Here is a 57,671-nt window from a genome sequence, read left to right on the forward strand (position 1 = left end):
CCGTCGCTAAACACATCAAAGTTTGGATCGGACGGGTCGGCGTTTGCGTCTGATACGCTGGCAACGGCGTAGAGGTTCTCGCTCAGCTTTATCCCACCGGCAATGCCAAGGCCTTGGTTGGGCGTGTTGATTGTCGGGTTTGTATTGAAAGACAGGTTTTGGAAACCACTGTAGGGGCTTACCAACCCATAGATATCCACAAAATCTGTTACATCAATCTGCCCGACTTGCAGCGTCCACGAACCGTTCTCGGCCCTTTGGGTCCAGAAAAGGTTGGTCAGCAGCAGACCATTGTCGATGAAGGCCGTTCCCGTGATTGAAAGGGCTCCGCCATCCAGCCCAAGGAACTGCGGAGCAACGTCCGTGTAACTGTGCCGGTCTTCGATCTTGAATGTCAGGGAACCCCGTTCAGTTGCCTGCCAACTACCATAGAAGCGCGCAATCCCGCTGGCCGCTTCGCCGGTTCCCAGATCAGCATTCGTGGATTGGCCCAACGCCAGGTAATCAATGTTGAATCGAAACCCACCCTCGGCCAACCGGCCTTTCCACTGGAACCAACCCGGTGCGATATTGCGCGGAAAATCGGAACGATATTGAGGGTCGGTTAGCCCATCTCCAGGCTCTAGATCAGCTTCGACCGAAGATGGCCCGGATAGTCCCTGAGCCGACGCTGCGTTAGCGAAGGCAATGCTCAATACGGCAACCAGAAGTCTAATCATTCAGACGCCTTTGCCCCACCGGTCTTGCGATTTCCCGCCGCACGTATGCGATCAGCTGCACTCTGTTCCAATTCGAGTCTGTCCTTTTCACTGCCGAGTGACCTAACGGCTGCGACTTCCAGATCGAATGTAGCGCGAAGCGACATCAGGCCATCGACGACCATAACTTGGCGCTCAGATGGCTCTATGTTCAGTCTTCCGGTTAACTGAACGGGCTCATGTACGTATGAAGGTGACCAAGCGTCGTTCAAACGTACTTTGATCATCTGATTGGGCGGCGGTGCTGGCATATGGCTGCACATCCCGCGCTCGGGAACCAAATACGCGGTTGCTACTCCGTTATCATCAATCGGGCCGGGTATGGCAAATCCGGCAACCGTCACTGTTTTTCCGTCCAATTGCGGATTGCCAGCCCACGCAGCTTTTTTTCTACGTTCTGCGACCAGCCATCTCTGCGAAAGAAGCCACGCGACATCAATATCGGCTTGGGCTAACCGTTCTTCCGTTTCAGAAAGGCGAGCCTTGTTCTTCTCGCGTTCTTCGTTGGGTATGTCTGGCTTCTCAAGGCGTTGGCGCAAACGTACGACCATGACTAAGTCATCCATTTGGTCGTAGCTCAAATCCTCAAAAGGATCGTCAAACGCCTGTGCGGATACGTCTTTGAGATCAGCCCAGTCAAGATTAACATCCGCATCCGCCGTACCTGAAACGTAGATCGCTATCAAAGCTGCAAAAAGTAATCTCATTGAGGCCTCCTGATTGTCAGTGGTCGACGCGCAATTGTCATGATGAATTGCGCGTCGAATGAGGGTCTCAACTACCGCGACAAATACGCGTTGCGATTTGGATTGATTGGCCGGAAAGCGGGTGCGTTTTCGTCTGGCAGCCAGTTCTTATAAACAAGGCCATCCTTCATAACGAAGTTGACGTTATCGCGTAGAACTGCGTCAAGGTTTTCCAGCGGGTTGCCGTCTACCAAGATGATATCGGCGTAAGCCCCTTCCGCGATCACACCCAGCTGCCCATCCTTATACTTGCTCATCTCACCACTCCAACTTAGAACTTCGGCGGCGTTCGATGTGGCCGTTTGCAGTGTCAGCAAGTTGTTGTCGGCGATTTTATTAAACCAGATTAGGTTTTCGGCCTGTCGCCCCACATCAGGGCCGAACATGTCGCCACCAGTCACGATCAACAACCCGTGCTTTACCGCCCACTCAAACATTTGGGTTGCACCAGCATTGACTTGGATCGCCTTTGCCTTTTGGTCGGGAGAAAAGAACGTGATTTGTTCGACAGTTTCTGGATCAAAAACTTCCAGCGACATTACAGCTTGTGCTGAAAGTGCGACGCCTTCTTCTTTCATCCTGATGATCGTATCTTCCGAGACAAGAAAGTTGTGTTCAATAACTCGTACACCAGCATCGATGGCGCGATTGACCGAGCGGTCATGGTACGCGTGAACAGTGACGTAGCTACCGTAGTCACGCGCCACTTCGACGATTGCCTCCATTTCTTCCACAGACATTTGCGTCATATGGATCGGATCGAACTCACTTGCGACGCCGCCGCCGGCCATCACTTTGATCTGCGTAGCGCCACCTCGGAAGTTGTGACGCGCCGCGCGCCGCGCTTCGGTCACGCCGTCCGCGATATAAGACCAACCGTGTTTTTCGAGGTCATCCACAGTGCCCGGCATGTCATTGAAGAAGCCGATGTCACCATGTCCACCCGTTTGACTGATCACGCCGCCACTAGGGTAAATGCGAGGGCCAGGTATAACGCCATTGTTCACACCCTTGGCGACGCCAAGCACATTGCATCCAGTGTCGCGCGTCGTTGTAAAACCCTGATCGAGATAGTCGATTAAGACAAGAGACGTATATGCACCCGCCAGCATCTGGTCGTAGTCGGTGCGTGCCCATGGGATGCCATCGCGCAGGCAAAGGTGCGAATGCATATCGATCAAGCCGGGCATCAACGTGCGGCCTTCTCCATCAACCGCAAAAGCATCAGGAGCTTCGATTGGGTCCGCGGAAACGGCCTTAATCAGATTGCCTTCAACCAGCACCGAACCGTTTTCGACGAGTTCTCCGTCCACGCCGTTGAAAATGTTCACGTTGCTAAACAGAACCTGCCGAGGCGCCTGTTCCTGAGCCTGCGAAGGCGTCGCAAAAGATAAGGACGTCGCTACAAAAGCTGCTGCGACAATCGATACTTGCAAACCGGACATAAGTACTCCCTTCATATTCATGTTTTGCCAACTGTAGCCCGGAAAGTTTTGCCTCGGTTGCCAATTTCGCATCAGGATGTTCGAATGTGACCACAAAAATGGCCACTGATCACAGCATTTGATCTTGAAAGGGTGACTAGATTGCCGTTCAATTCCACCTCTCAAGAGCATAGCGAAGGGTTCGTTCGCCTCGCGCTAGCAGCTCCGTTTCTGCAATATCTCACCGACCGTGGGATCAACCCGCAACCAGCCTTGGATCAGGTCGGCTTAAAGTCCGAGCTGTTGTCCAACCCTTCTGTCTATGTTCACTCAGAGCTGGTCTACGGTTTGCTAAATGCCTTCTCAGACTTGTCAGGGGACCGATACCTTGGCCTGAATGTAGGAGAGACTTTTGACCTGCAAGAATGGCCTCCATTTGCTCGGGCCTTGCAATCAACAAACTCGCTGTTTGAGTTTTTTACCCGCTTTGTTGGGCTTGTTCCGCAGGAGTCCAATTCCGTACGGCACAGCCTAGTCATTGAAGCAGACAACGCGACCTACCGTATCGAGAGACAACAGGAACCCGCTGTCCCACCCATTCAAGTGACCGGTTTTGGTGCCGCAATTTATGTACGCCTCTTGCAAACCGTCATCGGAGATGCCTGGGAGGCTTCCCGTGTGCGTTGGGAAAGCCGATATGTTACTGGTCTGCCTGTCGGCTACAAAGGGATCGAAGTCGGCCTTGGGACCGACCCCGGAATGCAAATTAGTTTTCCGGTGGAATGGTTGTTTCTGCACCATTCCTCTGAGGGTTCTGCCAAACCCGTTGCCTCGGCTCGACAGACTGAAGAAGTCACTGTGGTGGCCGCTTTGCGATCCGTTTTACGCGACAAGCTGGATGAAACCGAACTGGGGCCAGAGGTGGTGGCCGGATTTCTGGGGATACAGCCGGAACGGCTTCAGAAAGCGCTTCAACAACAAGGCACGACGTTGCCACGCGAGATCAAACGGCTACGTATCGATGTCGCCAAAGAGCTACTCAGAGATGAGAAGATGACAATTGCGGAGATTGGTCTGATGCTCGGCTATTCTGACAAGTCCCATTTCACTCGCTTTTTTCGAGGTCAGACCGGAATGACACCGACCAAGTTCCGAAGCAAGTAAATGTGGTCGAGCCAAAAGAAAGCTTGGAAGGTGAGGTCCTCGTTGGAACAGTTTGGAGAAGTTGTAGTGCGACGTTAATAGATTAGCCGACGACTCGAATTGGTGGGTTGCCACCGTCGATACAATCTCTGCAACTGGCCGTTTCGTTGTGTATTTCGGAGTTTGCAAAGCTTGGATGTGAACGTCTGCTTAGGGCTGACTGCGGTCCTTTGGAGGAAAAATGCGGATGGCTGCAAAGTCCGCAATCTGCGAGCTGGTAAATAACCTGAGTTCGCGCTCGCAGCGAAAGCCTGCAATGCGGGTTGCGACCGCAGAATGGCTGCACCGTGTCGAGTGGCCGGTTTGGGCCGTTGGATAGGTCATGGAAAACTGGGCCTGGGCTTATGCTGTGTTTGCACCGAGGTCTGTAATGAGCCCTCTTTTACTGGTGATGCGTTGCGTTCGACAGGCAGAAATACGGAGCAATCCGGGCGCTCTCGGAGCCTGAGCCAAATGTATTCCCGATCCACCTCAGACCTTCGCGCTGGTCAAAGTTTTCACCGGTGCTTCGCTGAGTACGGGTGCTGAAGTCAAATACCGCAACTTGAGCGGCGACCTCCCATGCAAAGGAATCTATGCTACTGTCGGTACCGAAGAGGGAGGTTGCTATGCCAGAAGCTCCCGTCGAACGACGGCTCGCGGCGATATTCGCCGCGGATGTGGTTGGTTACAGCCGTCTCATGGGAGCGGATGTCCAACATTGGGGCGCTTTCTGATGTCGAACTTTCATCACATTTCAGGTCCACCTGTGACGGTTGGGTCAGGTTCGTTTGACGTTCAACATGAAATGTGGAACGTCACCGATATTTGGCTCAATCGAAAGCCAAAACTTCAATAAATGGGTTAATCACGCCATTCAATTCTGACCCAATTCCGGATTGCGATTCAAACGGGCCAAAAGCCTTGCATTGGCCATACACTCTACCGAGTTAGCGGATCGGCGCCTGCCTATACTCTGAAGGCGCTACACCGGTGGCATTCTTAAACGCGCGACTGAAATTGTTCGCTGTCTCGTAACCCAGCGTCGTTGCGATCCCTGAGACAGTCTCGGTTGAAACCGCAAGAAGTTCCTTGGCTCGACCAATCCGAGCATCCTTGACAATCTGGCGAAACTGCAATCCCTCACCTTCAAGTTTTCGTTGAAGTGTACGGACACCAATATCAAGTGACTGAGCCACTGCATCAATTGAAGCATCATCCCTATGCAACTGAAGTCTGACAAGTGCAGCAACCTGCCCACCCATGGTTTTGGGCGGGCCGCCCATACGTTCGTGGACGATATCACCAACCGTTACCTGCCACCTATCGCGACTTTGAAGGTTCGCCGCCTGCAATAGTGACGTATCGAACTGAATCCCAAGCCGCGTTGAACTCCAAATCACAGGACACGCGTAGGTGTCTTCTGCCTCAAACGACCTTGGAACCTTTGGGAAGTCCAAAAGGACCGCAGAAGGTTTCCAGTCGCTTCCCAAGAATTCTGCGAAAATACTGAGAAATACGCCAATCGCAGAGAACCCAATATCGGGATAGGCATGATGCGACCGAAGCCCGAAGTGATAGCAGTAACGGGAGGTTAGCTGACCCGCCTCTAACCAAGCGCGGTCTGCGGAAGAATGCAACGGCATGACTGAAGAAGCGCGCTTAAGCGCGGATTCCAAGGTTGGTGCTGAAAGCACAAACTGGCCCCACGCTCCATAATCCGCGACAGTTAGTTGGGGCGACCAAAGCAACCCTATGTTTTGCTGACCCGCAGTCTGAGCCGCTTTGTGCACGAAGGCAGCCAATGAATTCTCGGATATGTATCCGTCTCTCTCATCAACAACTTCAAACGGGAGTTTCGCCGAATCCAATGCTTCTGCAAGCCGCTTTTCACCAGCCACCTCAAGCATAAATTCAGGCATCCCTCCGAGTGCTTTAGCTGAAATCATAGGTGGTAGCGCCATCCAGCCTCCGCAGAAAAACCCCCTCTGTGTCGTGAAATGATACGCGGTCAGTTGTTTTTTGTGCAAGCGTTTCGGGAAACACTGGGGAGGTTTGGATTTGAAACAAATTCAGGAAATTTACAAAAGATTGCCAACACAATTCTTGGCGTTTGCGTTCGTGGCGGGAGTGGCAGCAGCTCCGGCCTCTGCCCAGTCATTCAACGACACTGACGACATACTCAAGCGTTCGACCGAAATCGAAGATATCGAGTATAAAATCATGGTTCAGCGCGCGACACAGGCGGCTATCTGGGGCATGCCCGCTGCGGGCATGATCGATTTCCTCAAAGGAACGCGCCGCGATCTTGGTGGCGATATCAATGATGTCGTTTATGTCAACAAACCTTTCGACTCCAAACACGGTTTTCTGACAGCCAATGATGTCACGGCATATGCCTGGTCGTCTTTCACCTCGGAGCCGGGCCCGATTGTTGTCGAAGTTCCCGCCGCTGCCGAGAAGGTGAACTATTTCGGAACCATCGTGAACGCATGGGACCAGCCGATTGCTGATGTCGGCCCTTCGGGTGCTGACGAAGGCAATGGTGGGAAGTATCTGATGCTTCCACCCGGTTATGACAGTGCCCCTTCAAAGGAAGAGCTCGAAGCTAAAGGTTACTTCGTATTTGACACCGACACCTACCAATATGGTTTTTCGTTTCGTCCGGTCCTAAGCCCGGATGCCACAAACGAAGATGCGGCAGCTTATGCACAGCAACTCAAGATCTACTATTTGTCTGAGGCAGACCACCCTCCTCCGACGACCTACCTCGAAGCTTCTGAAGTTCCTTATGACTCGCTTCCCTACTACAACCACACGTTCTTTGAGGACATAAACGACTACATCCAGAACAACCCGATCCGTCCGCAAGACAAGATCATGGTCAACTTCCTTAAGGATCTGGGCATCGAAAAGGGTAAATCGTTCGAGCCTACCGAGCGCCAGACACAAGCGATGAATGAAGGCTTGGTCTTGGCCTATGCGGCCATGCAGCGCTATTTCGTCGAGCCGGGTTTGGCGACCGTCCCATTGTGGGTGGAAGAAAATGGTGATCTCAAAACCCAATGGCTTGTCTGGGACTTTGCAGAAGGTCAGGCCGAGGCCGGGTTCCCTTATGAAACCGACACTGAGGTTCTCGTGGATGATCGCGCTGGCGGCAGCTATTTCTGGATTACCTATCTGCCCAAAAACCTGGGCGGAGGAACATTCTATCTAACCGGCCTGCGCGACAGCAATGGCGAGATGTATGACCAAAACAGATCCTACAGGCTGAACGTGCCTGCGGACACGCCTGCAAAGGATTTTTGGTCTGTTATCGTCTATTCAACGGAAACCAAGAGCTTTATCCGCAATGTCGAGCGTGTCGGCCTTTCGTCGCGTGACACAGACACAATGCAGGTCAATGAAGACGGGTCATACGACATCTACTTTGGCCCTGAGGCGCCGGAGGGAATGGAAAGCAATTGGATTCCGACCCCCGAAAGCTATTTCCTGTTGTTCCGGCTTTATGGGCCAGAGGAAGGCTGGATAGAAAGCGGCTGGATTCTGCCGGACATGGAAATAATCGATTGAATGCGAATCTAGTCAGGGAGTGCTGGATATGGGACTGCGTTCCAAATTTGTATTAGCTACCGCAGTGGCCGTTACATGGGCAGGTGCAGCGTCCGCACAGGAGTTTGCGGCGGATGTTCCCGAGAATGTGCTGACCCCGGATTTAGTAGAAACCGAAACGCTAGGACGCTTGGAGTTTTTTGATGGTATGCCGTCACCCGATACCGTCGAGAAGGTTTTTGACAATCTGGACTTGATGAGGGCAACCAGCGCGTTTCTTGACGGGATGAAAATCGCTTCGTTGCGAGCCATGTTCCAAGGCTATGAGGACGTGGGTGCAAAACCAAACGAGATCGTCATTACGGAATCCCTAATGGACGCACGATCCATCTGGCTAACCCCAAACACCACGACGATTTACATTGGGTCTAACGTCAATGTTTCGGAAGGCCCCGTTGTAATTGAAGTTCCTCCTGGGTTGCTTGGCCTTATTGATGATGCGGCTTTTGATTACGTTGCCGATATTGGGGCACTGGGTCCAGACAAGGGCAAAGGCGGTAAGTACCTATTGATGCACAAGGACGACGACACGCCAGTGCCCGAAGGGTATTTTGAACTGCGCACAAAAACACACGAGCATTGGTTGCTGCTGCGTCGATCACCCGGTGAGGACGGAGATATCGCAGGACCCGTTGCGGACATAAGAGCCGGTCTGAACATTTACCCGTTGAGCGATGCGGGTAACCCTCGGCAGGAAATCTTCCACAGTGTTTCCGGTGTGAAATACAACACGGTACATGCGAACAACGCAGACTTCTTTGAAGAGATCCATGTCGCTCTCGAAAATAACCCAGAGGATGCATTTGCTCCTGAAATTCTTGGCACATTTGCATCGATTGGCTTGAAAAAAGGCAAGCCTTTTGCACCTGATGCGCGCATGCAGGGCATCATGAAAGAGGCTGCTGCAATTGCCAACGCGACAGCAAGGGCAATTACTTATGCGGCACGTGATCCCGGAGTGTTCTTCTATGAAGACCGGCAGTGGAATTCGCCGTTTCAGAGACAAAGCTATGAGTTTCTTGAAAACAGCGCGCGTATTCTCGATGACCGCACCTATTTCTTCTACATGGCGACAGGCATCACTCCGGCGATGACATCACCTCCTGTCGGCTCGGGTTCGGTCTATGCGATGACGGCGCGCGACACCGACGGAGAATACCTGGATGGGTCAAAGACATATAAGGTCACCCTGCCAGCTCCGGTTCCTGCCAAAAACTTTTGGTCTTTCATGCTCTACAGTGGGCAGACCCGCTCCATCCTGGAGACAGATCAAAAATCTGGCGGCATCGATTCGAATCGCGAAGGCATAAAACAAAACGAGGATGGGAGTTTCACGATCTATGTCGGTCCTGAAGCTCCAGAAGGGTGGGAAAACAATTGGGCGCAAACCATGCCCGGCAAAAGCTTCAACGTGATGATGCGCCTCTACGGTCCGCTAGAACCATGGTTCGACAAATCGTGGCGTCCTAGTGACTTTGTTTTGGTAGAGTAGAACGCGAAACGACACATAGTTTAAGCGTTAAGAAGGTCAGCGTTGTTCGCAGTGCGGTTGTCGACGCCCAACGTCTGGAGCGGCAGATTTCGCAACCATTGCGTAACTTGCCGAGTCATGCCGAACCGCGCACATCGCTGAAGCGGTTTTATGTAAAGCGATCTCTGGTTGAATGGTCAGATCTTCAGCGGATCCAACGCACCTTCACTCCAGTCCGCCAATAGCAGGCATTGATCTTGTATGCAGAGAACGTCAGTTTTGAGCCCATCTGGTGAGTTTGACTTTCTCGCTGCGCGCGTTCGCAGCACAGATTTTTCTGCACGCACTCAATACTAGGTGCCGCAGAGCGGTGGGAGAACCAGCCGTTCGTACGTTCCGCAGCGAGGTTTTTCATCTGAAACTACAGGATGCGAACAAAGCTGCCATCCGAGGTTGTCAGTCTTGGGTCCGCTTTGAGGTTAACTTGCCTGTTCGCGGTCGAACTGCATGCGAAATTGTCTGACTTCGTCCATCTGTTCATGCGACCAGAAGACAAGCGGTTTTAGCATCTCGAGTAAACTACGGCCCAGCGGCGTCAGTTCATAGGAAACAGCGACTGGTGGCCCGGGATGGACGGTGCGGGTCAAGTAACCGTCGCGCTGCAATCCTCGCAGGTTTTCGGTAAGCACACTTTGTGTGACATCTCCGATACAGCGTTTGAGGTCGCCAAAGCGTTTTGGCTCATCCTCCAGCGCGAGGATGATGATCATCCGCCATTTGCCCGTCACATTGGATAGCACGGAACGGATGGAGCAGTTGGAAGCTTCTGCTTTGTTGGCAACGCCTATAGGTAGCATATCAGGCTCTGGTATTGTTTCGAAACTGGGAGACACCATAGCCATGCATCGGCCTTTTCACAACTTCCTGATCTATATGGCAGTAGTGTTGAGCATACCAAGTCAGTTTAAAGTGCGTAATTGCAATGTAGTATGGTTTTGCTACCACGTATCAAGAGGATACGAATCAAAGGATAAAGCCATGTCTCCTAAAGAGCTTGTAATCGCACTCTTCACCGCAGCATTTGCCGATCACGATCCGGAAGCCGCGCGGCAACTCGTTACCCCGGATTACATCCAGCATAACCCACAAATTCCAACCGGAGCTGAGGGTTTGGTTGGCCTGATACCTTTGGTCGAGCAATCCGGAATGACAGGCGCTACCCATAGGGTCATCGCCGAAGGCGATATGGTCGTATTGCACAGCACTTTTGAAAACGCCGATGCGTTTGGCGCACCTACCCTTGCCGCATTCGATGTGTTCCGGGTGGAGGACGGCAAAGTCGCCGAACATTGGGATAATTTGCAGCCTGTTCCAGAAACAACGGTGTCCGGCCGAGGTATGACCGATGGGCCAACCGAGATCATCGATCTCGACAAAACCCAAGAGAACAAGGCGTTGGTTCTTGGATTTGTGCGCGACGTCTTGGGTGGTGCCGCACCAGAGAAAGCCCCCGAGTATTCTGAGGTCTACATGCAGCACAATCCAATGCTTGCCGATGGGATTGATGGTCTGATGGAGGGCACCAAGGCCTGGGCTGAACAGGGCAACGTCATAACTAAATTTGAGCCACAGATCGTTGTGGCAGAAGGCAACTTTGTCTTTGTCGCCTCAGATGCGACAGTTAGCGAAAAACCCTGGGCTTTCTTTGACCTTTGGCGCGTCGAAGACGGAAAGATTGTTGAACATTGGGACGTTGTTTCACCCACCCCTGCTGAAATGGCGCACCGGAACGGCAAGTTCTAATAACCGGAGAGGAATGGCAGGCTAGCAATTTCTGGCCCGCCAGCCCAAAACTGACGTTCGAACAGAACGCAGCACCAAACACTTCGGGCTCATCTTCAGGTTTCGCCGCCATCTTCACGAGCACCGGCTCTTGAGGTTCCAATGACAGCATTCCTTGTGGGAAGCCGTAAGATCAAAGGTTTGGTTCGACATGTCGATTGCCGGTCCTGTACCGTCGAGACTGTTGACCCTGCTGCGACGGCATCCGGCGGCTCAGAGCCCAATCCTCTCAAATGCCGCATCACGCATTAACGTCGGCTTTTGTGACAACATTGGCGGTTTGCATGCCAATCTCGCGAGAGGCGGCAACATAGCGCCGAGTTGAGCAATGCGTTATTGTCCGGAAGCCAGCACGTGGGCTAGAATGCAACTTATACGATAGTGCATTTACGCCGACGAACCAAAAGACGGTACGCAACATGCCAGTTTTTATTGTTTTGACAGATGCAGATATTAGCGATGCTGCGTTTTGGGGAGCGTTGGATATCGGTCCCGACAGTACGATTGATGCTTCTGGACTGAGCAATTCGATCCAGGTCACGATGACCGGGAATTCCATCACATTCACAGATACCAATACAGGGATTGTCACTACATACAGCGATGTTGATCTGGCTGGTGGATCGTTCAGCCAATTCGTCGAATACACGGGTAACAACAACGACGACAATGTCAGCGGATCGGTCGGTCTGAACGCAGGCGGTTACAGCGGTGGGCGTGGAGACGATACCTTTACAGATAGCGGCACATTGGGTGGGACTATCAGTGGTGGCCTTGGCAATGATACTCTGCAGGGCGGCTCCGGCGACAACAACATCTTTGGCGATCAAGGCAATGATACTCTGCGCGGCGGTTCCGGGAATAATAACCTCAGCGGGGGAGCAGGCAGCGATACGCTTTTTGCTGAAGACGGTAGCGGGAATTTAGATGGCGGCACTGGTACAGATGTCATCTATGCAGGCCAGAACACCAGCTTTGTCGATGGAGGTAATGGAAACGACACGTTAATCCTACCGGCTGGATCAACCTTCACTCCATTTTCTCCCGGTTCGAATGGCGGTACCGCTACGTTGTCAGGCGGAGGTACTTTTACTTATGTCAACATCGAGACGGTTGAGATTGCCTGTTTCACCGAGGGGTCCTTGATTAGAACGCCCGACGGCGATCGTTTGATAGAAGACCTTAGAGTCGGTGATTTGGTCGACACACTCGATCATGGGTCACAGCCCATCCGTTGGATTAACAAGCGCACTGTGCCGGGCAGAGGTAAACATGCGCCTATCTGTTTTGCGCCCGGTGTGATCGGAAACCAGCGCGCGATCCGGGTCTCTCCACAGCATCGTGTTTTGTTATCGGGCTGGCGTTGCGAGCTTTTTCTGCATACGCCCGAAGCTTTGTGCGCGGCGAAGCATCTATGTGATGGCGACCGTATATTCGTCGCCCCGTGCGATGAGATCACTTATGTCCACTTTATGTTTGGCCAGCATGAGATCGTGTATTGCGAAAATGCGCATCTTGAGAGTTTCTATGCTGGCGAGCAGATCATGAAAGCCGACCAAGCCATTTATCAAGAGCTGATTGAGATATTCCCCGAACTCGCTGGTGACCAAAAGGTATCACTACCCGCACGCCCGTTCGTCAAGAAAGCTGAGGCAATGCTGCTGAACGGCTGACGCGTGTGAAGCATGAAACGTCGCGCACTTCGCCGTTCGTCATGCGCTCAAAATGGATGGCTCCACCTTGCGCCAGAACGTGCAAAACACGCTGTTCGTGTTTTGAGATATTCAATGGATTGTCTCTTGGTCTTATGCCAGCCGAAAAGGCATCCGGCATCTCGCACGGAAGTCTTTTGGTTCAGGTCGGTCCAATCAGGTGGACCTTAGCGGCGGGCCGCAATCGTAGACATAAAATCTCCATAACTCTGCATCCGTGCAGCGCGTGATGGGGAGATAGTGTGATGAGTGTCATAAGGCAAGCGGACATTGGGAAGACCAAATCGAACGGAAGCAAAGTCCGCGTCTGTCTGGTCGGACCAGGCCGCGGCGAAAGTACGGTCTCGGTTCAGGCCAGTTTCAGGCCTCTGAATGGCAGCTTCGGTGGCACGCGCTGCGTCGCAACGAACGGCTCGCGCGCATGCAGCTATCCGCGTTCGCCACGTGGCAGATCAGCAGGAACAGGCGCCTTCTGTGTCTGATCTGCAAATCAGCCTTGGTTTTCCCAAAAGGAAGTCAGGATCAATGAAATCAGTCTGGGTGCTGGATGAAGGAAGTGAAGCGAAAATGGCAAGGCTCTGTCGCTGGTGGCAGTACTAAGCGTCGCCCTATAAATGAAACGTGGAACGTCACTGATATTTGACTCAATCGACTTCCAAAACCTCAACAAATCGGCAAATCGCGTCACTCATTTCTGACCCAAACGGCAAGCATTTTTGACCCAAAACGAGCGGCAGCTTGTGGTCGAAGCCGCGGATAAACTCTCGAAGTTGCGTTATGACACTTCCGAACCAGTCTCAGTTATCCGCCTCAAGCCACGCTCTTGTTGCAAGGCCCAAAGAAACTTTAGTAGAGACCAGCGACCTTTGCCCGGAGTTTGACCAGTGACGCTACGATGTCGATGGTGGGCGTTGAGACCCCTGTAAGTTGTCCCAGTTCTTGCACTGAAGTTACTAAGGCATCAATTTCCATCGGTCGGCACAACTCCAAATCCTGCCACATGGAGGTCTTGTGCGCACCGACGGCCGCTCCACCGTCGATCCGTTTTTCAACGTCTATCGGGAATTTAACACCAAGTTTCTCACCGATTTCCTGAGCCTCAAGCATCATCCCGCGAGCCACGGAGCGTGAGCCTTGGTCGGTACACAAGACATCAAGTGTTGAATGGGTGAGAGCGGAAATAGGATTGAACGACAAGTTGCCCCATAGTTTCAGCCAAATCTCGTCCCGAATTCTTGGTCTTACAGGCGCACGCAGACCGGTGGTGGACAGTGCAGCCGAAAGGTTGGCGGCACGGTCCGATTTAGAGCCATCGGGTTCGCCTAACGAAAACCTATTGCCTTCGACATGCTTGATCGATCCCGGAGCAATGACTTCTGCGGCTGGATAAACAACACATCCAAGCACCCGGTCCGGCCCGAAACCGTTCCATTGCGCGTCTCCCGGGTCTACAGATGACAATCTAGTTCCCTCGAAGGGGCCGCCCAGCTTGTGGAAATACCACCATGGTACCCCGTTCACTCCGCTCACTATTGTTGTTTCTGCCCCAATCAGCGGCTGCATCGAGCCCACAACTGCTGGAACGGAATGCGCTTTCAGTGTGATAAAGACATAGTCTTGTGGTCCGAGATCGGCGGCATTGTCCGAGGCGCGTATTGGCACGTTGATCGGGTCCCGCCCATCCTCGTGGAGAGTCAGCCCTTTTTCTTGCATTGCAGCCAGATGTGGGCCACGCGCAATGACACTGACGTCGGCGTCAGCCTGCGCAAGCTTCGCGGCAACGTAACCTCCGATAGCTCCGGCACCAAAGATACAAACTTTCATGTGTCTAAGCCTTTGCCAGTCCCAATTTAGCGGCCATCCCGATCCTTTGTATCTTACCAGTCGCGCCTTTTGGTATCTCTTCGAGAATAACCACTGAAGTCGGCACCTTGAACTTTGCGAGCCGCGCGCCAACAAAATCCCGGACTTCCTGACCTGCAATCGCCGCTCCTTCTGAGAGCACCACCGCCGCCGCTATGTCTTCGCCCAGTTTTTCGTGGGGAACGGCAAAACAAACTGCCTGAGCAACGTCTGGATGGCTCAGAAGCACGGCGTCAACTTCAAGCGGGCTAATTTTTTCTCCGCCGCGATTGATAAGCTCCTTTAGGCGTCCGGTCAGTCGCAGATAATTCTCTTCGTCGAACGACCCCTGGTCGCCGGTGCGAAACCAGAGTTTTCCATCTGCTTCAAAGAAATTGTCTGCATTTGCCTGCGGGTTGCTCTCATACCCAGGCGTCACGTTCGGACCGCTGATAACGATTTCTCCGACATCACGCGAAGCGATCAATACATTTTCCGTTTCGTCTGCAATTCTGACTTCGGGACCCGCTGCTACTCCGACGTATCCGGGCTTTTGCTTTTGTGGAGGAAGCGGGTTGCAACACATTTGATGCGTAGCCTCAGTCATACCGTAGGCTTCGATCACGGGCGCATCAAAAGTCGCAATCAACTCTTCCATTACTGGCGCGGGCAACGACGCGGAAGAAGACCGCAAGAAACGCAATCGAGATTCCTCAATAATCGATTGGTTTCGGGCGGCTCGGGCGAGAATAGCTTGGTGCATTGTCGGAACTGCTGTGTACCATGTCGGATCAACCTCAGCGACCTGCGAAAAAAAGCTGAGAGCGTTGAACCCAGGGGTGCAGCTAATTTGCGATCCAGCGCTTAATGAAGCGGCGACGGCCGCGATCAACCCATGGATATGAAACAGAGGCATAATGCTCAGACAACGATCGTCTGTCGTTAGCTTCAAAGACGAAGCAACGTTCCGCGCCGACGAATAAGTATTGGCCTGCGTCAAAGGAACGATCTTGGGGCGCGACGTTGTTCCTGATGTGTGGAGTATCAGGGCGACGTCATCTTCGCCCGGCTCTGATGTATCAGCCACTCCAATTGGGTCACAGGTCAAAACGGAAAACTGCCCGGCTGGACGAGAACTATCACTAGAAACCCGCAAGACGACCACACCCAACTCCGTCGCCGCTTGCACGGCTGGGCCATTTTCGTTTTCGCTTACAAGAAGGGCCTTTGCTTTCAGGTCTTTGAGATAGAAGATGTATTCTTCGAAAGTGTATGCAGGGTTTAAGGGCGCCGTCGTCGCCACTTGGGCGACGGATATGAATGCCGTCGCCATCTCTGGTCCGTTGGGCAACACAATTGCCACCCTGTCGCCGCGCCCTACTCCGATCTGATGCAGATCCTCTTTGACTTTCGCGCAATGCTCGCGCAAACCAAGATAGCTCAACCAAGACCGGCCAGGGGCTCCAATGGCATTTGCAGTGTCTGCGTGGTGTGCGATCAATTCAGCGACTAAATGGGGCATCTGTTATCCGTTTACAAAAGCGTCGGTTTCTTTCGCAAAGTAAGGTTGTCGCAGCAGGTCCTAAGTCACGCGTACATTCAGGCTGCCCAGCTTGTCGACGGCCAAGACCATAACATCCCCTCGGTTGACGGGACCAACACCAGAAGGTGTCCCTGAAAGGATAACGTCACCGGCCGCAAGCTCGAAGTAGTCGCTCAGGTACGAGATCATCTCGGGGACTTTCCAAATCATCTGGTTCAAGTCGCCTTCTTGCCGAACTTCACCATTCACCGTCAGAGTAATCGGACCTCTGTCGAGATGCCCGACCTCTGATGCCTTGTGAATCGGTCCGCATGGCGCCGAGCGCTCAAACGCTTTCCCAATTTCCCACGGGCGACCCATTTTTTTCATCTGTCCTTGCAGGTCGCGACGGGTCATATCAAGTGAAAGGCCGTACCCAAAGACATGATCCAACGCATCGTCCACCGAGATATTCGTGCCGCCGGACTTGAGCGCAACAAGCATTTCTGCTTCGTGGTGCACGTCGGAACTGTGCGGAGGGTACGGGAACTCCCCTGAGGAATCCAAATTGTTGGGATTCTTCTGAAAGAAAAACGGGGGTTCCCGGTTCGGGTCGTGACCCATTTCAATCGCATGTGCCGCGTAGTTTCGCCCAATGCAATAGACACGACGAACCGGGAACGTGCCGCCCCCCGCTACGGGTATGACGTGCACCTGCGGCGCGGGAATGACATGGTCGGACATCGCTTTCCTCCTGAGCGTTTGACAGCTAAAGATCGGGTTTTCAAACGGACAGACACCTTCCGATCAATGCCACATCACATTCAATTGGACGTGGCTGCTTACCAAGTCATCGCCAAAATCTATGCTATTTTGCAAGAGCCACGGCTTCAATATGGCGCGACCATTTCCCAAATTGGTTGGGCTTTGGCGCTACCTCAGTCGTCGGACTGGATGCTCTTTGGCAGCACACGCGAATAAACCGATTTCAGGTGATCTACCATGGCGCTGGCCGCAAGCTCGCCATCACCCTTTGCTATGGCTGACACAATCACATCATGTTCACTAAAACTGGAATAATCTTCTGCGGGTTTCAAAGTCTCTCGTGGCTGCCCCCAAACAATTGATCTTCGAACCGAATTCAAAGTCTCGAAGAAGTATAGAAAGAGCTGGTTTCGAGTAGAGCGGGCTATGGCGTAGTGCAAATTGTTGTCCCACGCTTCGTAAGTGCGCCAATCTTCTGCCGTGCGACATTTGTCCGCGCAAAGCCTCATTTGCTCACGGTCCGAACGAGTAGAATGGAGCGCCGCCAGCCGGCTAAGCTGCGGTTCGATCGTAAATCGCACCGACACAACCTGTTCAGGTTTAATTTGATTGCCCAAATAGGTTACGTCGGTGAGGTTGAGAACCGGCCTGGAACCAACAAATGTTCCCCGCCCCACATGACGCCAGATCAGCCCCTGGGCTTCAAGCTCTGCCAACGCTCTTCGCAACTGATTGCGGGTTGCCCCAAGTTTTGAACACAGCTCACGTTCAGGTGGGAGCCTGTCGTTATGCCTGTATCCGGCATTGTTAATCAGGTCGCGTACACGGTGCGCGAGTTCGGTTGGTGCGCTCATATCTCCACCCAATTTGGTGATTGGTTGATTGATTGAAACGCCAAGTCGGAAAAAACTCAAGGCCAAGAAACAAGCAAACATCGAGTCGCCGGACAGAGCCCGCGACCCGAGCTTTGCATCAGCACTAGGGAGGAGAGCCGAGTGCGATTAGCAACTGTTTCCGTAGAGGGCAACGCAGTTTGCGTGGCAATACTTGCCGATGGCAGCAGATTGGACGTTTTGCACGCAGCACAAATCCTTGGCATGGCGCTGGATGCCAGTACGATGCAGCAGTTGATTGCAGGCGGCGAAGTTACGCTTAAGACCTTAAATTCAATCGTTTCGTCAGCAGAATCAGGAGAACTGACAGACGCGTTGGTGCCCGCTGATGCACCATTTTTGGCTCCAATTCCTGCTCCGCGTAAGAACGTGTTTTGCGTTGGGCGCAACTACGCTGAACACATCGCCGAGGGTGATCGGGCGCAAAACCAGAAAGTTGGTGTAACCGAGCATCCGGTGTTCTTCACAAAACCGCCGACGTCCATTGTGGCACCAGAGGCCGAAATTTTGATTTTTCCAAAGGTTTCGCAGGCCATCGACTATGAAGTTGAACTGGCAATTGTGATCGGAAAACCGGGGCGCAACATAGCTAAGGCTGACGCATACGAGCATGTATTCGGCTATACTATCCTCAATGACATCACCGCTCGTGACATCCAACGCCGACATGGTGGGCAGTACTTCAAAGGCAAGGGTTTGGATGGGTCTTGCCCATTGGGTCCCTTAATAGTGACCGCCGACGCAGTAAGCGATCCACACGCATTATCAATTGGAATAACGATCAACGGTGAACAGCGCCAAAACGGAACGACGGCGGACATGATTTTCGACATTCCAACGCTGATCGCTTCCCTGTCGGAGGGCATGACCCTGGAACCTGGCGACGTTATCGCTACTGGCACGCCGTCGGGTGTCGGGTACGCGATGGACCCTCCACAGTTCCTGAAAGACGGGGACATCGTGGTTTGTGAAATTTCAGAAATCGGCACGCTCAGGAATACCGTGCGCGCCGTGTAAGTGGCTCCTGCATTGCTGAATATGCGGGACGCCAACCATGCAAGGGAGGAAGACTACAATGATGAACAGAAGGACTTTCACAGCGTCTTTGCTTTCGGCGGTACCGGTAGCGGGAGCATTGGGAACACAGGTTTTTGCGCAGGATTTGCGTAAAATTACTTTCGTGCAGCCAAGCCCTTCGGCAATCAATTCATTTCCGGTGTTTGTTGCCATTGGAGAAGGGTACTTCGCGGATGAAGGTTTGGATGTAACTGTCGAGGCGATTAACGGCTCGGGCGCCGTGCTTCAGGCATTATCCGCCGGGCAAGCGCATTTCGGTCGCCCAGGACCTGGCCCCTTGATTGCCGCACGGTCGCGCGACGTGGATGCCGTACACATCTACAACGTTGCCGCCCGCAGCAACTTTGGCATCGCCGTGCCGGAAGACTCTGACATTCAAAACGTCGAAGAACTGCGGGGCAAAGTCATCGGAACAGGTACCGCGGATGGCGCTGAAGTGGGCTTTGCACGAAACGTAATGACCGGGGCTGGCATGAAAGAGGGTGAAGACTTTACCTTCCTGACCGTCGGCGATGGCGGCCCAGCAACTGCGGCTTTCCTTAACGGCGAAATCGACGCTTATTCTGCTTCGACGGCTGACACGGCAATCCTGAACCAGCGCGGTATGGCGGTGCGTGACATCACGCCTGCGGAATTCGGGCGCTTCTTCGGAAACGGTATTGCAACTATGGCTGACACAATCGCCAATGACCGCGAATTGGTTGAGGCCTGGAGCCGCGCGTTCGCACGTGGACACGCTTTTGCGCTTGATGATGCCAACCGCGAAGCCGTGTTGAAGCACCTGGCGGACGGAAATCCGCAGGAAGGCGAGGACAAAGAGTTCCAGTCAGCGCTGTTCGATGCCGTGCGTTCAAAAACCATAGCAGCAGATCCAAGCAATGGTCTGGGATGGTATCCCGCCGAGGTTTGGCAAGAATGGCAAGATGCGCTGGTCGCAGGGGGCGAAATTCCAGGGCCACTTGATGACCTGAGCGCTGCGTGGACCAATGAGTTTGCTGCCATTGGCAACGAGGCCGCCAGCAAATGAACGCTGAAGTCACCCATGAGTTTTCCGGCGCGCCCCTGGGCACGCCGGTCTACGAGTTGACCCACGTAAGCAAGACCTATGCGCGCAATCTGGTTGTCGCGCTCGAGGACATAAATCTGACGCTTCGGAAAGGAAGCTTCACATCTGTCATCGGGTCCAGCGGGTGCGGAAAGTCAACTCTGCTCAAGATCATGGCGGGCCTGATCCCGCCCACCAAGGGGCGCGTGATCCTTCAGGGACAACCGGTCACAGGGACCCGCCGGGACATCGGTATGATGTTTCAGCAAGCGACGCTTTTCCCCTGGAAAACGGCCGTAGAAAACATCGTCTTGCCGATTGAAATCCGCGATGGAAAGGCGGCGGCCAAGCAAGCTATGGCCAAGGCGCAGGAACTTTTGGACATCGTGGGTTTGCAAGGGTTCGAAAACGTATATCCGAACGAATTGTCAGGCGGCATGGCACAGCGCGCTTCAATCTGCCGAATGCTGATCACAGAACCAGCCGTGCTTTTGATGGACGAACCATTCAGCGCTCTCGATGAATTGTCGCGCGATATGATGAACATGGAATTGCAGCGGATATGCCGGGAACAGGATGCGACTGCTTTTCTTGTAACGCACTCCATTCAGGAGGCCGTTATTTTGTCTGACGAAATCGTCGTTCTCAAACCGCGCCCGGGCAGGATTGCTGAAATCGTCGAGGTCGACCTGCCGCGCCCACGAACGCTCGATATGATGACTACACCAAAATTCGGCGCTATCGTAGACTACATTCGCAGCCTCCTGGATAAGGGAGAAGAAATGTGAGCGAAGTTCAGAATTACTCACCTTCCGTAAAAGACGCTGACACCGCAGAAGACACTGTATGGGAGCAGAAAGTTCACTTTATCGACTCGGTCCCCCGCTGGTTGGCGATGACCTTTGTCTTCGTGGTATTCGTCGGTACCTGGCAAATTGTGACCAGTTTTAAGCTGGTCTCTCCGATCATTTTACCGACGCCGATGGAAACCCTCAAAGATATGATCTTCGTGGGGCAAAACCTTTTGACCGGCGGCTACATGCTTGGTGCGCTGTGGATCACGATAAAGGAAGTCATCTACGGTTTTGCGCTGGCAATCGCGATCGGGTTTTCGCTGGGCGTTTTGGTTGGCGAAACGGCCTTTGGCGAGAAGGCCGTGATGCCCTATTTGGTATCTATCGATACGATGCCAAAAGTCGCGTTCGCACCGCTATTTGTGGCTTGGCTGGGGTTCGGCATTGAATCCAAGGTGGCACTTGCGGCCTTTATCGCAACCTTTCCAATCGTAGTTGGTACTGCGGCTGGGCTTCACGCCGCCGACGAAAACGCGCGCATGTTGTTCAAGACGATGGGTGCGAGCCGGATGCAGACATTGATCAAAATGAAGCTGCCGACCGGGTTGCCACAGATTTTCACCGGCCTCAAAATCGGAGCAGTCGGTGTTATGGCTGGCGCGATCACAGGAGAATTCCTGGGTGGCGGAAAGGGATTTGGTGAACTCATCCGTGTTGCAGCTTCGCAGCTCAACACGCCGCGCGTGTTCTCCTTGATCCTGTATCTAAGCCTCGTTGGTCTCGCTGTATTTGCGTCAGTGGTTTGGACACAGCGTAAGCTGGTGTTCTGGTACAAAGAGCAGGTTGGCAGAGATGACTTCTGAGCCTGTGAAAATAGACTGCCAGAGCTTGCGTGAATTTGTGGCAAGCGCGCTCGAAACGCAAGGTGTGCCAGAAGCCGATGCGGACAGGGTGGCCTCGCTGATGGTTGAGGCCGACATTTTCGGCTATGGCACTCACGGGGTTTTTCGCCTGCGCCAGTACCTTGCCCGATTAGCAGGTGGCGGGTGCAATCCCACGCCCAACGTCACTATTGAACATGAAACCGTCGCAACCGCGTTGATTGACGGCGATGACGGCCTTGGTCACCTGGCTATGGCGGCGGCACGTGATCTTGCAGTAAAAAAGGCAAAAGAGGTCGGCATCGGATGGGTTGGTGTTCGGCGCGGCAATCATGCAGGACCACTGGCACTTTATGTGCGCCCGCAAGCCGAGGCTGGGTTGCTTGGCATGGCTGCGGCGGTGGGCAGTGCAAACCACGTACCGCCCTATGGCGGAAGCGACTTGCTTCTTGGCACCAATCCCATCGCATTCTCTGCCCCTGCCGATGGCCCGGACCCGTTTGTGTTCGATATGGCGACGACCGTTGCCGCGATGGGTAAGATCAAAACCCTGTTGCAGCAAGGCGAACCTATGCCCGAAGGTTGGATGGTTGGGCGTGATGGCAATCCGTTAACGGACCCTGCCCGCAAATCAGAAGGGTTTCTTTTGCCGATCGGAGGTCCGAAGGGTTTCGGCCTTTCCGTGGCTATCGGGTTGATGGCCGGGGTGCTGAATGGCGCGGCATTCGGCTCTGACGTGGTCAATTTCACCTCGGATACAACTTCATCCACAAACACCGGCCAGTTCGTTATGGCGCTCAATCCGGCAGCCTTTGGGATGGGCAATGACTTTGCTTCTAACGCAGCCCGCGTCTTCTCTGAAATGCGCGCATCCGCCCCCCTGCCCGGTCATGACCCGGTGCGCTTGCCCGGAGACGGCAAAACGGCTGCCGCAGAGGCCCGCCGCAAAGACGGTGTGAGGCTGAACCCCGCTCTTTGTCGAGACCTTAACAAACTTGCTGAGGACTGTGGGCTATCTCCTCTGTTTCCTAGTCTCAGCACCGACTAGCAGCGCATCCGTGGGAAGCTGGTAGGCGCTTTTGACGAGAATTTAGCGAGGTGTCTCGTCCTCTGCCTCCAGCGCTTTCACAAGAGCAAAAAGTTTGTTCATCATGTGAAGCTTCATGGTTTTTCCAAGCCCATCTGCATCGCGGGCTTTAAGCAACTCCATCATGGCTTCATGTTCATCAATTGCCTGCGCCCAGCGTTCGTCCGACAAGTTGGCCATAAAACGTGCACGGCGGACCCGCGCGGCTAAAAGCTTGTGGTGGTTTTCCAAAATTTCGTTTCGCGCGCTCTGAATAAGTGCCTGATGGATGTCCTGATTGGCTTTGAAATACGCCTGCCGATCACGCGCCTCGTACGCGCTCAGCATATCCTTGTGGCTACTTTCAATCCGTTGAAATTCTGCGGCGTCCATCTGCTGACAGGCCAGTTCACCCACAAGTTGCTCAAGCGCTGCAAGCACTGGAAACGTGTTCTCCAATTCCTCTCTCGTTACACTTGCAACGCGAGCACCACGATTGGCCTGAAGCACCACGAAACCTTCTGATGCAAGAACCTTTAAGGCTTCTCTCAGTGGTGTCCGTGAAACACCCAAGGAGTCACAAAGCTGCTTCTCGGGCACTTTTTCACCCGGCTTCAACACATCCTCTACAACAAGATTGCGCAAACGTTCGACCAGCTCTTCATGTAACGTCGTGCGCTTGATGCTGTCCGTCAGATTCATTACCACTTCCTATTCATCAAGTGCCATTTCCAACAGGCGCGCGACATGCACGGGCTGCCGCCGAGTGCCCTCAGTAATTTGGTGCCGGCACGATGTTCCATCCGCCACAATAATTGCATCTGCAGGCGCCTTTTCTAAAGCCGGAAACAGGTCGAGCTTTGCCATCTTGATCGAGACATCGATAGTGTCGGGCGCGTATCCAAATGCCCCGGCCATACCACAACAACTGCTTTCAATCATGTGAACCTGCGCCTCGGGAATACGCTTCAGAAGATCAAGCATCGGTGTGACGGCATCGTGCGCTTTCTGGTGGCAATGTCCATGTACGTATATTGGGTGCTTCAACGGTTTCAGGGGCAAGTTCGATTGGCCGGCCAAAAACTCCTCGAAGGTACACGTGGCTTGCGACAACAGTTCTGCATCCCGTCCCGGGCAAAGAGCCAAATATTCGTCACGAAAAGTGAGGATTGAGGACGGTTCAAGTCCGACCACCGGCACCCCTTGAGCGACTGCCTCTCGCGTCGCGTCGATCACGCGCTGCGCCTCATGACGCGCCTCTTCCACGCAACCCACAGCCAAAAGAGTGCGCCCGCAATCCAGCGGCCTTCCAGTTTGGTCATCCCGTGCTACGGCGACCCGCAGTCCTAGCGCACGCAGGACCCGGACCGCGGCGCGTAGATTGTCAGGCTCGAAATATCGGTTGAACACATCGACAAACAGAAGAACCTGCGGATCAGCGTCCTGTGCCTCGGCATCCCGGAACGGGTCTGAAGACCACACTGGCAAGTCACGTCGCGCCGAAATTCCAGTCGGTTTTTCCAGTAGTTTACGCAAAGGAACAATTTTATTACGGGTATTCAAAAGCCACGCAACTTTTGCCGCTTTAGGTGCATATCTGGGCAGATAAGCTATTAATTTATCTGCCAATATCAGCCCGCCTTTTTTGCGCTTCGCTGAAAGCACTTCGATCTTCATGCGGGCTATATCAACGCCAGTCGGGCATTCACGCGCGCAAGCCTTGCAAGACACGCAGTATTTCATCGTGTCCTGCATTGCGTCCGAGGTTAAACCGCCCGGCAACTGCCCGCTGATGGCAAAACGCAACGTGTTTGCCCGCCCACGTGTGGCATCACGTTCGTTTCGGGTCGCACGGAAGGAGGGACACATAACCCCGCCCTTGAGCTTGCGGCACGCACCGTTATTGTTGCACATCTCGACGGCGCCCTGGAATCCTCCTCCGGCACCCGGCCAAGCCGACCAGTCCAACGCCGCCTCAAATTCCGGAACTGAATAGTTCGGGCCGTAGCGGAATAGGCGGCGATCATCCATGGCAGGAGCGTGCACGATTTTGCCGGGGTTCATTAACCCATCGGGATCGAACCGGTCTTTAACCTCTTCAAACGCAGAAACGATGCGCGGGCCAAACATCTTGCCATGAAACTCTGATCGCACGATTCCATCGCCGTGTTCGCCTGAATGAGACCCCTTGTATCTCTTGACCAGATCAAAGGTTTCTTCGGCAATCGCTCTCATTGTCCGGACGTCCTTATCCTGCCGCATATTCAGCACAGGACGAACATGTAAACACCCGACTGAGGCATGCGCGTACCATGTCCCCTTTGTGCCGTGTCGGGCGAAAATTTCAGTCAGGCCAGCGGTGTAATCGGCGAGATCAGGCAACGGGACGGCGCAGTCTTCAACGAACGAGATCGGTTTACCCGCCTCTTTCATCGACATCATCACGTTCAACCCAGATTTTCTGTATTCCGCGATCGAGTTTTGCAGTTTGGTATCAGTAACTGATACAACTCCGCCCCAACGGTTTTCAATCCCGCTGAAATCAAACCCGAGATCTCCCATCAGTTGGGAAAGCTCAACCAGTTTTGCAGCATTGTCCTCAGCGCTACCCTCGGCGAATTCCACCAGCAGCAGGGCTTCGGGGTCGCCTTCAACAAACGCCTCAATCGTACTGCGGAACAGCGGGATTTCACGCCCCAATGCGATCATGGTGTCGTCGATCAACTCTACCGCCTGTGGTCTGAGCGTCACGAGGTGCTGCGTAGCCTCCATCGCAGCACGAAACGTCGGGAAATGACACACGCCGGTAACTTTTTCACCCGGCAATTGAGCCAGTTTCAGCTCCAGTTCTGTGAAATATGCCAGCGTACCTTCTGACCCCACCAGCAAATGGGACATGTTGACGTCGTTACCTACGAGCGCATCGATATTATATCCGCCCACACGACGCTGAACTTTAGGAAACCGGGCATCAATTTCCGAAGCCTCGCGACGCCCCAGAGCACGCATGTCTCCAACAAGATCCGCATACTCGCCAGGTACCGCCATATCGGCGCTGAACCGTGCTTCCATTCCGTCGCTGAGGATTGCACTTATTGCACGGACATTGTCGCGCATGATCCCGTAGCGCAGGGATTTTCCGCCTGAAGAGTTGTTGGCGGCCATTCCTCCAAGCGTGCAGCGCGACGCGGTTGAGGGATCAACAGGAAACCACAGACCATGCGGTTTCAATGCTTGGTTCAGTTGATCCAGAACGACACCCGGCTGAACACGCGCGACACGGTTTTCAACGTCCACGTCCAGAATGCGATTCAAGTGCTTGGTGTTATCCAGGACAACGCTTTGATTGACCGTTTGCCCACATTGCGATGTGCCGCCGCCGCGCGGAAGAATGGAGCATCCTTCGTCACGCGCAACAGACAACACGACCCGCACGTCCTCTAAGTTTCGGGGAATGACCACCGCGTCCGGTATCATCTGATAGATCGAAGCGTCGGTCGAGTATCGTGCGCGCGATGCCGGGTCAGCCATCACCTCTCCCTGGACATCTGATAACAGTCGGCGGTGCAACGATCCATGTTCAAGCATCGGGTTCGCCTTCTCTTCCCAACTAGCCAATAAGAAGCTTCACTTCACCGTTGACTGAATAATGAATTCATAATTAAGTTTTGCCAATAGGTAATCATGCCACTTTCATGACACCAACAGAAGGATCAGTTCAGATGCGCCAGGCGGGCAGACATTTTTTGCAAATCCCAGGGCCAAGTGCCGTGCCGGAACGCATCCTGAAGGCCATAAGCATGCAGACCATCGACCACCGTGGGCCAGATTTTGCAGAAGTAGGCCACAAGGCCCTCGCTGGGATGAAAACGATTTTCAAGACAGAACAAAACGTCTTTATTTACCCTTCATCCGGGACAGGCGCATGGGAAGCTGCGCTTGTGAACACAGTGTCGCCGGGCGGAAAAGTTCTTATGTACGAAACAGGGCATTTCGCATTCATGTGGAACAAATTGGCCAAAAAAATAGGATTGCAGCCCGAGCTGATTGAAGGGGATTGGCGTGGTGGTGCGGACCCCAATCAGATTGAAGACCACCTGCGAATGGACAATCAGCACGAGATCAAGGCGGTCTGCGTTGTCCACAACGAAACGTCGACAGGGTCAGTCTCACCTATCGAGGACGTGCGCAGCGCTATGGACGCAGCAAAACACCCTGCGCTTCTTATGGTTGACTCAATCTCTGGCCTTGCATCGATCGATTTCAGGTTTGATGACTGGGGCGTAGATGTCTGCGTCTCAGGTTCGCAAAAGGGACTGATGCTACCACCCGGTCTGAGCTTCAATGCTGTAAGCGATCGTGCGTTGGAACATTCAAAATCCGTTACAACGCCACGCAGCTATTGGGATTGGCAGGATATGGTCGGGCCAAACCTGAAAGGGTTTTTCCCTTATACGCCCGGCACCAATCTTCTTTACGGATTAATTGAGGCCATCGAAATGTTGCATGAAGAAGGACTGGACAACGTATTCGCCCGGCATTCGCGCCACGGAACCGCGACACGGGCTGCCGTGCAAGCATGGGGTCTCGAGGTACTGTGTGCTCGCCAAGGTCAGGAATCGGGCGTCCTGACCGCTGTCAAAGTCCCGGAAGGGCACTCTGCGGATGCCTTCCGCGCGACGGCGCTGGAACACTATGACATCTCACTTGGAAATGGCCTGTCGAAAGTGGCCGACAAAGTGTTCCGCATAGGTCACTTGGGGGATTTCAACGACCTGATGTTGATGGGCACACTCTCAGGCGTAGAAATGGGACTCGCCAAAAGCGGTGTGCCGCACAATACAGGCGGTACTCAGGCTGCATTAGAGTATCTCAAGGCCGCGTAGCACTGGACAAAGTCTCCAAAAACGCCACGAGGGCCGCGATCTCCTGTTCCGTCAATTTCAGTTCCGAAAGAACCGCCTCGCCGTCGGTGTGAAGCCTTTCCGTGTCGATTTCGCTGTAGTGCCGGACCACGGCATCAAGATCATCCAGGCTGCCGTCATGCATGTAGGGGGCGGTTTCCGCCACGCCTCGCAGGCTGGGCGTACGAAAGATTCCAAAATCAGAATGGCTTCGTCGCACATTTCGGACCGCCCACGCGCCTTGCTTATCCGGATCGTCAGTCCAGTCTCCGTCCAATGTATAAGGGCTGGAGAGCAAAAAATTCAGTCCTCCGAACCGCCCTTCATCGACCTTTGTCTTGCTCAGAAAATACGGTACGCCAGCGTCGTGGAATTCGTTGTTGGAAAATCTCGGGCCGTTATGGCAGAACGCGCAATTCCCGCGCCCCAAGAAGAGCTGAAGACCTCGCTGGGCAGCTTCGGGGTAGTTTGCAGCCTCTGCCAGATCGCTGCGCTCCAACGCGTCGCGAAAATCGTCAAATTGTGTCCGCTCGGTTACCAGCGTTTCCAGATAAGCTGATAGGGCTTTTGCAGTGTTTACCAACACCAGATCGGGGTTTTGACCTTCAATTTCGCCAAAAATATCTTCAAAATCATTGACATAAGGACTTTCGGAAATGACCCTCTTCAGGCTCTCCTTGCTGTGCGCCATCTCTTGTTCTTCGATGATCGGATGCAAGCTGGCTGCCCAAAGATTATCGCTCTTTCCGCCCCACCCGTACCATCGCAGACCAGCCAGGTTCCGCAGTGATGGCGTATTCCGATCCAAAAGCACGCGGCCGAACGCACGCGGATCGAGCGTGGTAAATGCCTGCTCGGGGTCGTGACAACTTGCACAGGCTAATGCACCGTCAATCGACAACACCGGATCATCGAAAAGCGCAGCGCCCAGCGCAATCGCTCGGGGATCGTTTGAAACCCTATTGCTTGGATCCGGCTGGATTAGTGGCGGCCACGGCCCGAAGGACAACGTTTGCTGGATCTCGTCTTCTGATAGTAAGACCTCAGCACGCACTACACTCGTCAGGGCCACGAACGCGACTGTCACCCACAGCTTCATTTCAACGCTAAGTCAGAAGTGTAGGATAACGTTTGCCCGTTATACTCGACGTCCACTTGCAGTTCCCACATTCCCGGCATGTGAAACAGCATATCATCGATACGGAACACGTCGTCGCCTATTGCAGTGACAACTGGAAGGTAGTTCATCCCGTGTTGGTGAGCAGGCATGACTGCATCGACACGCATTTCACTTACGGCAGTTTCACCGCACACCGTGAGGAGTATCGAAAACGGCTGGGCCAACGGGATTTCGTCGACAGCCACATGCACCGCAGGTGCGTTCTGAGTTTCTGTACTCATCCGTTGCCCCGTCGCCTCACAAGCGATGGCCGCGCCGGAAGATGCCAGAAACCAGACGAGCCAGCGGATCATTTTGATGCCAGCAAACGTTCTGCGTTGGCATAGGCAATGTTGTCTGCGATCTGATCTGGAAGCAATTCCAGCCATTCGCGTGAAAAATCTGCATGCGGGCCGACGTAATACCAGCGCTCCGGTGCAAACGTATCGGTACCGACCATAAACCGATCAGGATGTGCTTCGAACGCAGCTTGCCAATCCGGATCGACACGGCCCCGCGAGACCATATCGGAACGGAACGCCAGATCGGCCCAAAGCCGGGGATACGCGTTTAAAGCGTCGACCACCTTCCCCGGATCGTCAAAACCTGAGTGGGCCCATAACACCCGAGCCTCCGGCCAGGTTTCGAAAATCAGGTCTACCGCCTCGCGATCACCATGGTGGTGCAGAATTAGGTTCCGCTCTTTGGCCAGCGCGATCATGTGCTGGATGACTGGCGTCTTAATGTCATTTCCATAGGCGTGAAATTCGCCGATGGCTTCATAGTCATTCTTAGCCAGATTTGCTTCCAGATAGTCGATAACTGTTTCGTCGTGCATCCAGGTGTTGATCTCACCACGACGCCGATAAGGGCGAAGTGCCGGAACAACGATGTCCGGCGCTGCAGCCAAAAGCAGTTGCGTTCCGTTATCGTCCGAGCTGGAAACCAGGGCTTTCCGCACGCCTGCATCCCGCAGGATTTTGGCCACCTGTTCGGGCGGAACCAGTTTGACGGCATCATGGCTGTAGTGAATATGCGCATCGAAGATCGGCCGCTCTTCCGCGATGGCCTCACCGCAGAACAGCCATGCACCTAAAATGAAGGTATATCTTAGCATTTCAAACATCCTCCATAGCGTTCAGTCCCGAGCAAGCGTGACGTCGAAATTCACGTGCAGGTAAGGTTCAGTGATCTTACCTGAAAGTGCCATGTCATTGGGAAATTCTGAAGCGGGTCGTTCGACATACGTCATCACCAGATCGTCCCGAACGCCGAAGACCGTATCCTGATCCAGATAGGGATCGTCGTCCGGAAAAATCTCGGTCACGAGTGAGCGATAGCCGGGGGCTTTGACGATAAAGTGTAGGTGTGAGGGCCTCCACGGATGGCGACCGCAAGCGCGCAGAATATCGCCGACTGGCCCATCAGACGGCACAGTGTATTCAACAGGCTTAACTGTGGTGAACGCATATCTGCCGTCATCGCCAACTGTTATCAGCCCGTGGAAAGAAAAGGTGTCCTGTTCTTCATCCTGACTGGCGTAAAGGCCATTGGGGGCCGTTTGCCATATGTCGAGTTCTGCGCCGGCAATGGGATTGCCCTCTGTGTCCCGAATGACGCCTTCAGCAAGCAGAACCGGCCCGCTGTAATGTCGTTTCATATCCCCACCCATGGGCAGCGGAGGTGCGCCGGATACGTGAAACGGGCCCAACACCGACGAACTTGTTGCGCCTGGACTTGAATGCAGCATGTCCACCAAAGAAGACAGGCCCAGGACGTCCGACGCCAGCACAAACTCGTGGCGATCCTCGGTTTCCACAGCGGCACAACCCTCGAGAAACGCAATCCCAGCGCGCCATTCGTCATGCGTCAGGTTGGTTTCGCGCGCGAAGTCATGAAGATGCTTGACCAGGGACCCCATAATTTCACGCATCCGCGGATCGGTGTCTTTGGACAGGTATCCCATGAAGACGTCGGTGATATTGTCTTTGGTGACAGAGCGCATCTTGGCCTCCTTAAATCAGGGCAAGGCTGAGGATCGGGAACTCGATCAGAATGAACAGAACGATCAGCATCACGACAGCAAAGGGAAGTGCGCCCATGAACACATCCTTGAGCGATATGCGGTCGTCGTTGATCGTAGATTTGATGACAAAACACGATATGCCCAGAGGCGGGGTCAGAAGTCCGATTTCGGCTCCGACCACGGTGATAATCCCGAACCAGATCAGCGACATATCAAGGGCCTCGGCCATGGGCAGGAACAACGGGACGACGATCAGGATGATCGATGCTGTGTCGAGCAATGTTCCCAAGAAAAGCATCAGCAGAACATAGAGCAGCATAATCGACCAGAAAGACGCGGAATTCCCTGCAAGCAAATCCTGCAACTGGTTGGGCAGACCAGCGAGTCCCAGCATGCGGCTGTAGATTGACGCTGCAGTGATCAGGAACAGGATCGCCGCTGTGATATGGCCGGTCTCCAGCAACGCATCCCAGAAGGCTCTGGGCGTCATGGATTTGCGCGCAACGGCGATAACCAGCGCGACCAGTGCCCCGGCTGCCCCTGCCTCGACAGCGGTTAACCACCCCGTGTAAATGCCGCCGAGCACCACGGTGATGATGAACAATGTCGGCAGGGTTTTGGATGCGATCTCGCGCTTGGACATCCATTCGGTGTCTTCGACGACCCGGCCCCCAACGAATGATGGTGTGAAACGTCCCATGACCCAAATCGCGCCAACATAGGCGATTGCCAGCATGATGCCCGGTATAACTCCCGCAAGGAACATGTCCCCAACGGATTGTTCGGCGACAAACGAGTATATGATCAACATTGCCGAAGGCGGGATGATCATGCCCAGCACCGAAGACCCGGCCACCACGCCAACAGCAAAACGCGGATTGTAGGCCTGCGCCATCATCTGCGGGACCGAAACTTTGGTGAACACCGATGCCGACGCAATTGACGACCCTGTAACTGCGGCAAAGACGGCGTTGGCTCCGACGGTTGCCATTCCGATACCGCCTTTGACCTTGCGAAATCGCATGGTCATGACTTCGTAGATGTCCCTGCCCAACCCGGCCTTTGAAACGATGAGCCCCATGAAGGTAAACAACGGGATGGTTGCAAAGCTGTATTCCATCGCGCTGTCGCCGACCGCCACTTTCAACAGGTTCAGAGCCAGCGTGAAATTGTCCCGCATCAGCCAAATCGACACGAACGAGACCACGCCCAGTGCGACAGGAATGTAAACGCCTGCGTAAATCAGAAAGACGATGGCGATGACCGAGATCAGGCCAATCTCAATCGGCGTCATTCTGCGGCCTCGTCATGTTCAGGGGTGCGAATTAGATGCGGGCGGTCCTGCGCCGTGACAACCTTGAGCAGGAAGATCACGCAGGCAAGCGCAGTACCGCACGCGATGACCAGTTTGACCGGCCACCATGGCAGTGTGAAAAGACCCGGAACTCCGAAGTAGTCCTGCGTCTCCCACATGTGCAGGAATTCCGGAAAGGTTACATAGGCAATTAGGCCCATGAAGATTGCCGAGATGGCATTGATGATGCGCCTCAGATTGCCCGTCAGACCAGGGCGGCGATGGTGCAGCAGGTTCAGAAACCCGTCCGAGCGCGTCAGCCGATCCACTCTGACCACGTCGGCCAGTTGCAGGAAAACGATCATCACGACCGAAAACTGCACCATTTCGTAAGTGCCTCGAAGCGGAGCCGAAAACAGCCCGCGCGCAACGACGTCGACATTCAGAATGACCACCAACGCAAGGACGACGAGCGTGCCCAAAGCGTTGGCAGTTATTGCAAGCGAATTAGCGACCCGCGACAGAACGGCAACTGCGGTCTTCAGCATGTATGGCCCCTTTCTCGGGTCGCCGAACGATTATTCGGCCGTCCAGTCGCGCACACCAGTGAAACCGGCATCCTGAAGCTTGCCGAGATAAGCGGCCAGCATATCCGTGCCCTGCTCGCCGTTCTCATTCAGCGTTGCAGCCCATTCCTGCGCAACATTGGGCATCGCATTTGCCCACGCAGCGCGGTCTTCATCCGAGATTTCAATGATCGATCCGCCAGCTTCTACAAAGGCATCTCGTGACGCAGTGGCTCGGTCCATCGCAATGCCTGCCACGTGGTCACGGTAGTCGATAGCCACGGCCTGAAGTACGTCTTTGACCTCATCGGGCAGATTTGCCCAGTAATCGGCGTTGACGGTGACTGTCTTTGTATTCACCGCGCCAAGGTCTGCCTTCAACATGTATGGGGCCACTTCTACGATCTTGAACGTCTTGGAAGCTTCCGGCCAAATCATCACGCAATCGACAAGGCCGGTTTGAACCATGTTGTAGAAATCAGTGAGGCCTCCGCGAACGCCCGCCGCGTCCTTGATACCCTCGAGATAGCGCAGGTTCAGGCCGGCGCCCGCGATTTTGCGTCCTTCAAGGTCTGCAACTTTCTCGACCGGCTCTGAGCAGAACATCTGATATGTGTCGAGCACAACACCCGTCGCCAGATAGACCTGATTTTGCGCAGCGAACTCATTCTGCATTGCCGGGTATTCTCGCGCGATCTCATCCACGGCTTTGGCCACCGCGCGGGCATCCGACGCGACGAATGGTGTCGAGCCTGAGATCCCCTGACTGGGCAGCTTGGATGAATGGAAGATGGTTGTGACGATGCCAATGTCCCCCAAACCCAGTTGTACACCTTCAAGAACACCTTTGGGTTTTACGATCGAACCGCCATAGTTCTCCTGCCAGTTCATCTTGTAGTTACCGGACTCAGCCAGCCGCTTGTCCACTTCTGGAATGAAGAAGTTGGTGAATTCCTTCACCCACAGCGCACGGTCGGGGTAGCCATCAATCACGACCGCGGAAATGGTTTCTTCTGCGGTAACGGGCAGCGCCATAACGCTAGCTAAAGCGGCTCCCATTAGGCTGCGTTTGGTCCAGTTTTTCATTTCTCTCCTCCCAGAAAGTCGGGTCTTATTTATTTTTTGTTTTGACCCAGTTGACGGTCAGGTCCGTGCCTGCCGCTTCAAACAGTTTTGCGATGGCGCAATACTTGGCTGTCTCCACGCCCACGCGTGTCAGTTCCTGCTGACTGGCGGGCGTATCGCACTTCACAGTGAGTTCGATTTCGGGAAACGGAACATCGATCTCCTCTTCCATCAGGACACCGCGCCGATCCAGCCTGCATTTCGTGTCGATTGTCACCGTGCCGAGATCAACTCCCAACTGGTGTGCGTTCTTGTGTCCGATGACGTTGGTACAGGCGATCAGGGCCGCCATTACGGTTTCGGTTGGAGACGGGCCTAGATTTGTTCCACCTCGTTCGACGGGCTCGTCGACAATCACATCAGGATCGCGAATTGCAATCTCAGCGCGCGTGTGTGTCGGGCACTGGGCTGTCGTGCGGTACGTCACGACAGGTTTCACTTTCATCGCCACTGCGCCCCCTCCTCATGCATATGAGCAAACCTTTTCGAATGGGAAACGCGGCAGCTTGTGGAACAAACCGGTTTCGTCCGCATAGCCCAGATTGCAAAGAAAGTTCGACTTGAGCGTCGTGCCGGCGAAGAATTCCTCGTCGACGATCCGGTTCGAAAAGCCTGACATGGCGCCAACGTCCAACCCGACAGCCCGGGCCGCGATCATGAAGTAAGCGCCCTGAAGCGTTCCATTGCGAAACGCAGTGTCGGCCACGTAGTCGGGATTGTTTTCGAACAATGGCCGGCGATCTTCGTGCGGGAAAAGAAAGGGCAGCTCCTTCCAGAACTCCAAGTCGTAGGCAATGATGGCCGTGACTGGCGCATCCCTCATCTTTGGAACGTTCTTTGGTTTTAAAGACCTGGCAAGTCGCTCTTTGCCTTCGGCACTTTTCACGAAAACAAAACGGGCAGGCAGCGTGTTCATGCTGGTCGCGCCGTTGATCGTGATGTCGTAGATCTCTTCAAGCAACGCGTCGGAAACCGGTTCGTCGGTCCATGCGTAGTGAGACCTGGACTCGCGCAGGATCAAGGCGATTGCGTCATCCGACAGACGAGGAATGCGCGCACGCAGATCACGATGATCTTGCTGCGCTTTGGCGCGAAGTGCCTCCAGTTCTGCCCCGGTCGGTGCGCTCATTCTGCGGCCACCTTCGATCTGGTATCTTTTTCGTCGACGATCGGGCTGGCACATATGCCGATACATTCGATCTCTACCTCGACGGTTTCACCCGGCTTCAACCAGCGAGGTTCGGGTTTTTTGGCATGGCCCACGCCCGGCGGTGTTCCCAATGCAATCAGATCGCCCGGTTCGAGGGTCATGAACTCTGAAATTGTCGCAATCACCTGGCGGACGCCCCAGATCATGTTGGTGGTATTTGAACTTTGTAGGACTTCATCGCCAACGCGGCTTTCGATTTTCAGGCCCGAAGCTCCCTCGGGCAACTCATCCGGGGTAACCGTGAAAGGACCAATTGCTCCGGTGTCGTCAAAGTTCTTGCCCGGCGTCCACTGAACCGTCTTGCGCTGATAGTCCCGCACCGACCCATCGTTGAAAACAGTATAACCAAACACATGGTCCAGCGCGTCTTCTTCCGAGATATGACGACCGCGCTTCCCAACGATCAGCATCAGTTCCGCTTCGTAGTCGAAAAGCTCGGAAGCCGCCGGTCGCACCATGGGTTTTCCAGCCGCCATGATTGAGTTCTTTCCACGCATGAACAGCGTAGGGTACTCGGGGATATCGTATCCACCTTCTTTGATGTGGTCGGTATAGTTCAATCCCATGCAAATAATCGTGCCGGGGTCGGCCACTGGCAAAGCCGGGGTGATAGTCGAGACTGGCACAGACACCGCTGCCGAGATTTTATCGGCGAGTGAGTCGCTCAAACCCGGATTGGCAATCAGTCCCATCAGATCTGTGCCAACGCCAGAGTCTAAAGACGTTAAATTTACTGCATTTTCGTCACTTACGGCAAAAACCGCAGTGCCTTCCGAAGTCTCTCCCACCAGGTATTTCATTTTCACCATCCATATCAGTTCGCTTGATTTTTGCCGACTATTTTGCAATATGTCAAATAATATCGATATTTTTGGAGAGTGCTAATGGTCGCTTGGACGGACTACAAATCAGAAGCAAAGAACCGTGGCGCATTGGCTTTGGAGCTTTATGTTGCTCACAGCACACCAGCCAAGGCGCCCGAAGATGTGAAGGCTTCACTGCCCGGTCACCTGGCATATCAGGCGCAACTTGAACGTTCGGGTCAGCTGGCTTTTGCCGGGCCAATGTCGGATGAAACCGGTGAGCACATGCAGGGAATGGGCCTGATCATCTACCGCGCCGACAGCCTTGAGGCCGCTCGAAAGCTGGCCGAGGACGATCCGATGCATAAGAGCGGGGCGCGCAGTTTTGTGCTTCGGCGCTGGATGATCAACGAAGGCTCTCTGAACCTCTCAGTCGGCCTATCGACCGGAACAAGCGCCCTCAGTTAAAAGCACTTCAAAGATTGCGCATTCAAAGAGGAAAAGTCGGATATGGACGTCATGCTTGATACCGAGGGCAAAGAGAAATCGGCCACTCATGGTGCGTATCGAAGGCTGCGCGATATGATCCTCACAGGCGAGTTGCCTCCCGGGCAGAAGCTTAAGATCGAACAACTCCGTGGTCTTCTGGACACCGGCGCAAGCCCGGTTCGCGAAGCGCTTAGCCTACTGACCTCTGACATGCTGGTCGAACGGATCGATCAGCGCGGATTTCGAGCAGCGCCAGTCAGCAAAGCCAACTTCGAGGAAATACTATTGCTGCGATGCAACCTCGAGGAAACAGCGCTCCGCGCTTCCATCGCCAATGCAGACGGAGCTTGGGAGGACAGGCTTGTCTTGCGTCATCACCATATGAAAAAGGCCGGTCAAAAAGGTGCACCTGACTTCGAAGACGCCCACAAAGCGTTTCATATGGCCTTGTTGGAAAATGCAAAACTGCCGTTGCTGCTACGGTATTGCTCGCAGCTTTACGACCTCAACATTCGCTACCGGTATCTGGCAGCGGGAGGGCCAAGTTACAAAAAGCGCGATATCGCTGCCGAACACCAGCAAATTCTAGATGCCGCACTCGACCACGACGCGGACAGCGCAACCCGGCACTTGCTCAACCACTACCGCCGAACGGGTGAGTACCTGAGCAGTCAGATGGAGTCCTGAAATGCAGCGGAACTGGTTTCTGGGCGATCTGCTGAATCAGCTGTTAGACCGTCCCGGCAAAAGGCGCGGCAACGATGACAACCGATCAATTGTAGAGCTTTGTGAGGCCTTGTTGTCCACCGAAGGCGAAGTATCGGGTTTCACCCTCGCCTCCACAATTCTTGATCGCTACCAAACCTTGGAAGACCCCGAGAAATTGGAGTTTTTCGCCTATTTGAATGACCAACTTGAGCTGGACGCGGATCAGCTTGCCGAAACGGCAAGCCTCTATGCCAAGGGCCGAAGTGCCGATTTATATCAAAAGCTTAGTGAAGCTGCGGAACCCAGACGGCAAGAGTTGCTGCGCCGATTGAACCAACCTTCCGGCGCGACACAAGAACTCGTATCAATGCGCGTTGACCTGTTGCGCTTTCTCAAATCCAACCCCGAGCTCAAACGAACAGATATTGATTTCATCCATTTGTTGCGGAGCTGGTTCAATCGGGGCTTTCTTGTCCTCAAACAAATCAGTTGGGATACCCCAGCCCGCGTTCTGGACAAGATCGTTGCCTATGAGGCAGTCCATCAGATCAACGATCTGGACGATCTGCGACGCAGGCTCTATCCACCGGATCGTCGTTGCTTTGCGTTCTTCCATCCATCGATGCCGGATGAACCGCTGATTTTTGTCGAAGTTGCTCTGACGGCTGAAGTTCCAGACGCAATTGATGCGCTTTTGTCCGAAGGTCGGGAACCGATCCAGGTCGAACAAGCAAAAGTCGCGGCGTTCTATTCCATTTCAAATTGCCAGAAGGGTTTAATGGGTATCAGCTTTGGAAACCTGTTGATCAAACAGGTTGTGACCGAGCTGTCGCGAGAGCTTCAGGGGATTGATACCTTTGTGACCTTGTCGCCAATACCAGGGCTTAACCGTTGGTTGGCGGGCGAGACAGAACACCCTGAGCACGGCCACGCCGCCGAGGCCGTGCTTGAGGCAACAACCTCGCCACAAGATTTGCGCGCGATGGCCGCCCGATACCTGTTGTTCGCCAAGCGCGAGGATGGGATGCCGCTGGATCCCGTGGCACGCTTCCACCTCGGCAATGGTGCCGAGTTGCACGAGCTGCACGCCGAAGCCGATTTATCGCCAAACGGACGATCACAATCCGGCGGTGCGATGGTCAACTACCTTTATGATTTGAACAAAACAGAACGTCATCACGAAGAATTCGCAACACACGCGACAATCGAAGCCTCGCGTTCAGTTCGCGCGGCATCAACCGCCGCACTTGCTGCCAAGCCAAGGGAACATACAGAGTGACAAATACCCTCTACGATAGTTTGTTTGCTCACCATGAAGGAAACGAGGCGCCGTTCCTGCAACTCGATGATGGCCAAGTGGTGTCCTACCACGCGTTTTTGAAGCGTGCGGCGCAGATCGCGCATGTTTTGCATATCAACGGAGTTTCCCCCGGCGATCGCATCGTTGTGCAAGCCCCCAAGTTGGCCGATACGATTGCGCTCTACGCCGCTTCGGTTCAGGCAGGTGCAGTCTACCTGCCGCTTAACACTGCTTACACATTGCCAGAGCTGGAGTATTTCATCTCTGATGCCCAACCTGCGATGATCGTCTGCGACGGCAAAGACGAGGCTGAAATCGGAAAACTGGCGACCCGATCTGGCGCCAAGCTGCTGACCCTCGGCGGCGATACTCCGAGCCTGAGCCTTGAGGCAGACGCGCAGCCCTGCATATTCGAAACCGTGGATCGCGCACCGGACGACCTTGCGGCGTTGCTGTATACGTCAGGCACCACAGGCCGCTCAAAGGGCGCAATGCTGAGCCATCAAAACCTGCTATCCAACGCCCATGCTCTCGTTGATCTGTGGGGGATTACAAACGACGATCGCTTGATTCACGCACTGCCGATCTTTCATACGCACGGTCTGTTCGTGGCGATGAACACATCACACCTTGCCGGTTCCGAAGTTCGGCTGATGGAAAAATTCGACGTTGGCTTGACCTTGGAGGAATTGCCGCGCTCGACCCTTCTGATGGGTGTACCCACTTTCTACACCAGATTGCTAGCGGATGAAGGTTTCACCAAAGAGGTCACGGGGAACATGCGTCTGTTTATTTCCGGTTCAGCCCCATTGCTGGCCGAAACACACGGGGCGTTCGAAACGCGGACCGGGCACCGTATCCTTGAGCGCTACGGCATGACCGAAACGAACATGAACACCTCTAATCCTTACAGTGGTGAGCGTCGCGCGGGAACTGTTGGCATGGCGCTACCCGGCACCGAGGTGATCGTGACCAACCCTGAAACCGGAGAGCCGTTGGCCCAAGGCGAGGTTGGAATGATCGAAGTTCGCGGCCCCAACGTGTTCAAAGGCTATTGGCAGATGCCCGAGAAAACCGCCGAAGAACTGCGAGAGAACGGGTTTTTCATCACCGGGGACTTGGGCCAGTACAGTGAGGATAGCTATCTGTCGATAGTGGGCAGGTCAAAAGACCTTATCATTACTGGTGGTTACAACGTCTATCCCAAAGAAATTGAAGACATCCTGAACGACATCGACGGTGTTCTGGAATCGGCGGTTTTCGGCGTCCCCGACAACGACTTCGGTGAAGCAATCATCGCCGCTCTGGTCGCAGAGCCAGGCGAAAAACTTGACACGGATCGGATTGCGGGGACCATCAGGGACAAGCTGTCGCGCTTTAAGCATCCGCGCCGCTACGAACTTGTCCCGGAATTGCCACGAAACACTATGGGAAAAGTTCAAAAGAACGTGCTGCGCGAACGGTACGCGAGCAAGGAACTGTCACCGGCGGTATCTTAGGAAGCCCATCCAGACGCTCAATTAAATCAAGACCTTCAGATCGGATACTACCCACCCTTCAGACTGCCAAACTCATTAGGAGATCCACAATGACTCGCATGACGGCAAAAGACTTCGACCAGGAGCTTCTGGACCTGTATGACTTTTACGCGCACGGCAAGATCACCAAGCGCCAATTCCTGGATCGCGCCGGCAAGTTCGCGGTCGGCGGCGTGACAGCGGTCGCGCTGCTGAACATGCTCAGCCCGAACTACGCGATGGCTCAGCAAGTGTCGTTCAACGATCCCGATATCCACGCGGACTACATCACCTACCCTTCACCGAATGGAACCGGTGATGTTCGCGGCTACCTTGTCCGACCCGCCGGCGTTGAAGAGACCCTGCCCGCGGTATTGGTAATCCACGAAAACCGCGGCCTTAACCCCTACATCGAAGATGTGGCGCGCCGATTGGCGAAGGCCGGGTTTATGGCACTGGCCCCCGACGGTCTGACGTCAGTGGGAGGATACCCAGGCAACGACGCGGATGGGCGCGCGCTGCAAAAGACAGTGGACCAGGTCGAATTGATGAACGATTTCTTCAATGGATTTGAATACCTATTGAACCGAGATGATTGCACTGGAAAGGTCGGCGCTGTTGGTTTCTGCTACGGCGGCGGTGTGGTCAGCGCAATTGCCGTGGCCTATCCCGAACTGGCCGCTGGTGTCCCGTTCTACGGGCGCCAGCCAGCGGCCGAGGATGTGGCCAAAATTCAGGCGCCGTTGCTTGTTCAGATGGGAGAGCTTGACGAACGCATCAACGCGGGCTGGCCAGATTTTGAGGCCGCCCTGCAGGCCAACGACAAGGTATACGAGGCCTATATCTACGAAAACGCCAACCACGGTTTTCATAATGACAGCACGCCACGCTATGACGAGGAAATGGCAAACCTGGCCTGGGACCGCACAATTGAATGGTTCAAAACCTATCTGGAGTAATTGGGGTGTGCTGCGAAGCCATTCTTGCGTTGATATCGCTTTGCCGACACCCACAATGCTCCGAGAATAATTCCCGGGAACGCCGCTCGTTCGCCGCGAAATGATGGTGTCAGTCATGATCTTCTCTCAAAAGCGCTTGCCGTACTGAATGTGAAGCTATCGTTCAGTAATAGAAGCCCCCGCACTGGCCTACAACCGCGCGAATTTCCGCCCAGCAAAAAGCATCGAGCTGTTGGTGGCTCAAACTGTCAGACGGTTGTTTGCCGCGCCTTACACGCTTGTCCAAACCGACGAACAGAACTATGAAAACCAGAAACGCAGACTCTCGCTACGAACGAGGGAGCCTCGGGGGGCAGGTCATAGTATATCGGCTACCACCGCCGAAGCCGTGTCGAGACCAAGATGCATTGTATGAAACTTCTAGGACAGAGTCTCATGGCGAGGGACTTCGACCGACAGGTTGCCGAAATCCAGGTACGCGTCGCCGTCCTGAACCGCTACACCGCTCTCGGCGTACCCGTCACAGAACCCCTCGGATAAGTTCGTCCAGGAAAAGGGGACCTGCGGCCAGAACCTGAGTTGTGCAACAAAGCCACCCAATCACAAAACGCAACTAAGACAACAAAGAGAGCTGACATGTTGCGGGAAATGTTGCGGAATTTCGATTGTTAAGGGATTGCCAAAAATTTCGACACATCAGAGTCAAGTCAAGCATTCGTTTTTATTGTGTTTTTCACGCATCGCCACTTTCTTAAGTGTGGAGCATCACTGACGCTATGACTCAATCAGCAGCCGAAACCTCAACAAATCCATGAATCACGTCATTCAATTCTGACCCATACATCAAGCACTACTAGTCCAGCATGTAGGGTGGTCTGCTTGGCATCAGCGCCCCGTATCAGAATTCCTGTCTATCGTTCTGCCACCGCCTGATTTCCGCAGCGATCAAAGCCGAGTCCTTGCGCAACTCATGCGTATCTGCCCACTGCTTTGCCTGCGCCCATTCGGCCATGGCAAGGTTGTATTTTCCATCCAGCCTGTGACTTGTGCCCCGCCACATACCAAGCTGCGCTTTTCCGACAGAAAAGGCTTTGCTGTAGTCTTCCATTTTGGACAGAGCGCTTTTTTCCAGACTGTTCCAGTCTTCGTACCGATCGGAAAACCCCGTTTCGCGCCCGCGCAGAAGCACTTCCAGCACGCTGGAAATACCGACAATTACACTGTGAGATGACGGTCGGCGCATCTTGTCCAGCAGTTTCAGGGTCGCAGCGGCGGCATCAAAACCTTCCGATTGGTTCCCGATGCGCGTAAGCGCCAGCGCCAGGGCGCCTACGGCAGAAATCTGGGCCGCCAAATCAACAGAGCCAGACATGCCGGACGTGGTTAAGCGCAAAATATCCACAGCTTCGCGCGGCCTCTCGATATGCAGAAGGCAAAGGGCCTTGCACCTCAGTGCCCAAACTTCCTGCTGGATATTGCCGGCATTCTGGGCCCTCAGCAGCAACAGATATGCGGTTTCTTCCAAGGCGCTCAGATTGCCTCGATAATATTGCGACCAGAAACGAATTCCCTGTGCGTTACACCATCGCAACTGATCCCCTGATTTCACGGCAAGAGCCTGCGCCATCTCAAGCCGTTCGTCGACCTTATCCCATTCGCAGAAACCTAGCCGCCAAAGGGCATCCAAGGTACATACGTGCGCATGCAAAGACGGATCGTCCAGCTTAATCGCTACTTGTTCCGCACGATTCATCAGCCTGGCATTCAGGGTCCGCCAACCCATCATGCCCAGACCAGCGGCGAGTTGGCAGTTGGACAACACGGTTTCTACCGAAATTCCCGTATTCTCTGACCGGTTAACAGCGCCCAGAAGGTTGCACATTCCCTGGACAAAGCGCAGTTCGAAATAATCTACCGTCGCGGCCTGGTTCAGACAGCGCGCTATTTCGCCATCCCAATCCGACTTTTTTGATGTCACAACATAATTGCGGGACAGCGGCAAGTATTGACGCGCAACTATGCGAAAACCTCGTTCAACGAGGCAAAAGACAGTCGAGATCTTGGTATTCGGTATTTTTTCCCCGGCCGCATCCAGTGCTTGCCGGATCGCTTTGCCCTGGGCCTGAATATCTCCGCGACCATAATGTGCTTCCGCAAGTTGTCGGCGCCAACGAACCAATCTCAATTGGTCATTTTGCCTCCGGCCGCGTCGATGCGGTTTGTGTTCCAGACAAATTGAAATGAAGGATTCAACCTCGCGATAGGCTCCGGTACGCAGCGCATTTGTGGCGGCGATATCTGCATACTTGACCGCATGATCTGCAAGCCCGGCCGCTTCAAAATGCTGGACCAAGGCGGGAAGGTTTCGACCTTCGGCATCGGGATGTTCGGCTTCAAGCAAAAGGGCAAGGGATCTATGCAGCGCTCGTCTGCGTTCACTTGGAATCGATTGGTAGACGACATCTCGGATTTGATCATGACGGAACTCGAACCCTCTGTTCTTCCCTCGGCGTATTAACTGAGCGTCCGTCAGGTGATTGATGATATCGGTTGGTTCAAATCCCAGCAGAGCTTCGAGCGGCTTGATTGCGAAAGAGCGCCCAACTACGGAAGCGGCCTCCAGAGCGCTTCGCGATCTCTGATCCAATCGATCAACCCGTTCACGAATGACCTTCTCGACTCCTTCGAAGAAGGCGAGATCGGTCAATGGCAGGATGGATTGCCAACACCCGTCGCGGATCGAAATCAGTCCCTGGTTCTTCAGCGTGAGCGTGATTTCTTCCACAAAAAGCGGATTGCCACCTGCCAGCTCCGCAATTCTCTGGGCGACATCGTCATGCGGAGGGACATCATCCAAGATTCGATCCATCAGTCTTTTGACCGAGACATCGTCAAGCTCTCTGACCTGGAGCGGGCGAAAATACCAGGCAAGATCATTTTCTTCCGAACCAAGCCCCGCATCGATTCTTTCCGCGCGCTTGTATAAAGAGTCGAGCTGCTTCGGCATTTCGCCAACGCGGACACACAGAACAACCAAAATTGAGTCTAGTGACCCAAAAATCCACTCCAGCAGCCGCCATGAAGCGGAATCGAGCCACTGGCTGTCTTCCAGAACCAGGGTGAAGGGACGGGGAACCAAGACGTTGATGACTTCGCCGACAAGGCGCATCGCCGCGTCGACTCTGTTAGCCCCTTTCAGATGAAGCGTACTTGCAGTTTCAGGCTGTTCGGCGGCCAGGAGATCACCCAACAGAGGCAAACGGTCAGCAAGATCAGAGGCATCGGGAATGCGGTCGCGGATGGCGTTGTAAACCTCAAGTCCCGAATTGTCGTCATCCATCTTCAGGAGACCGGCCAACACCCTGCGCCACACGAGCATCGACGTGCGCCGATCATCCCGTTCGGCATGTGCAACAACGACTTCACCTGTTTCAATGCTCAAGTTGCGCGCGAACGCATTGATCAGCGTGGTTTTTCCAATGCCGGGTTCCCCAAGTACCGCGACCAGTCTCTTCGCTCCGGACTTGACCTCTTCATGAGCTTTCAAAAGCCAGGTCAACTCGTCCGCTCGCCCGATCAATCCGGTTTGACTGCGACTGGTAACTTGACGTTCAACCGGACGAAATACGGGAACAAGTTGCCCCAAACCGGCCAGTTGCAGCGCCTCGCTTTCCTGGAAGTTGAATTGATCCCGCGTCACTCTCTGAGTTTGGGAATCGCAATGGACACCATCCAGCGCCTTGTTCATCAGACGCGCCGCGCGGTTGACCGGCTGGCCAAAGAGGATGGGTTCCAAATGACGGGTATTGCCAACGATCTGGTGCAGAACATCGCCTGTTGCCACGCCGATTGATGCCTTCAGTTCCAATCGGTGCGCGGCGTTTTCGATTGCAATTGCGAAATCCAGCGCCCGTTGGGGATCATCGCGATGAAAGGACCCGGTTTCTCCAAAAGCCGCAAGACAGGTCAGCCCATCCTTATCCATTATGAAGTCAGCCGTCGGACCGTCCCGATGATTGAGTTCGGACTGAATTTCGAGGCACAGCGTCTGCAGGGTTGGAAACACGTCCAAAATATCGGACGAGCGCAGATAGACGCGGATGAATACCACGGTCATGGGACGAATTTCGGCCAGCGCTCTGAACGCACTCAGCGCATTTTCCAGCCCCGCCGCGTCCTGAGGTGCATTTTCCCGAAGTCGTTCCAGCAGATGGCATATCCTTGGGGGAAGGAATCCCTTTACCCATTCTTCGGACGGGCCGCTGGCTTTCTCTGCCGCGGTTGTTGCGGCGGCGTCTTGCACAACGCTGTCATTATTCGTCAGAGCGGCGTTTGCTTCGGCGGAGAGTTGTACCTGACGCGCGCCCGCGCGCCCAAGCGCGTCCGATGCCTGTGAACAGGCATTGCCGCCCGCGAGGAGCTGCCAGTGGGGGTCACCGCTCAGGGCTGCAATCCAGATATCTCCGCAGCCCAGACCTGCGTGAAACTCGGGCTGAACCGAGCTGTCATCAGTGTCGGTTCCGGCCCACGGATTTCGACAAATGACCTCGGCGCATGCGGCGGCATCACGCACCGCCCGCGTCGGATTGCCGGGCGTGTTCAGCCAAAAGGCCAGAATGGAGTCGCCGGTAAAGCGATAGACATCACCGCCGCGGGACACGATCTGTTCCACGCACAGGCTGTAAGGCTGGTCCAGCGTTTTCGGGATTTGCTCCATCCCGGACTGGCCGCGATGGGACAGGCTTTCGACCAGCGCCGTGTATCGCGACACATCAATCAGCAATGCCGCACCGGATAACCTGACGAAACTGGGTCTTGCCCCATCGGCGCCATGAAGCTGTCGCAGAAGATGTAGTGGCAGTAAACCGCCAAGTGATTGCAATGAAACGTCCAAATCCGATCTCCGTGAGGTCGGGACACTGTTCAAACGCCAAACTGACCGGACAGTGCGCAGGCGACGCAACCTCTGATCCGGCTCGTTTGGGCACTCGCCTTATCGAGGATTGTCGCACATTTTCCTCTAAAAACGAAAAGCGGGATTTACGGGCGGGTCTTCCCGTTTAACCCGCCATCCCGCCGGACCTTGGGAAATTCACGCCAGGATATGCTAGAGTGACAATATTGAAGTGCCCTGGGGGGATGGCACGCATAATTGAACGTCGTCCGCCACATTCAGCCCCGGTGGTTCACCGATGGCGCGTTCCACGGCCCGGAGCGCCTATCGAATGGTTTCCCCGTATTCGGGCCGGCTGGACCATTTGCCATGACTGATTTCGACTCTGTCTCACGCACCGCCTGGATTTCGCAAGGATTTGAAAGGCTGGTTGATCGTGTTCGCTCCAATCCCACCGACGTGCATTTCGATGTGCTGATCATCGGTAGCGGCTATGGCGGGGCCATGGCCGCGGCGGTTCTGGCCGGGCGCACGATTGGGACTGACACCGCAAAGGTTGCGGTTCTGGAACGCGGGAACGAATATCTGCCTGGCGCGTTTCCAACCGGGCTGGGTGAGCTGGCCAAACACGTTCGGCGGGACGGGAACCGGCAGGGGCTGTTCGACTTACGGCTCGGCCCCGAGGTCAACACGGTCGTCGCCAACGGCGTTGGCGGCGGGTCCCTGATCAATGCCGGCGTCATGGAGACGCCGAAGCCAGGCGTTTTCCAGAATGACTGGCCTGCGGAAGTGTCCGACCTCACGACGTTGGAACCTTTCTATACCAGAGCCATGAAAAAGCTGGGCGCGCATGTGGACGGAGTGCCGAACAAAATCGACAACCACCCCGACGGAGTACCGCTCAAACACCAGGCGTTGGAAGATATCGCCCCGCATGCGACGTTCAGGTCGGCGGCAATAACCGTTGCCATGAAAGACCGCGTCAATTGCGCCGGCGTCAGGCTGAATAAATGCCTGCAATGCGGGGATTGTGCGACGGGATGCAATTTCGGAGCCAAGGAATCGCTGGATCTGAGCTTGTTGGCGACTGCCCATCAGGCTGGCGCGGAAATATTCAGCGGCGCAACCGTGCTCTTCGTGTCGAAGGACGACACCAGTTGGGTGGTCAACACGGTTTACACCGACAAGAGCCTGCGGCTTAGGGATGGTGCGGTCGTGAAGATCCGGGCCGACAAGGTCATACTTGCGGCGGGGACGTTGGGATCGAACGAAATTCTCGAACGCTCCGGCGAAGGCGGGTTGGCTGTTTCAGCCAAAAATATTGGGCAGGGATGCTCGACCAACGGCGACATGCTGGCGGTGGATTTTGCGACCGATACGGTTGTGAACAATGTGGCCGATGAAAGCGTGCAACCGTCTCAGCGCGCTATTGGTCCGACGATCACCGGCATCATCGATCTGCGGGATGCCAAGGGCATTCTGATCGAAGAAATTTCGGTCCCCGCGTCGTTGCGCCTTGCATTCAATGAGGTGTTCGGTTCTGTCAATGCCCTTCAGGGGTTGCAAGACATTGACTGGTCGATCCATTCCGATGGATTTCTGACCGACGATGGGTACGCGGTGCCGCCGCCACACATCAAGAAAACCGCCGCGTTTGCCATTATGGGCGACGACGGGGCGCAGGGTTCGATTGAATTCAAGGTCGAATGGAATGACACCGAGGTCGATGGCACCGCCGTCATGAGATGGCCGACCGATGCCGAACCAGAGATTTTTGAGAAGGAGATAACCGAATTATCCAAATTGACCACCGACACGGGAGGGCGGTTGATCGCAAATCCTGCCTGGCGGCCCTTGCCCAAGGATATGGATTTTCTGGTCGGGGATCAGACAGGCCCAGTTACAACCGTGCATCCACTGGGCGGTCTGAACATGGCCGACAGCGGGACACATGGGGTGGTCAACCATCTCGGGCAGGTCTTCAGGTCTGAAACCTCGAACAGCGTTTACGATGATCTTGTCGTTCTGGATGGTTCGATCGTGCCCACCGCGTTGGGGACAAACCCGGCACTGACAATTGCCGCACTGGCCCTGCGCGCGGCCGAGGAACTGGCGGTGCAATGGTCGTTAGGGGCCAAACCTGACGTCGCGGCCGATACACAGCCTTTCGAGCGGCCGGTCTTTCGCGAGACCGACAGGGCGGCTGCACCGCAGCCGACCGAAGTCGAGGTGATCGAACGTCTTTCCGGACCTGTGGAGTTGACCCCTGACGGAGGATCACCAGATCAGTACATTGCCGAGCTGACGTTGCGGTTTAAGCCCAAACCGGTTCAGGACTTGAATCCGGGGGCTCAGGGGGATTGCACGCTTGTTCTTTCCGAGGACGAACTGGACCCGCTGACCCGAAGCGAAATCCGGATATTCCGGAAGGATGACTGGGAACCACTCAGCAAGACATGGAGCCCTCCTATGTGGCGCGAGCGGGAGCTTGACGCCATAGCGATCCTTCGCGCGCCACTGACCGGCCACCTCAAAGTTCTGGAGCGCGAAAGCAGCTGGCCCACGGGGCGGATCTGGAGGGCGGGCAAGGCATGGTTGCTGAACCGGGGTTTGCGGGACATCTACCAGGCGACCTTCGAAGATCACACAGGCGGGTCCGGACCGGGGCTTCTTAGCCGGATCAAATCCGGGATCGCCATCGCCAGCAAGGCCGGTGAAGTCAGGAAACTGGTTTACAGATTAAAGATTGGTCCCGCAGTTTCGGGGTCCGAAATTCAACTTGGCGGAAATCGCATTCGAGGTGTCAAACGGTTCACATACAACCGTCGCGGCAACCCGTGGCGGCAATTGATGGACGTGACGCTGGAAGACTTCCCGGGGCTCAACAGACGCGGACCGCGTGTCCTAAATCTGGATATGGTATATCTTGCGCGGATCGGCGTTCCGCTGTTCCGGATTACAAAGCAGTCGGATGCCATGACCGCGATTTCGGACATTACCGGATTTGTCGGCTATTTCTTACGTCTGCTGCTTGGCATTCATATCTGGAGTTTCCGGGCTCCGGATACGAATGATGACAGCAAGGTGATCGACTTCGCGCCGCCGGATCAACTCAGGCTGTCAGATGGTACAACCGTGAACGCTGACGTGTTTTGTGACGGTGGCCAAATTGGGGCCGAAGTGCCGGATCTCGACAAATCGCTTGGCCCAATCGAGGGGAAGGTTCGGATCACCCGCTACCCCAACCCAAATGCCACAAGGCCTCCGGTGGTCATGTTCCACGGCTACAGCGCCGGTGGCACCACATTTGCACATCACGCGGTCAATCCGAACTTTGCCAGCCACCTGTGGGAAAGCGGGCGGGAGGTTCTGATCGCTGATCTTCGCACCAGCCCGTATTTTCGCGAAACAACGGCGACCGTACCCTGGAGTTTCGACCAGATCGCCGCGAATGACGTTCATTATGTGATCAACAAGGCGATCGAGGTCACCGAGGCGCAGCAGGTCGATGTGGTGGCTCATTGTATGGGGACGGTCGTGTGCAGTATGGCGATCCTGGGCTCGGCATCGGACCCGCCCGGCCCGGATGATCTGTTCACAAAGGTCCGGCGCGTGGCGTTCACGCAGGTTGGACCCCTTGTGGTGTTTTCCCCGATCAATATTCTGCGTGGCTATATCATGAAATATTTGGTCGGGCTACTACCTGACAACTACCAGTTTCGCCCTGACCCCCGGTCCCTGGCGGACGACATACTGGACCGAGTGCTGGCAACGTTGCCATACCCCGTCGATGAGTTCGATATCGAAAACCCCGTGATACCCTGGAAACGCACGCCCTGGACCAGAACGCGGCACCGGATGGATGCGCTGTACGGGCGCGACTTCAACGCAGCCAAGATGGACCCCGGAGTCCTGGAGTTTATAGACGAACATTTCGGAGCGTTGAGCATTCGGACTGTCAGTTCCACCCTGCACTATGCCCGAAATGATATGATGACGGATTTTCGGGGCCGGAACAAATGGGTTTCGCGGGAAAATTTCGACACAACTTGGAGTGATATTCCGACCTTCAGCGTGCATGGTGGCGAAAACGGGCTGTCTGATCCCGTTACCGTCGACAGAATGAAAAAAATTCTGCATGACGCCGGGATTCAATATCTTATGCCGGAGATCGTCGAGCACGCAGGGCACCAGGACGCTCTGATCGGCGCGGACAGGTTGACCACATTTGAACATATCCGCACGTTCCTGGACCTGGACCTGCCGCCCCATAAGGGTAAACGCAACACCGATAAAGTGGTCCATCCCCCCTGGATCGGGCCGGTCATGACACTTGAGACTCCTGAGGCCGCCACGACGCCGGGTTATATTGCGCGGATCGGCGCAGCGCCATCGCATAGAAAACCTGAAAGCATTGTGTTGTTGCGGGTTCAAGTAACAGATGACCGGATACTGCGACCTGACACGCAAACCGATGATTGGGACGAAGACTATCTGCTGTTGTCGATGGTTGTGTACCCTGAACAGGAATTCGCGAAGGACGGCTGGGCCGTTTTCGAGGTTCCCAAGCAGGAATTCATGCCGGGGTTCAATTCTGAAAAACCGGGCAACGCCACATTGGTGTTGATCGCATATGACGAGGCCGATGTATTGGCGCCGGCTGCGGGCCGCCAATATTACTTTGTTCAACGAGACGACAATCGCCAGGATCACGTGTTCAAGTTCGGCCGTGACGGTAAGCCTACGCGCGCAGCACCGGAGGAATTCGATCTCGAACGGTTCGTAAACACCCGCAAGGCGGTTTCAAGGTCGCTGCTCCGAGGGGCCAGTTTGACAAGACCCACGGACGAGACTTACAGGTCGGGTCTCACCCTGCGTGGTCGACGGGATATGAACAGGGTTGCAGTTGATCCGAGGTCTGATACCGGCATGCGGGACGTGACGGTATCAGAATTGGAGTTCGCGTCCAACCAGGCAGTTGCAGATGCGGTGTTCGATCAGCTTCAGGATCAGGACGATATCATACTGGATGGTGTCATTCCCGATTGGAAATTGCCCGACGGTAATGAGCAAACGCGCTTTATGTTCGGATCGTGTCAGTATCCGGCAGGGTTGCTGGACAAGCCAGTGACCTACAATTCCTACGGGACGCTGGCCGAACGGCTGGCCAACTCTGCCACGCCGCCGCGCTTCTGTTTTCTGGTCGGAGATCAGGTTTATGTCGATGCGACCGCCGGTCTGTTTGATCCGCGGGACATCAACGACCGCTACCGGACCCCGTACGAGAATTGGTTAAGAGCCCCGACGGTGCGCGAGGCGCTTCGGTCGGTACCATCCTATATGTTGCTGGACGACCATGAAATCGTGGACAATTGGGAACCCAGGACCGGAGTGAATGACAAGCAATCGGATTGGTTCAAGGAAGCAATGTGCGCATACAAAAAATACCAACACGGATTGCATTGGAACCGTCAAGACTTCGAACACGGCAACGCACGCTTCTTCCTGCTGAATACCCGAACCGACAGAACGCGGCGGGCTGTGGGTGACCTTGCGAACGCGGAACTTGCCGATAGGTCGGCGATGACAAATCTCAAAGGCTGGATGGACCAGGGCAACGGTGTAAAATTCATTGTGACGCCATCGATGTTTCTGCCACGACATCGTCGCGCTATTCAGCGGGACACCCGGCTGCACCCCGACAACCTCAGCGCCATTCACTCGGATGGATGGGACGGGTATCTTGCTTCAATGCGTGAAGTCTTGGACCATATCGCAAAAAATCAGATCAAACATATCGTGTTTCTGTCCGGGGACGAACATCGCGCCTGTCTGGCCACCGGCGATATCTTCAACGCACAAAATCAGCAGGTCGCGCGTTTTGCATCTGTTCACACATCCGCGCTGTGGGCACCGTTTCCTTTCGCGAATTCCCTGGAGGAGGACACTGCCGATCAGGAAACGTTCACATTCGATTTGGCAGGTGATCAGTTCTCCTGCGTTGTGAAAACTGAAAGGCCGGTGGCCGGTGACGGTCCGACATTCGTCTCCGTGCGTTCATCGGGCAATGACTGGTTTGTCGATTGCGAATTCTCGGACGGATTGACAAGGACAATAGCCTTTTAGGTTCAGGACCCATTGATTTCCGATTGATTGTGAGCTTCACGATTCAAGAAACGAGCGGTGAACATGTCTGATCTATTCTGGTTGAACGACGCGCAAATGGCGCGGCCTGCACCTTTCTTTCCAAAGTCCCATGGCAAGCCTCGTGTTGGCGATAAACGCGTGCTGAGTGGAATTATCTTCATCAATCGCAGTGGCTTACGGTGGCGCGACGCGCCCAAAGGATACGGACCGCGCAAGACGTTGTACAATTGTTGGAAGCAATGGAGCGGTATTAGTGCCGCAGATTTGCGACACGCCTAAGTCTTCATCGACCAACGCGTCAGGCCATGTTGAGAACGCCCATTCTTCGTACACCATTAGACTTTGCAAAGTCCGCATTCTGCGCGCAGCAGTCATCTGCAGTGCTTGGCACTGCAAACGCGGCGAAGGTCTGTCTGGTGGCCACTATTACTTTTTGAAGTTTGACAGATGGATTCAATCGCAAATAGCGGCAAGCCCTCTTCCCCATCACCTTCCTTTCGTGGGCCAGCGGGATTTGGACAAGCCAAACGCCCCTGGCCGTCAGGGTGAGGGCGCGGCCCTCCCCCTCGGGCAACCCTTTTAGACAGGGCCGTGTCCTCGGTTTTGCCTGCGGGCCGCACCACCTCTGTCGAATAGCGTTGCCTCGCCCCCTCCCGCGTTCGCCACGCGGCAGATTAGCAGGAACAGGCGGTTTCGCTGTCTGACCTACAAATCAGCTCTGATTTTCCGAAAGGGAAGTCAGAACAAACCAAACTGCCTGCGGGAGCATAAAATGGGGGCGGCGTGTTAGTTGATTACGCAAAGGTCAAATTCAACTGATGTCCAACGTTGGGGGTGGCTTCTGATGTCGAACGTTCACCTAGTTTCTGGTCCAACTATGACGTTTGGGTCAGGTTCGTGTGACGTTCAACAATTTGTCGGGCGACACATAGTTTTGCCATTCGGCGACATCTAAGTAATTGATTTTATGAAAACTTGGTTTTCTGAAGCGCGCAAACTTTGCCATTTGCGACTCAAAGGCTTTCCATCAAATCAGAATGGTCAAAATGCCGCCACTAGTCTTCAGTGCTACTTCTGTAACTGAGCCTCCTATGTTTGATTGACACCAACCAAATCAGAATAAGAACGCTCACCGCGAGTGATTTGACGTTTGAGGGTGTTCGTTGCTGCTTTTACTTTACCCTCGCCCAATAGCGATGTGATCGCTTGATGTTCCTTGAAAGATTTCGTTGTTCGATTGGAACGCTTGGACAGATGCGTCCGCATAGTTTGGACGATATCACTGACTTTTTGATATCCATCCCGCAGGTAACTGTTTCCGCAGGACCTGAAAAACGCGTCGTGAAACTCGGCGTCAAGTTCCAAGTACTGCTCGAATTCATCCGCTTCCTGCGCTTCTGACATCTTCGAAACAATTGTAGCCAGTTCATTGATCAGAACCGAGGGGTTCTTTTCAAGCGCCTGCTCCAAAGCTGCAGATTCTAGGATGAGCCGATACTGGCAAAGCTGCACCACGTCCTCTTGAGAAAGAGAGAATACAAAGGCTCCGCGATGAGGAAAGATCTGAACGAGCCCCTGAAGATTCAAAGCTGATAGAGCTTCGCGAATCGGAGTTTTGCTGATGCCCATGGCATTTGACAGCTTCACTTCCGGCAACGATTCACCCAATTGAAACGTGCCATTGATAATGCCTTTTCGGATATGCACCTCAGCAGTTTTACTCAATGAATCCGGGCGCTTAATCTGCAAAATCTCGGTCATTTTCACTTCGTCCCATTTCGTCTCGCTAACACAATAACACATGTAAGCTTGATTTCTATATTATATCTGATATCTCAGATAATAGATCGAAAATATCTAAATCCGTGGGAGGATACCTTGTTCAGGAAATCAACATTGGCGCTTGGCGTCGTCATGTCAGCCGGGCTTGTTTTTGCAGCATCCGCTGAAACAGCTATTAAGGTTGGGCATGGCGCAGCAGAAGCGTTTCATATGCATCGCGCGCTACTGAAATTTGAAGAACTGGTCGAAGCTGGCTCGAATGGTGAGATCGACGTACAGATATTCCCTTCGTCGCAGATGGGGCCTGATCGCGAAATGATCGAAGGTGTTCAAACCGGCGTTCTGGAAATGGCCATTCCTCCTTCTTCTTTCTTCGCGGGCTGGGACCCGGCATTTGCAGTAATTGAACTGCCTTACATGTATTCCTCCAAAGACATCGCCTTTGATGTTCTTGATGGCGATGCTGGTGATGACATGCTTGCACGGGTCGAAAACCAGGGATTGGTCGGTCTTGGCTGGCTTGAATTGGGAGTACGCAACGTGACAAACAATGTTCGTCCGGTTGCGACCCCTGCAGACCTCGAAGGTGTCAAGCTGCGTACCATGAAGGTTCCGGCGCATGTGGCGACATTCGAAACGCTCGGGGCCAACCCGACGCCGATGAACTTTGGTGAGGTCTATTCTGCCCTCCAGCAGGGCGTGATCGACGGCCAGGAAAACCCGCTGGCGATCATTACCTCACAGCGTTTCTACGAGGTGCAGAAATACCTTTCGACCACGGGCCATGTCTTTGCGGTCTATATGCCTGTCATCTCCAAACCGTTCTTTGACTCGCTGTCCGCAGAGCATCAGCAACTGGTGCGGGACTCGATGGCCGCCGCACGTGACTATCAAGCGGAACTGGTCGCAAGCGAAGATGCGGAACAGCTGGAACAGATCCGTGCTGCCGGTGTCGAGGTTCTGGAACTGACTGCAGAGCAGCGACAGGCCTTTGCCGACAAAACCGAAAGCGTCCGCCTGCAGTATCGCGACGAGGTTGGCGCCGAAGCCTATGACGACTGGGTAGCAGCGGTTTCCGCAGCGAGCGGAAGCTGACCCTCGGACTACTCAGCCAATACGGGCACCCGTGCCATGAGGGTTCGGGTGCCCCTTTCGTTCAAGGGGAGGTGAACGGTGTCGGTTATCAAATGGATCGATATGAATGCCGAAAAGGTCTTAGCCAGTGCACTTTTGGCCGCGATTGTCTTGTTGATCTTTGGCAATGTGTTCATGCGCTACATTCTGAATGCCTCTCTTTCATGGGGCGAAGAGCTAACGCTTTGGCTGTTTGTATGGTTTGTCTGGCTTGGCGTCAGCTATGCATTCCACACAGGCGATCATGTGCGTATCACGGTCCTGCGTGATGTCCTAAGCGAGCGCGCAAGGCTTTACGCGGATATTGTGATCGCGCTTCTTGTCCTTGGATTTCTGATCGTTCTGACAGTTGAATGCATCAAGCTTATCCGACAGCCTTTTGTGGCCAGTCAGACCTCAGTCGTTTTGGGACTACCGATCCCGATCCTTTATGCTTCGGCGCCGATTGGCGCGGGCCTGTCCGCGATCCGCGTCACTCAACATCTGATCCGAACCCTGCGTCTGATCGCAGGGACCAAGGCGTGAGGAACCCGGCATGCTTGCAACAACGCTTTTTCTGACGCTCTTTGCCCTGTTGCTCTTCAGCGTGCCTATTGGCATCTGTCTGGGCTTGGCCACTATGATTGTGATGGTCTTTGTGGATGGCACGCCACCCATGGTTCTTCTGGCACGGTCGGTGGTAACTGGCGCGGACTCGTTTCCTCTAATTGCCGTCCCTCTGTTCATATTGGCAGGCGACCTGATGCAGCACGGCGGAATGTCTCGTCGATTGGTTGGGTTCGCTAACGCACTGATCGGGCATATCCGCGGTGGGCTTGCTTATGTGAACGTACTCGCCTGCGTGTTCTTTGCCGCCATATCCGGTTCGTCTCCTGCGACCGTAGCCGCCATCGGATCGAACATGATCCCCGAGATGGAAAAGGTCGGCTATACGCGCAAATTCAGCGGCGCATTGACGGCATCCTCGGGAATGATCGGTGTAATGATCCCGCCAAGTATTCCCTTCATCATCTATGGTGTTACTGCCGAGGTTTCGATCGGCAAACTGTTTCTTGCAGGCGTTGTTCCTGGCATCCTTTTTGCCCTCATGTTCATGTTGGTCGCTCGTGTTCTGCTGCGAAAGGACGAGGTTGTTCACCAATCGACGACTACGTTCTCAGGTCCGGGCGTCTGGCAGAGCTTCCGGTCTTCCATCTGGGCGCTTCTAGTACCCGTGATTATTCTTGGGGGCATCTATAGCGGCATCTTTACCCCAACCGAAGCCGGTGCCGTGGCCGTGGTTTATGCCGCTTTCATCGGCATCTTCGTTTATGGAGACATCACCCTCAAGGACCTGCCAGAGGTTTTGGCGGGCAGTGCAAAGACCAGCGGGACCATTCTGATATTGGTGATCATGGCGACCGCCTTTGGCAGGTTGATCACGCTCGCAAGAATCCCGACAGAACTCGCAACAACAATCACCAGCCTATCCGACAATCCGATCATCATTTTGTTGTTGATCAATTTGCTTTTGCTGGTGATCGGAATGTTCATGGAGACGATTTCGTCGATCATCATCATGACGCCGATCCTGCTGCCGGTTGCAACCGCGCTGGGTGTCGATCCGATTGTTTTTGGTGTCATCTTGACGGTCAACTTGGCCATTGGGTTTTGCACACCACCTTTGGGAGTGAACCTGTTCGTGGCCAGCAGCATTTCGAAGGTTTCCATCGAAAGCCTCAGCCGGGCGATCCTGCCATTCTTTGTCGGCATGCTGATCTTGTTGATGTTCATCACCTATGTGCCCGCAATTTCCTTGGCCTTGCCATCCCTTTGGTGACCGACTGAGGAGCTTCAACCGTTAGACAACGAACAGAGGACCCGGATGGATCTGGACCTATCCCACCCGTCGATAGAAGACCTTCGGAAAACCGCACAAAAGCGCATTCCGAAGTTTGCCTTCGAATACCTCGACAGCGCGACCGGCCGAGAGCTGGGATTGAAGGTCAACCGGGACGCACTTGATGCCATCGGGTTCATGCCGCGTGTACTATGCGGCCGAACAAAGGCCGACCTGCAGACTACATTGATGGGTCAAACTTACGATCTGCCATTCGGGATAGCACCGGTAGGCATGTCCGGCCTGATGTGGGCAGGAGCAGAGCGGATGCTTGCAAAGGCAGCGGTTGCTCACAACATTCCGTTTTCGCTGTCGAGCGTTGCGGTTGCTTCACCGGAAGATGTGGCACCTTACATTGGCAAAAACGGATGGTTTCAGCATTACCCGGTAAAGTCCGGCGATTTGCGCCGCGCGATGCTGCCGAGGATAAAGGCAGCGGGATTTCATACGCTGATTATCACGGTGGACGTTCCAGAAGAGAGCCGGCGCGAACGACAGCGCCGTGCCAATCTGACGGTGCCTCCAAAAGCTGACCTGCGCACGCTGACTGAAATGGCATCACGACCCGCCTGGTGCCTTGCACATCTGCGCGAGGGCATCATGCCACGTATGCGGTTCTTTGACGATTACGTCCCGACCCGCGGGCGAGAAAGCTTTACCCATGCAGGCGCTCTGATCCGTGGGATTCCAGATTGGGACTACCTGCGCGAACTGCGGCGGGAATGGGAGGGTCACCTGATCGTCAAGGGTGTCCTGCGGCCGGAGGACGCGCAAAAAATGGTGGCCGAAGGCGTGGATTGCATCTGGGTTTCAAACCACTCCGGGCGTCAATTCGAAGCCGGGCCCGCCGTGATTGACCAACTCCCGAACATCCGCGAGGCGGTCGGAACAAATGTGCCACTGATCTATGACTCTGGCGTTGCCTGGGGATTGGACGTCATGCGTGCCTTGGCGAAAGGTGCAGATTTCGTCATGGTCGGACGCGCCTTTCAATATGCCGTTGCAGCGTTCGGAGCACGAGGGATCGACCATCTCGTTCACATCTTGAAAGCTGACATTGAGGCCAATATGAGCCAGCTTGGCAGCGAAAACCTCGGCGGTCTGGCAGAGCACCTTCTGAGAACTGGCTGATCGGCGCTTGCG

General features: G+C 54.4%; 43 protein-coding genes and 4 pseudogenes. 23 read left to right on the top strand and 24 right to left on the bottom strand.

All coding sequences use genetic code 11. The features are described 5' to 3' along the window. The 3 genes and pseudogenes from ACR0IK_RS18580 to ACR0IK_RS18590 all read right to left on the bottom strand — a co-directional run. A pseudogene (locus ACR0IK_RS18580) lies at positions 1-719 on the bottom strand (carbohydrate porin); the annotation flags it as partial. After that, positions 716-1,465: a DUF3299 domain-containing protein gene (locus tag ACR0IK_RS18585; protein WP_480642694.1), complete on the bottom strand. Its 750-nt coding sequence runs from the start codon at positions 1,463-1,465 to the stop codon at positions 716-718. The pseudogene ACR0IK_RS18580 and the gene ACR0IK_RS18585, both read right to left, overlap by 4 nt. Before the next feature lie 71 nt (positions 1,466-1,536). Further along, the gene (locus tag ACR0IK_RS18590; RefSeq protein WP_480642695.1) at positions 1,537-2,949 is read right to left on the bottom strand and encodes a metal-dependent hydrolase family protein; all 1,413 of its coding nucleotides are present in this window, start codon (positions 2,947-2,949) and stop codon (positions 1,537-1,539) included. Between the two features lie 141 nt (positions 2,950-3,090). On the opposite strand from ACR0IK_RS18590, the gene ACR0IK_RS18595 reads away from it, so the two are divergent. Next, positions 3,091-4,092 (top strand): AraC family transcriptional regulator, encoded by a 1,002-nt coding sequence (locus ACR0IK_RS18595; RefSeq protein ID WP_480642696.1) that lies wholly within the window; start codon positions 3,091-3,093, stop codon positions 4,090-4,092. A gap of 968 nt (positions 4,093-5,060) precedes the next feature. Here ACR0IK_RS18595 and ACR0IK_RS18600 read toward each other — a convergent pair. Further along, positions 5,061-6,074: a helix-turn-helix domain-containing protein gene (locus tag ACR0IK_RS18600; RefSeq protein ID WP_480642697.1), complete on the bottom strand. Its 1,014-nt coding sequence runs from the start codon at positions 6,072-6,074 to the stop codon at positions 5,061-5,063. A 127-nt stretch (positions 6,075-6,201) separates the two neighbouring features. On the opposite strand from ACR0IK_RS18600, the gene ACR0IK_RS18605 reads away from it, so the two are divergent. Next, complete coding sequence (locus ACR0IK_RS18605; RefSeq protein WP_480642698.1) at positions 6,202-7,683, top strand: DUF1214 domain-containing protein; 1,482 nt, start codon at positions 6,202-6,204, stop codon at positions 7,681-7,683. Positions 7,684-7,711: 28 nt separating this feature from the next. Further along, positions 7,712-9,214, top strand: coding sequence for a DUF1254 domain-containing protein (locus ACR0IK_RS18610; RefSeq protein WP_480642700.1), 1,503 nt, complete (start codon positions 7,712-7,714; stop codon positions 9,212-9,214). Between the two features lie 458 nt (positions 9,215-9,672). Here ACR0IK_RS18610 and ACR0IK_RS18615 read toward each other — a convergent pair whose 3' ends face one another. Beyond that, a complete protein-coding gene (locus tag ACR0IK_RS18615; RefSeq protein ID WP_480642702.1) occupies positions 9,673-9,963 on the bottom strand; it encodes a winged helix-turn-helix transcriptional regulator in 291 nt (96 codons plus the stop codon). Here ACR0IK_RS18615 and ACR0IK_RS18620 point away from each other — a divergent pair. Further along, positions 9,953-10,996: a nuclear transport factor 2 family protein gene (locus tag ACR0IK_RS18620; RefSeq protein ID WP_480642703.1), complete on the top strand. Its 1,044-nt coding sequence runs from the start codon at positions 9,953-9,955 to the stop codon at positions 10,994-10,996. The genes ACR0IK_RS18615 and ACR0IK_RS18620 overlap by 11 nt on opposite strands. 458 nt (positions 10,997-11,454) lie before the next feature. Next, complete coding sequence (locus ACR0IK_RS18625) at positions 11,455-12,708, top strand: Hint domain-containing protein (RefSeq protein ID WP_480642704.1); 1,254 nt, start codon at positions 11,455-11,457, stop codon at positions 12,706-12,708. Between the two features lies 1 nt (position 12,709). Here the strand turns inward: ACR0IK_RS18625 and ACR0IK_RS18630 are convergent. The 5 genes and pseudogenes from ACR0IK_RS18630 to ACR0IK_RS18650 all read right to left on the bottom strand — a co-directional run. Next, positions 12,710-12,823: pseudogene (locus ACR0IK_RS18630) on the bottom strand (YjhX family toxin); the annotation flags it as partial. Positions 12,824-13,593: 770 nt separating this feature from the next. After that, positions 13,594-14,571, bottom strand: a complete 978-nt coding sequence (locus tag ACR0IK_RS18635; RefSeq protein WP_480642705.1) for a 2-dehydropantoate 2-reductase — start codon at positions 14,569-14,571, stop codon at positions 13,594-13,596. Between the two features lie 4 nt (positions 14,572-14,575). Then, positions 14,576-16,111, bottom strand: a complete 1,536-nt coding sequence (locus tag ACR0IK_RS18640) for an acyl--CoA ligase (protein ID WP_480642706.1) — start codon at positions 16,109-16,111, stop codon at positions 14,576-14,578. A gap of 60 nt (positions 16,112-16,171) precedes the next feature. Continuing rightward, positions 16,172-16,855 carry a fumarylacetoacetate hydrolase family protein gene (locus ACR0IK_RS18645; protein ID WP_480596291.1) on the bottom strand — a complete coding sequence of 228 codons (684 nt, stop codon included), beginning with the start codon at positions 16,853-16,855 and terminating at the stop codon, positions 16,172-16,174. Between the two features lie 194 nt (positions 16,856-17,049). Continuing rightward, positions 17,050-17,730, bottom strand: coding sequence for a FadR/GntR family transcriptional regulator (locus ACR0IK_RS18650; RefSeq protein ID WP_480596288.1), 681 nt, complete (start codon positions 17,728-17,730; stop codon positions 17,050-17,052). A gap of 141 nt (positions 17,731-17,871) precedes the next feature. Here ACR0IK_RS18650 and ACR0IK_RS18655 point away from each other — a divergent pair, with 141 nt between their 5' ends. The 5 genes from ACR0IK_RS18655 to ACR0IK_RS18675 are packed head-to-tail and all read left to right on the top strand — an operon-like array spanning position 17,872 to position 22,614. Continuing rightward, positions 17,872-18,786, top strand: a complete 915-nt coding sequence (locus ACR0IK_RS18655) for a fumarylacetoacetate hydrolase family protein (protein WP_480642707.1) — start codon at positions 17,872-17,874, stop codon at positions 18,784-18,786. Positions 18,787-18,844: 58 nt separating this feature from the next. Then, positions 18,845-19,873 (top strand): ABC transporter substrate-binding protein, encoded by a 1,029-nt coding sequence (locus tag ACR0IK_RS18660; protein WP_480642708.1) that lies wholly within the window; start codon positions 18,845-18,847, stop codon positions 19,871-19,873. After that, entirely contained in the window at positions 19,870-20,679 is an 810-nt protein-coding gene (locus ACR0IK_RS18665; protein ID WP_480596280.1) for an ABC transporter ATP-binding protein, read from the top strand. The genes ACR0IK_RS18660 and ACR0IK_RS18665 overlap by 4 nt, the downstream gene beginning before the upstream one ends. Then, positions 20,676-21,548 (top strand): ABC transporter permease, encoded by an 873-nt coding sequence (locus tag ACR0IK_RS18670; RefSeq protein ID WP_480642709.1) that lies wholly within the window; start codon positions 20,676-20,678, stop codon positions 21,546-21,548. The genes ACR0IK_RS18665 and ACR0IK_RS18670 overlap by 4 nt, the downstream gene beginning before the upstream one ends. Then, complete coding sequence (locus ACR0IK_RS18675; protein ID WP_480596275.1) at positions 21,538-22,614, top strand: Ldh family oxidoreductase; 1,077 nt, start codon at positions 21,538-21,540, stop codon at positions 22,612-22,614. The genes ACR0IK_RS18670 and ACR0IK_RS18675 overlap by 11 nt, the downstream gene beginning before the upstream one ends. Positions 22,615-22,656: 42 nt before the next feature. Here ACR0IK_RS18675 and ACR0IK_RS18680 read toward each other — a convergent pair whose 3' ends face one another. Further along, on the bottom strand, positions 22,657-23,334 hold the full coding sequence (locus ACR0IK_RS18680) for a GntR family transcriptional regulator (RefSeq protein WP_480596273.1): 678 nt from the start codon (positions 23,332-23,334) through the stop codon (positions 22,657-22,659). A 9-nt stretch (positions 23,335-23,343) separates the two neighbouring features. Next, positions 23,344-26,163 carry an FAD-binding and (Fe-S)-binding domain-containing protein gene (locus tag ACR0IK_RS18685; RefSeq protein ID WP_480642711.1) on the bottom strand — a complete coding sequence of 940 codons (2,820 nt, stop codon included), beginning with the start codon at positions 26,161-26,163 and terminating at the stop codon, positions 23,344-23,346. A 191-nt stretch (positions 26,164-26,354) separates the two neighbouring features. Between ACR0IK_RS18685 and ACR0IK_RS18690 the strand changes: the two genes are divergently transcribed. Further along, positions 26,355-27,518 (top strand): pyridoxal-phosphate-dependent aminotransferase family protein, encoded by a 1,164-nt coding sequence (locus ACR0IK_RS18690; RefSeq protein WP_480642712.1) that lies wholly within the window; start codon positions 26,355-26,357, stop codon positions 27,516-27,518. On the opposite strand, the gene ACR0IK_RS18695 is transcribed toward ACR0IK_RS18690, so the two are convergent. The 10 genes from ACR0IK_RS18695 to ACR0IK_RS18740 are packed head-to-tail and all read right to left on the bottom strand — an operon-like array spanning position 27,505 to position 35,716. Then, positions 27,505-28,623 carry a cytochrome-c peroxidase gene (locus ACR0IK_RS18695; RefSeq protein ID WP_480642714.1) on the bottom strand — a complete coding sequence of 373 codons (1,119 nt, stop codon included), beginning with the start codon at positions 28,621-28,623 and terminating at the stop codon, positions 27,505-27,507. The two genes, ACR0IK_RS18690 and ACR0IK_RS18695, sit on opposite strands and share 14 nt — an antisense overlap. Positions 28,624-28,631: 8 nt before the next feature. Beyond that, a complete protein-coding gene (locus tag ACR0IK_RS18700) occupies positions 28,632-29,009 on the bottom strand; it encodes a hypothetical protein (protein WP_480642716.1) in 378 nt (125 codons plus the stop codon). Continuing rightward, positions 29,006-29,812 (bottom strand): amidohydrolase family protein, encoded by an 807-nt coding sequence (locus ACR0IK_RS18705; protein ID WP_480596259.1) that lies wholly within the window; start codon positions 29,810-29,812, stop codon positions 29,006-29,008. The genes ACR0IK_RS18700 and ACR0IK_RS18705 overlap by 4 nt, the downstream gene beginning before the upstream one ends. Before the next feature lie 21 nt (positions 29,813-29,833). Next, positions 29,834-30,700 (bottom strand): dioxygenase family protein, encoded by an 867-nt coding sequence (locus ACR0IK_RS18710; protein ID WP_480642717.1) that lies wholly within the window; start codon positions 30,698-30,700, stop codon positions 29,834-29,836. Between the two features lie 10 nt (positions 30,701-30,710). Next, entirely contained in the window at positions 30,711-32,015 is a 1,305-nt protein-coding gene (locus tag ACR0IK_RS18715) for a TRAP transporter large permease (RefSeq protein ID WP_480642718.1), read from the bottom strand. Beyond that, a complete protein-coding gene (locus tag ACR0IK_RS18720; RefSeq protein WP_480596252.1) occupies positions 32,012-32,563 on the bottom strand; it encodes a TRAP transporter small permease subunit in 552 nt (183 codons plus the stop codon). Before ACR0IK_RS18720 ends, ACR0IK_RS18715 begins: the two co-directional genes overlap by 4 nt. A 30-nt stretch (positions 32,564-32,593) precedes the next feature. Further along, positions 32,594-33,667: a C4-dicarboxylate TRAP transporter substrate-binding protein gene (locus ACR0IK_RS18725; protein ID WP_480642719.1), complete on the bottom strand. Its 1,074-nt coding sequence runs from the start codon at positions 33,665-33,667 to the stop codon at positions 32,594-32,596. Between the two features lie 25 nt (positions 33,668-33,692). Beyond that, positions 33,693-34,151 carry an OsmC family protein gene (locus ACR0IK_RS18730; RefSeq protein ID WP_480642801.1) on the bottom strand — a complete coding sequence of 153 codons (459 nt, stop codon included), beginning with the start codon at positions 34,149-34,151 and terminating at the stop codon, positions 33,693-33,695. A gap of 18 nt (positions 34,152-34,169) precedes the next feature. Further along, entirely contained in the window at positions 34,170-34,835 is a 666-nt protein-coding gene (locus tag ACR0IK_RS18735; RefSeq protein WP_480596248.1) for a malonic semialdehyde reductase, read from the bottom strand. After that, on the bottom strand, positions 34,832-35,716 hold the full coding sequence (locus tag ACR0IK_RS18740; protein ID WP_480642720.1) for a fumarylacetoacetate hydrolase family protein: 885 nt from the start codon (positions 35,714-35,716) through the stop codon (positions 34,832-34,834). The genes ACR0IK_RS18735 and ACR0IK_RS18740 overlap by 4 nt, the downstream gene beginning before the upstream one ends. An 84-nt stretch (positions 35,717-35,800) precedes the next feature. Here ACR0IK_RS18740 and ACR0IK_RS18745 point away from each other — a divergent pair, with 84 nt between their 5' ends. The 6 genes and pseudogenes from ACR0IK_RS18745 to ACR0IK_RS18770 all read left to right on the top strand — a co-directional run. Then, positions 35,801-36,187: a YciI family protein gene (locus ACR0IK_RS18745; RefSeq protein ID WP_480642721.1), complete on the top strand. Its 387-nt coding sequence runs from the start codon at positions 35,801-35,803 to the stop codon at positions 36,185-36,187. A gap of 42 nt (positions 36,188-36,229) precedes the next feature. Next, complete coding sequence (locus ACR0IK_RS18750; protein ID WP_480642723.1) at positions 36,230-36,895, top strand: GntR family transcriptional regulator; 666 nt, start codon at positions 36,230-36,232, stop codon at positions 36,893-36,895. A gap of 1 nt (position 36,896) precedes the next feature. Continuing rightward, positions 36,897-38,195: a malonyl-CoA decarboxylase gene (locus ACR0IK_RS18755; protein WP_480642725.1), complete on the top strand. Its 1,299-nt coding sequence runs from the start codon at positions 36,897-36,899 to the stop codon at positions 38,193-38,195. Then, a complete protein-coding gene (locus ACR0IK_RS18760) occupies positions 38,192-39,715 on the top strand; it encodes a malonate--CoA ligase (protein WP_480642726.1) in 1,524 nt (507 codons plus the stop codon). The genes ACR0IK_RS18755 and ACR0IK_RS18760 overlap by 4 nt, the downstream gene beginning before the upstream one ends. An 89-nt stretch (positions 39,716-39,804) precedes the next feature. Next, positions 39,805-40,692, top strand: coding sequence for a YghX family hydrolase (yghX, locus tag ACR0IK_RS18765; protein ID WP_480642727.1), 888 nt, complete (start codon positions 39,805-39,807; stop codon positions 40,690-40,692). A 369-nt stretch (positions 40,693-41,061) separates the two neighbouring features. Then, positions 41,062-41,232: pseudogene (locus tag ACR0IK_RS18770) on the top strand (IS5/IS1182 family transposase); the annotation flags it as partial. 358 nt (positions 41,233-41,590) lie between these two features. Here ACR0IK_RS18770 and ACR0IK_RS18775 read toward each other — a convergent pair. Continuing rightward, positions 41,591-45,265: an ATP-binding protein gene (locus ACR0IK_RS18775; protein ID WP_480642729.1), complete on the bottom strand. Its 3,675-nt coding sequence runs from the start codon at positions 45,263-45,265 to the stop codon at positions 41,591-41,593. Positions 45,266-45,955: 690 nt separating this feature from the next. Between ACR0IK_RS18775 and ACR0IK_RS18780 the strand changes: the two genes are divergently transcribed. Then, positions 45,956-51,712: an alkaline phosphatase D family protein gene (locus tag ACR0IK_RS18780; RefSeq protein WP_480642731.1), complete on the top strand. Its 5,757-nt coding sequence runs from the start codon at positions 45,956-45,958 to the stop codon at positions 51,710-51,712. A 63-nt stretch (positions 51,713-51,775) separates the two neighbouring features. Next, positions 51,776-51,979 (top strand): annotated as a pseudogene (locus ACR0IK_RS18785) (transposase); the annotation flags it as partial. Positions 51,980-52,822: 843 nt separating this feature from the next. Here ACR0IK_RS18785 and ACR0IK_RS18790 read toward each other — a convergent pair. Continuing rightward, positions 52,823-53,494: a GntR family transcriptional regulator gene (locus tag ACR0IK_RS18790; RefSeq protein WP_480642733.1), complete on the bottom strand. Its 672-nt coding sequence runs from the start codon at positions 53,492-53,494 to the stop codon at positions 52,823-52,825. A 117-nt stretch (positions 53,495-53,611) separates the two neighbouring features. On the opposite strand from ACR0IK_RS18790, the gene ACR0IK_RS18795 reads away from it, so the two are divergent. The 4 genes from ACR0IK_RS18795 to ACR0IK_RS18810 all read left to right on the top strand — a co-directional run bounded on the left by ACR0IK_RS18795 (position 53,612) and on the right by ACR0IK_RS18810 (position 57,659). Further along, positions 53,612-54,610, top strand: coding sequence for a TRAP transporter substrate-binding protein (locus ACR0IK_RS18795; protein ID WP_480642734.1), 999 nt, complete (start codon positions 53,612-53,614; stop codon positions 54,608-54,610). Between the two features lie 78 nt (positions 54,611-54,688). Continuing rightward, on the top strand, positions 54,689-55,174 hold the full coding sequence (locus ACR0IK_RS18800; protein WP_480642735.1) for a TRAP transporter small permease: 486 nt from the start codon (positions 54,689-54,691) through the stop codon (positions 55,172-55,174). A gap of 10 nt (positions 55,175-55,184) precedes the next feature. Beyond that, on the top strand, positions 55,185-56,468 hold the full coding sequence (locus ACR0IK_RS18805) for a TRAP transporter large permease (protein WP_480642737.1): 1,284 nt from the start codon (positions 55,185-55,187) through the stop codon (positions 56,466-56,468). A 45-nt stretch (positions 56,469-56,513) separates the two neighbouring features. Beyond that, positions 56,514-57,659, top strand: a complete 1,146-nt coding sequence (locus tag ACR0IK_RS18810) for an alpha-hydroxy acid oxidase (protein WP_480642738.1) — start codon at positions 56,514-56,516, stop codon at positions 57,657-57,659. Positions 57,660-57,671: the final 12 nt, after the last annotated feature.

This window comes from Ruegeria sp. BF7, assembly GCF_056538605.1.

What these genes read in the sequence shown, in the direction of transcription:
- ACR0IK_RS18585 (WP_480642694.1), bottom strand. Translation starts at nt 1,465, where the DNA reads ATGAGATTACTTTTTGCAGCTTTGATAGCGATCTACGTTTCAGGTACG.
- ACR0IK_RS18590 (WP_480642695.1), bottom strand. Translation starts at nt 2,949, where the DNA reads ATGTCCGGTTTGCAAGTATCGATTGTCGCAGCAGCTTTTGTAGCGACG.
- ACR0IK_RS18600 (WP_480642697.1), bottom strand. Translation starts at nt 6,074, where the DNA reads ATGGCGCTACCACCTATGATTTCAGCTAAAGCACTCGGAGGGATGCCT.
- ACR0IK_RS18610 (WP_480642700.1), top strand. Translation starts at nt 7,712, where the DNA reads ATGGGACTGCGTTCCAAATTTGTATTAGCTACCGCAGTGGCCGTTACA.
- ACR0IK_RS18620 (WP_480642703.1), top strand. Translation starts at nt 9,953, where the DNA reads ATGATGATCATCCGCCATTTGCCCGTCACATTGGATAGCACGGAACGG.
- ACR0IK_RS18615 (WP_480642702.1), bottom strand. Translation starts at nt 9,963, where the DNA reads ATGATCATCATCCTCGCGCTGGAGGATGAGCCAAAACGCTTTGGCGAC.
- ACR0IK_RS18625 (WP_480642704.1), top strand. Translation starts at nt 11,455, where the DNA reads ATGCCAGTTTTTATTGTTTTGACAGATGCAGATATTAGCGATGCTGCG.
- ACR0IK_RS18635 (WP_480642705.1), bottom strand. Translation starts at nt 14,571, where the DNA reads ATGAAAGTTTGTATCTTTGGTGCCGGAGCTATCGGAGGTTACGTTGCC.
- ACR0IK_RS18640 (WP_480642706.1), bottom strand. Translation starts at nt 16,111, where the DNA reads ATGCCCCATTTAGTCGCTGAATTGATCGCACACCACGCAGACACTGCA.
- ACR0IK_RS18645 (WP_480596291.1), bottom strand. Translation starts at nt 16,855, where the DNA reads ATGTCCGACCATGTCATTCCCGCGCCGCAGGTGCACGTCATACCCGTA.
- ACR0IK_RS18650 (WP_480596288.1), bottom strand. Translation starts at nt 17,730, where the DNA reads ATGAGCGCACCAACCGAACTCGCGCACCGTGTACGCGACCTGATTAAC.
- ACR0IK_RS18660 (WP_480642708.1), top strand. Translation starts at nt 18,845, where the DNA reads ATGATGAACAGAAGGACTTTCACAGCGTCTTTGCTTTCGGCGGTACCG.
- ACR0IK_RS18665 (WP_480596280.1), top strand. Translation starts at nt 19,870, where the DNA reads ATGAACGCTGAAGTCACCCATGAGTTTTCCGGCGCGCCCCTGGGCACG.
- ACR0IK_RS18675 (WP_480596275.1), top strand. Translation starts at nt 21,538, where the DNA reads ATGACTTCTGAGCCTGTGAAAATAGACTGCCAGAGCTTGCGTGAATTT.
- ACR0IK_RS18680 (WP_480596273.1), bottom strand. Translation starts at nt 23,334, where the DNA reads ATGAATCTGACGGACAGCATCAAGCGCACGACGTTACATGAAGAGCTG.
- ACR0IK_RS18685 (WP_480642711.1), bottom strand. Translation starts at nt 26,163, where the DNA reads ATGGCTGACCCGGCATCGCGCGCACGATACTCGACCGACGCTTCGATC.
- ACR0IK_RS18690 (WP_480642712.1), top strand. Translation starts at nt 26,355, where the DNA reads ATGCGCCAGGCGGGCAGACATTTTTTGCAAATCCCAGGGCCAAGTGCC.
- ACR0IK_RS18700 (WP_480642716.1), bottom strand. Translation starts at nt 29,009, where the DNA reads ATGATCCGCTGGCTCGTCTGGTTTCTGGCATCTTCCGGCGCGGCCATC.
- ACR0IK_RS18705 (WP_480596259.1), bottom strand. Translation starts at nt 29,812, where the DNA reads ATGCTAAGATATACCTTCATTTTAGGTGCATGGCTGTTCTGCGGTGAG.
- ACR0IK_RS18710 (WP_480642717.1), bottom strand. Translation starts at nt 30,700, where the DNA reads ATGCGCTCTGTCACCAAAGACAATATCACCGACGTCTTCATGGGATAC.
- ACR0IK_RS18715 (WP_480642718.1), bottom strand. Translation starts at nt 32,015, where the DNA reads ATGACGCCGATTGAGATTGGCCTGATCTCGGTCATCGCCATCGTCTTT.
- ACR0IK_RS18720 (WP_480596252.1), bottom strand. Translation starts at nt 32,563, where the DNA reads ATGCTGAAGACCGCAGTTGCCGTTCTGTCGCGGGTCGCTAATTCGCTT.
- ACR0IK_RS18725 (WP_480642719.1), bottom strand. Translation starts at nt 33,667, where the DNA reads ATGAAAAACTGGACCAAACGCAGCCTAATGGGAGCCGCTTTAGCTAGC.
- ACR0IK_RS18730 (WP_480642801.1), bottom strand. Translation starts at nt 34,151, where the DNA reads ATGAAAGTGAAACCTGTCGTGACGTACCGCACGACAGCCCAGTGCCCG.
- ACR0IK_RS18735 (WP_480596248.1), bottom strand. Translation starts at nt 34,835, where the DNA reads ATGAGCGCACCGACCGGGGCAGAACTGGAGGCACTTCGCGCCAAAGCG.
- ACR0IK_RS18740 (WP_480642720.1), bottom strand. Translation starts at nt 35,716, where the DNA reads ATGAAATACCTGGTGGGAGAGACTTCGGAAGGCACTGCGGTTTTTGCC.
- ACR0IK_RS18745 (WP_480642721.1), top strand. Translation starts at nt 35,801, where the DNA reads ATGGTCGCTTGGACGGACTACAAATCAGAAGCAAAGAACCGTGGCGCA.
- ACR0IK_RS18750 (WP_480642723.1), top strand. Translation starts at nt 36,230, where the DNA reads ATGGACGTCATGCTTGATACCGAGGGCAAAGAGAAATCGGCCACTCAT.
- ACR0IK_RS18755 (WP_480642725.1), top strand. Translation starts at nt 36,897, where the DNA reads ATGCAGCGGAACTGGTTTCTGGGCGATCTGCTGAATCAGCTGTTAGAC.
- yghX (WP_480642727.1), top strand. Translation starts at nt 39,805, where the DNA reads ATGACTCGCATGACGGCAAAAGACTTCGACCAGGAGCTTCTGGACCTG.
- ACR0IK_RS18780 (WP_480642731.1), top strand. Translation starts at nt 45,956, where the DNA reads ATGACTGATTTCGACTCTGTCTCACGCACCGCCTGGATTTCGCAAGGA.
- ACR0IK_RS18790 (WP_480642733.1), bottom strand. Translation starts at nt 53,494, where the DNA reads ATGACCGAGATTTTGCAGATTAAGCGCCCGGATTCATTGAGTAAAACT.
- ACR0IK_RS18805 (WP_480642737.1), top strand. Translation starts at nt 55,185, where the DNA reads ATGCTTGCAACAACGCTTTTTCTGACGCTCTTTGCCCTGTTGCTCTTC.
- ACR0IK_RS18810 (WP_480642738.1), top strand. Translation starts at nt 56,514, where the DNA reads ATGGATCTGGACCTATCCCACCCGTCGATAGAAGACCTTCGGAAAACC.